The sequence below is a fragment of the Moellerella wisconsensis ATCC 35017 genome (genome assembly GCF_001294465.1).
Classification (GTDB): Bacteria; Pseudomonadota; Gammaproteobacteria; order Enterobacterales; family Enterobacteriaceae; genus Moellerella; species Moellerella wisconsensis.
Window position 1 is genome coordinate 461,374 of sequence record NZ_LGAA01000018.1, and the last position, 57,671, is coordinate 519,044.

Genomic DNA, 57,671 nt, shown 5'->3' on the forward strand with positions numbered 1-57,671 from the left:
TGATTGTTTTACTGTGGCTTTTTTAGTTCCGGATTTAATCAAACCAATTCCGGCAATTAATAATGTTAAACCACCAATTTTCATCGGGGATAACGATTCGCCAAACCACATCACGCTAAATGAAGTGATAATTAAAATCCCAATACCTTCCCACAGGGCATAAGCGACGCCGAGAGCAACTTTTTTTACAGCAACTGCCAATAAAATGTAAGACGATGCGATCATCACATACATAACATACATGCCGGATATATCGCCACTCACACTGGCATACTTCATTGATAAGGTACCGATAACTTCGGTAACGATGGCTAAACCTAAAAATATCCAATATATCATCATATTTCTCTACTCAAGGCCGCTGCATTAGGAACGGGAAAAACATCCGCAAATAACACCTATTTGGGTAACCCAATGCCAGCAGCGTAATAATCTAAAAAGGTAATGTGGCTGTTATCGAAGAATGATTAAGCCAATGATTATATTGAGAAAAGAAGCTATAATGCGCCGCACCAGTAGTATTCACTGGATAAAATGGCGGATAAGAAAAGGCGATGTGTGGTTCTGCGTTGGATCTTGACGCTGTTAGCGCTAAGCATGATATCTCATTCATTTCATCAGATGGCCAATCCATCTAATTTACTCCGAATCCTCATCAGTAGTTGTTTGTAGGGTATTTTTAACATAGGATTTTTATTAAATCAATGAATATTATCATCTTTTTTACGCTGAATAATTAATGACCGTGTTTGAATAGCGATGCGATTCTCGTGTTTCTATCCTGCCATTCTAAAATAGAAGTAATTAGTTGATAATATTTACATTATGCCGAATAAATAGTGATTTATCTGGCTTAGAAACAGTGAAGAATTATTGGTCAATTTGAAATTTAATATCAATTAAACTGCCGATTTTCTTTAAAATATAAAATAAATCTAAAAAAATGGCGCCCAAATAGACGCCATAAATACTTACTGCTGAATAATCCGCATGATCCTCTATTGGCTAGCAGTTATTCAAATTCATTCCATGAACGCCCATCACGAGTGATCATCGCTACCGAGGCTATTGGACCCCAAGTACCTGATTGATATGGTTTTGGTGGTTCATTGTCCATCGCCCATGCGTCCATGATTGAATCAACCCATTTCCACGCTTCTTCCACTTCGTCACGACGGACAAATAACGCTTGAATGCCTCGCATGGCTTCAAGCAACAAACGCTCGTACGCATCCGCTAAATGGGTTTGATTAAAGGTTTCAGAAAAACTTAAATCCAACTTGGTCGTTTGCAATCGATGTTTATGATCTAATCCAGGGGCTTTATTTAAGATTTCAATATCAATCCCTTCATCTGGCTGCAAACGAATAGTCAGTTTATTTTGTGGAAGATCTTGATAACTTTCAGCGAAAATATTCAGAGCTGGTTTCTTAAAATACACCACGACTTCGGAACATTTAGCCGGTAAACGTTTGCCGGTTCTTAAATAGAAAGGTACCCCAGCCCAACGCCAATCATCGATATCCACACGTAATGAGACAAATGTTTCAGTTTTACTGACTTTATTGGCCCCTTCTTCTAAATAGCCAGGTACTTTTTTACCTTGCACAAATCCTGTGGTGTATTGACCGCGTACAGTTTTGTCGCGCACATTCGTATGGTCGATTCGACGTAGTGAACGTAACACTTTGACTTTTTCATCACGAATGCGATCGGTAGTTAAATCCGCTGGCGGGGACATAGCAATCATGGTCAATATTTGCAGCAAGTGATTCTGGATCATATCGCGCATTTGACCGGCTTTATCAAAATAACCCCAGCGCCCTTCAATACCAACTTCTTCAGCCACCGTTATTTGTACATGATCGATAGCTCGGTGATCCCAGTTATTAATAAACAAAGAGTTAGAAAAACGCAGCGCCAATAAATTAAGTACTGTTTCTTTGCCTAAATAATGGTCGATTCGATAAACCTGACTTTCGTCGAAATATTTAGCAACTTCATTATTAATTTCTTGTGATGAGGCCAGGTCTGTCCCTAGCGGTTTTTCCATCACAACACGGTTAGGCTGCGCATTTAAGCCAGCAAATCCTAACCCTTGACACATCGAACCAAAAGTACTTGGCGGCATCGCAAAATAATGGATGGTGGGATGCGTATCTTGTTGTAACATTTCAGCTAAACGGACAAAATTTTCAGTCTCTTGTACATCTAAATTACAAAAATCTAAGCGAGCGCGTAAGGTTTCCCACAGCGTTTCATCCAATTCTTCTTTAACAAATTCATCCAGCGCATGCTTAACAAATTTCACGTACTCGTCTTTATCCCACTCTGCGCGTCCCACACCGATAATACGAGTTTCAGCATGGATATAACCCGCTTTTTCCAGCTGGTAGAGTGACGGAAGTAATTTACGACGAGCGAGGTCTCCCTTGGTGCCAAAAATAATTAAATTACAGGCTTGTGCAGTTTGATTCACCGCCATATTGGTTCTCCTCAATTTGCGGAATTTATTGTAATTTTGTTACAAAATTAGCTAGTTATCTCAATAATGTACTATCTTGCGTATCACCAGTAAATATCCGCAAAGTGCTTTAATTGTTCTTCGATTAAAAAATCGACTGAGATTGCTTAGTAACCACTGGCGAAATGAAATCCGTCATCTGTAAGTAAATTACAGTGTTGATATTATATTACTGTTTTGAAACTTTGACACCGATCATATTTTGGTAAAAAAAACCGATTATCACACTATTCTAGCGCATTTGTCGCAGCAAACACGTAGTATATTTTCACTTATATTGAGATAGATTTCTCCTGTTAATGGAATAGCTATAATCCATCAAAGAATAAGCTAGGCCATGACTAAGCTAGTATGTTGACTAACTTAGCATTTTAACGCCATACATCTCGATATAAAGCAACAAATACAGAAATAGAATTAAAAAATCTTCGTGGAATGTCTAGCTTAATCCCCGAAAATATCGAACTATGTTTGGTTATACCCAATGCGTAATATTATATAGGTGACTTGCTGTTATGAATATATTGGAACAAATGCAACAAAATATGGAAACGTTAAGCAAGTCAGAAAAAAAAGTAGCGCAAGTTATTCTGCATGCGCCTCAGCAAGTCATTCATTTAAGTATCGCTACTCTAGCAAGAATGGCCACAGTAAGTGAGCCTACCGTTAATCGCTTTTGTCGTAAAATGGACACCAAAGGCTTCCCCGATTTTAAAGTGCGTTTGGCACAAAATATTGCCAATGGTACACCTTATGTGAATCGCCATGTAGAACAAAACGATTCGACGCGTGCATATACGCATAAAATATTTGAGTCTGCCATGGCAGGATTAGATAACGTGAAGCAGTCTATTGATAGTGAAGCGATTAATCGTGCCGTGGATTTATTGACTCAAGCCAGAAAAGTCTCTTTTTTTGGCTTTGGGGCCTCAGCCGCCGTTGCTCACGACGCGATGAATAAATTCTTCCGCTTTAATATCCCAGTAGTCTGCTTTGATGATATTGTCATGCAGCGCATGAGCTGTATTAATAGCGATGAAGGCGATGTATTGGTCCTCATTTCTCATACTGGACGCACTAAAGCACTGGTAGATATGGCTCGTGTCGCACGAGAAAACGATGCGGTAGTTATTGCTATTACTTCTGCTGGTTCACCGTTATCTCAAGAAGCCACTGTTTCCTTACTTATTGATGTGCCAGAAGATACAGATATTTATATGCCGATGATCTCGCGTTTAGCACAATTAACCGTTATTGATGTGCTGGCGACCGGTTTTATCTTACGCCGAGGCGAAAAATTTAGAGATAACTTGAAGCGGGTCAAAGACGCCTTACGCGATTCGCGGTTTGATAAAGCCTAAAGAGATTTTTCGCCATTTATTTGCTGTTCTTGTCTATTGCGGCTTTAATAGTTTATTAGAACTGTTAGCATAGTGAGAGAGAAAATGATGAATTTTGCGTTGCTGTTTCTATTCAGCAACAGCAACTAGCGTAAAAATAAGATTAAATTGGGTGAAAATGTTTGCCCACAATTCAATACCATTACAGGTCAACGGAGTAATACATGTCCAGACGGCTGAGAAGAACGAAGATAGTTACCACTCTAGGTCCCGCAACAGATCGCGACAATAATTTAGAGAAAGTCATTAACGCAGGCGCTAATGTTGTACGCCTCAACTTTTCTCATGGTACGGCAGAAGATCATATAGCGCGTGCGAATAAAGTTCGTGAAATTGCAGCTCGTTCTGGTCGTAATGTGGCTATTTTAGGCGACTTACAAGGGCCTAAAATCCGTGTTTCGACCTTTAAAGATGGCAAAGTATACCTCAATATTGGTGATAAATTTATTCTTGATGCTACCTTAGGTAAAGGTGAAGGCGATCAAACTAAAGTCGGCATCGATTATAAAGGTTTACCCGCAGATGTTGTCCCAGGCGATATCTTGTTATTGGATGATGGTCGAGTCCAATTAAAAGTTATCGAAGTCAAAGGATTACAAGTTTATACCGAAACGACTGTTGGCGGTCAATTGTCCAACAATAAAGGTATCAATAAGTTAGGCGGCGGATTATCTGCGGATGCCTTGACTGAAAAAGATAAAGAAGACATTAAAACCGCAGCAAAAATTGGTGTCGATTTCCTCGCTGTATCTTTCCCTCGCTGTGGTGAAGATTTAAACTATGCACGCCGCTTAGCGCGTGATGCAGGCTGTGACTGCCAAATCGTAGCTAAAGTTGAACGTGCTGAAGCCGTGGCTAATGACCAAATCATGGACGAAGTCATTCTAGCTTCGGACGTAGTAATGGTTGCCCGTGGTGACTTAGGCGTTGAAATTGGCGACCCTGAGCTCGTGGCAGTACAGAAAAAATTAATTCAGCGTTCGCGTCAACTGAATCGTGTCGTGATTACAGCGACTCAAATGATGGAGTCGATGATCACCAACCCGATGCCAACACGCGCCGAAGTCATGGACGTTGCTAATGCGGTTCTTGATGGTACCGATGCTGTAATGCTTTCAGCAGAAACCGCTGCTGGACAATATCCTGCCGAGACTGTTGCTGCTATGGCGCAAGTATGTCTGGGTGCAGAGAAAGTCCCTGGTTTATCCGTGTCTAAACATCGCCTTGATATCATATTTGAAAATATTGAAGAAGCGATAGCGATGTCAACCATGTACGCAGCTAACCACCTTAAAGGGGTTAAAGCGATTATGGCGATGACAGAATCGGGCCGCACTGCACGTATGATGTCTCGTATCAGCTCAGGTTTACCTATTTTCGCGATGTCACGCCATGAAAAAACCTTAAATCAATGTGCCTTATACCGCGGTGTAACACCTGTATTTTGTAGCACGCATATTGATGGCATTGCCGCTGCTAATGAAGCAGTTAATCGTTTACGTGACAAAGGCTATTTAGTTACCGGAGATGTTGTGTTAGTTACCCAAGGCGACCTGATGGGTACCGTAGGAAGCACCAATACTTGCCGTATTTTAGAAGTCGAATAATTGAATTAATTAACCAAACGGCTAAATCTAAAACGCTGCCCAGAAAAGGCAGCGTTTTTTATTGTTTATCATTATTACTTTTAATGATTGTTTCTAATTCTGATGAATATCGTAAGCCGTAAATAAAACTCATTTTTTCAGCGAACATCTCATACATAGCGGCTGTATGCCCGTAAACGCGATATGCCTAAATAAAAACGCTTACTAAACAATCTTATTTACACAGCTTGCGCTTATTTTTTAGAATATAAATCATCACGCTGATAGGGTTCAATTTCACCCTCTTTACGCGTTTTGAGCAATTTTAAAATCCACGTATATTGCTCTGGATTCGGCCTAACCAGTTGCTCCAGCTCTTCATTCATACGCCGTGCGATATAATTATCATCTTTGCCATCGATATCATCCATCGGCTCACGAAGATAAATATGCAAACGATGCTCATGATGATCATATACAGGGAACAAAGGAACAATCGCAGCCTTACATACTTTCATTAAACGACCTACCGCTGGCAATGTGGCTTTATAAGTAGCAAAAAAATCTACAAATTCACTGTGCTCAGCACCATGATCTTGATCAGGTAAATAAAACCCCCAATATCCCTGGCGTATCGAAGAGATAAATGGCTTAATCCCTGCCTCACGGGAATGCAAACGTCCACCGAAATGATAACGTGCTTTATTCCATAAGAAATCTGCTACTGGATTTTTTTGATGATGAAACATTGCCGCCATAGTTTGGCCTCGTGCAGCCAGTAACATTGCGGGAATATCAACCGCCCAACCATGCGGAACCATAAAAATCACATTGCGCCCTTCGGCCTGTAATTTTTCAATCACAGCCTGATTATGCCATTCAGTACGGGCTAAAGTTTTTTCTGCACCACGTAAACATAATTCAGCAATCATCACAAAAGATTGTGGTGCCGTAGCGAACATGTTATCAATCAATTGTTCGCGCTGCTGCTCTGTCCATTCGGGGAAGCAATACAGTAAATTTATTTGCGCTCGACGACGAGCACTTTTCGCCAATTTACCGACCCATTTTCCAACCCACGCTAATAATGGATCACGCAATCTTACTGGCATATAGGCTAATCCTGCCAATACCAACGCGCCAAGCCAAACGCCCCAATATTTCGGATGTAGATATGTCCGATGGAAACGAGGAACGTAGCCTAATTTGCTGTCAGTATCTTTATCTTTATTCATCGGTTACCTAACAAAAAAATTAATACTCTATTTAATCTGCACATTTAACTCACCATATCATTGAATACTGCTGTGCTAATCGTGCCGTGCCAAGAATTGATTATATTGATATCGCTTATTAATAGCGTCTCAGTTATTTGATTTCAATATCGGTATTTAACCATAATCTGTGGGAGATATCTTGACTTATCAACCTCATCTATCAACAGGATTTTTATACCTCCCAATTAGTGGTACGAAATCTGTTATGCAAAATAATATTATTCCCAGCAGTTAATTTCCCAAAGAAAACGGGCAGATATTGCTATCTGCCCGCCAGGATTAAGGAGGTATATGTGATTAATTCAGTTTTAATTGCGGTTTAATATCACGCACCGAAGCTAAATATTCTTTACGCTCTTTACCCATTAATCCACCTGAACTTGGTAATTTGGCAGTCAGTGGATTCACTGCTTGCTGGTTAATCCATACTTCGAAATGTAAATGTGGTCCAGTGGAACGACCAGTATTCCCTGATAAGCCAATACGATCACCACGCTTTACTTTTTGTCCCGGTTTAACCAATAACTGACGCATATGCATATAACGCGTTGTATATTGACGACCGTGGCGGATAGCCACAAAATTACCCGCGGCACCACTGTATTTAGACACAATGACTTCACCATCACCCACAGCCAGTACAGGCGTACCAACAGGCATCGCAAAATCGACCCCTTTATGCGGGGCAACGCGACCAGTTACTGGATTAATACGACGAGGATTAAAATTAGAAGAAACCCGGAACTGTTTAGCTGTAGGGAAACGTAAAAAACCTTGTTCTAATCCATTACCTTCCGCATCATAAAAACGTCCATCATCGGCACGGAAAGCGTAATAATCTTTACCACTATTTTGCAAGCGAACGCCTAGTAATTGACTTTGTTCATTTCGGCCATCCAACATCTCACGACTTAATAACACCGTGAATTTATCGCCTTTTTGTAATTTACGGAAATCAACCTGCCATTGTAATGCTTTGATGACGTCACGAGTTTCAGTTCGATTTAATCCCGCCTGACGAGCGCTATTGGCAAAGCTACCATTAATCGAGCCTTGCACTACGTTATTGGTCCAAACACCTTTTTCTAACTCTTTAACTTCTTTAAAAGTATTGGTGTTGCCGACACGAGTATAAACTCGAGTTTCACGACGAGAAACATCCCAAGTTAGGGATTCTAATTCACCATTAGCCGTTAACGTCCAATTCAGTGTCTGACCAATATTTAAGTTACGTAGTGCTTTATGCTGGTTAGCTAAAGTAGCAACATCGCCCGGCTCTATACCGAACTGAGTTAAAATACTCGACAGATTATCACCACTGGATACTACATACTCATGCGGTATAGTTGATGCATCATCTGTATCGGTAGCATCAACATCTGCAACGCCTTCATCCGGTAATTGTTCACTGCTGTCTAAAATAACATCATCAGTCGCGTATTTATCATTAATAAAAGGCGCCGTTACCGGAATTGTTGTCTCGGTATTGCTGTCATTCTGTCGTTCATGGATATGAACTGGCCGCCATATCGCGACAGCCAGTGTTGCTGCGGTTAACGTACCTAACATAAATTTATGCGGCTTAGATAGGTTTCCGTAGACTTGGACGAGACTTTTAGCCATCTGCTGCACTTTCAACAATTCCTTCTTGTTTTTAATTCAGGCAGCCCGCATATTGTTCCGATAGTTGCGTTAAAAATTGCATATAGCTATCTGGACCTAACGTTATTCCACTTCCGAGAGGATCTAACGTGCCCATACGCACTCCCGTCCCTTGCGCAACGGTTTGGATCACGGCCGGCCTGAATTGTGGCTCAGCAAAAACACATTGTGCCTTTTGCTCAACCAGTTGTGTTCTTATTTGATGTAATTTCTGTGCCCCTGGCTGGATTTCAGGATTTATCGTAAAATGCCCCAATGGGGATAAATGATAGTGTTTTTCAAAGTAGCCATAAGCGTCATGAAAAACAAAATATCCTTTGTCTTTAGCCGGCTGCAAAATATTAGCAACTTTCTTATCATTTTGCGCCATATTTTCATTGAATTTACGAAGGTTTACGTCCAGCTGTTTCTTTTTCTCAGGATAAATCACTATTAATCTATCATAGATATCTTGAGCTGCCTGTTTCGCTATCTCCGGGGACAGCCATATGTGCATATTATACGCACCGTGTGAATGATGTTCGTGACCTAGCTCAATATTATCACCATCATGAGCATCAGTATCTTCATTATCCCCTTCATCATTATTTGCCATTAATAATGGTTTAATATTTTTTTGTTCGGCTAAGGGCAGATTTTTGTGCTCAGGCAGCTGTTTTAGCGGTTTTTCTAAAAACATTTCCATTTCTGGACCGACCCACACAAATAAGTCAGTTTGTTTAATTTTACGCAGATCAGACGGTTTTAGCGCATAATCATGTGGAGAAGCCCCATCAGGTAACAAAACTTGAGTGTTTGTAACGCCATCCGCTATTCCCGCAGCAATAAATCCTAAAGGTCTCACCGAGGTTACGATATCAGCCTGTGCAGCAATAGGCAGAATACCACTGATTATTGAAGCGAGAAGTAATTTCCGAGCGAACTGTTTTGATTTGTGTATCATAATAGATTAATCCGTGCTTTTTATTTTGAAATGTTATATTATAACGTTTCTTCAATTCTGCAAGATATTTTTCACATGCAAGCATTACTTAGTTTAAAAAATATTTCAGTCTCCTTTGGTGAGCGTCATGTACTGCAAGATGTCACATTCTCGCTACACAAAGGCGAAATATTGACCCTTTTAGGCCCCAATGGCGCAGGAAAATCAACCATTGTGCGTATTGTCCTTGGGTTAATACCACCATCGTCAGGGAAAATAGAACGGCCGCGAAACCTGTCTATCGGCTATGTCCCGCAAAAACTTTACCTCGATGCCACTATGCCCCTTACCGTCAAGCGCTTTATGCTGCTTAAACCTAAAGTAAAAACGAAAGATATTTTACCGGCCTTAATGCGTGTTAAGGCTGAACATTTAATTGAACAACCGATGCAAAAATTATCCGGCGGTGAGACACAGCGGGTATTGTTAGCTCGAGCCTTATTAAATCAACCCGATTTATTAGTACTAGATGAACCGACTCAAGGCGTTGATATCAATGGCCAAGTAGCACTGTACGATTTAATTAATCAATTAAGAACAGAGCTAAATTGCGGTGTGTTAATGGTATCGCATGATTTACATCTAGTAATGGCAAAAACGGATAAAGTGTTGTGTATCAATGGGCATATTTGTTGCTCTGGCACTCCAGAAGTCGTCTCATTGCACCCTGAGTTTATTGCCATGTTTGGTTATCGCGGCGCACAACAAATTGGCGTCTATCGGCATCATCATAATCATCAACATGATTTAGAAGGTAATATTATCGTGCCTCATCAGCATAGCAAGGATTGCCACCATGATTGAATTACTGCTGCCCGGCTGGCTGGCCGGTATTTTATTAGCCACCGCCGCAGGACCGTTAGGTTCTTTTGTGGTTTGGCGTCGCATGTCCTATTTTGGCGATACGCTTGCCCACACATCTCTGCTCGGGGTCGCCTTTGGCTTAATGCTGAATATCAATCCTTTTTACGCAGTGATTGCTGTCACATTACTGTTGGCATTGATTTTAGTTTGGTTGGAAAGACGCCCACAATTAGCTGTTGATACACTTTTAGGTATTATGGCTCACAGCGCCCTGTCCCTCGGGTTAGTGGTGGTCAGCCTAATGTCCAATGTGCGGGTCGATCTGATGGCCTATTTATTTGGCGATCTATTATCAGTTACTTATGAAGATGTCAGCGCTATTCTGATCGGTGTGATTATTGTTTGCGGATTACTTTTCTGGCAATGGCGCGCATTACTATCGATGACTATTAATCAAGAATTAGCTTTTGTCGATGGGGTTAAAATTCAACGATTACGCGTGCTATTAATGATGGTCACCGCTTTAACCATTGGTATTGCGATGAAATTTGTCGGTGCTTTGATTATCACTTCATTGCTAATCATTCCCGCCGCGGCGGCAAGACGCTTTGCACGTACACCAGAACAAATGGCAGGTATTGCAATAATTATTGGTATGCTAGCGGTCTCTGGCGGCTTAGCTTTTTCCGCCTTTTATGATACGCCTGCTGGGCCATCGGTGGTATTATCTGCTGCCATCTTATTTGTTCTCAGCTTAGCGGTAAACACCAAAAATTAAGCTATCGACGGTGTTTATATGCAAGTATGTATAACGGTATTGATGTTTTAGAATACATCACTCGCCTCCAGTACTTAACATAGTCAAGTAATACATTGATAACTCAATTGATATAAGATTAAAATTATAATACCAACCTGCTCTAATGCGACAAAGCACATGAGCAGGTTAATTGATTCTAATTATTAGATTTTGGCGTTAAACCAAAATGTTGATACGCATGCCCGGTCGCAATACGTCCGCGCGGGGTGCGCTGAATAAACCCTTGTTGGATCAAATACGGCTCAAGTACATCTTCTATAGTCTCACGCTCTTCACCAATCGCTGCAGCCAAGTTATCAATTCCGACCGGACCGCCCATAAATTTATCAATAATCGCCACCAGCAATTTACGATCCAAATAATCAAAGCCCGCAGAATCGACGTTCAGCATATCTAATGCTAAATTTGCCGTAGATTCATCAATACTTCCATCGCCTTTAACTTGGGCAAAATCACGTACTCGCCTTAATAAACGATTGGTAATACGCGGTGTTCCACGCGAACGTCTAGCAACTTGATGTGCCCCTTCTGGGCTGATATCCAAGCCCATAAAACGGGCGCTACGGGTGACAATATGCTGAAGATCATCGATATTATAAAACTCTAACCGCTGAACAATACCAAAACGATCTCGTAACGGTGAAGTTAATGAGCCCGCACGCGTGGTTGCCCCTATCAATGTAAAGGGCGGCAAATCTATTTTTATTGAACGCGCCGCCGGTCCTTCACCAATCATAATATCCAGCTGGTAATCTTCCATCGCCGGGTACAAAATTTCTTCAACTACCGGAGATAAACGGTGAATTTCATCGATAAACAGCACATCGTGTGGCTCAAGATTAGTCAGCATAGCAGCCAAATCACCGGCTTTTTCTAAAACAGGCCCCGAAGTAGTACGCAAACTGACCCCCATCTCATTAGCTACAATACCGGCTAGCGTGGTTTTTCCTAATCCCGGGGGACCAAAAATCAGCAAATGATCGAGCGCTTCACCACGCAAACGTGCCGCTTGAATGAAAATTTCCATCTGCTCTTTTACTTGAGGTTGACCGACATATTCAGACAAAAATTTGGGCCGTATTGCACGATCGATAGCTTCTTCTTCTTCGCGGAGCACCTCAGCGGAGATTAGGCGATCAGCTTCAATCATAAGATAATTTCCTTAATTTCACGTTATTACCTAACTTAATTAGAGTGCAGCGCGTAAAGCCTCACGGATTAACGTTTCACAATCGTTACCCATTTTAGCCACTTTACTGACCATTCGGCTGGCTTCTTGCGGTTTATAGCCTAGAGATACCAACGCAGCCGCAGCTTCAGATTCAATATCAACGCTACTTTGACCTTGCTGATTAACCGCCGGTAAAGTGATTTCACTGTTTTGATTAAATAGATCGCCATTAAGCCCTTTAAAGCGATCTTTCATTTCGACCACTAAACGCTCGGCGGTTTTTTTACCAATACCCGGTAGCTTAACTAAGGTTACAATCGACTCTTGTTCTATCGCATTAACAAACTGTTGGGCAGACATTCCGGATAAAATTGCTAAGGCCAATTTTGGCCCTACACCATTGACCTTAATTAGCTCTTTAAACAGAGCTCGTTCTTGTTTATCATTAAAGCCATACAATAATTGAGCATCTTCACGTACAACAAATTGTGTGAAAACAATAGCTTCCTGACCTACATCGGGTAACTCATAAAAACAAGTCATTGGCATATGCACTTCATAGCCGACGCCATTGGTCTCTAATAACACAATCGGCGGTTGTTTTTCTAATATAATGCCTCTTAAACGCCCTATCACACTGAATCCTCTTGACCAAAAGTAAACTTATAGCATTATTTTTATAAACACTATTTTATAGACGCTATTCTTACAGTGACTATTTTTAATTACTCGCACCCGATTGATTTAAAAACTAATTTAGCACCAATAATCGATAATTTTTCTGTCTGCAAAATACCAGCTACATTATGATTAACGTTATTTATCAGTGAATAATGCGATATACGCCGAGTTTAGTACAGTACAGCTAACCGCAATCGCCATTACTCTATATCATTTGATAATACGAGAAGTATTTATATCACAAATAAAACTGGATGCACATACAGCATTACCTTAAACGCCCACGTGTTAACACTAATTTTGGATCGCCCACTTTGAGTAAATTTTGATTAAAATGGCAATGGGTGATAGCAATAGCGAGGGCATCGGCAGCATCAGATTGTGGATTGGCTGACAGTTTAAGAATAGAGCGCACCATATGTTGAACTTGTGTTTTTTCTGCGGCACCGGTGCCAACAACCGTTTGTTTAACTTGGCGCGCTGCATATTCAAACACGGGCAACGATTGATTAACCGCAGCTAAAATAGCTACGCCTCGAGCTTGGCCGAGTTTTAATGCTGAATCGGGATTCTTTGCCATAAACACTTGTTCGATAGCAAATGTATTGGGTTGATACTGCGTAATAATTTCCATCACACCAGCATAAATACGCTGTAATCGGGTGGGTAAATCATCAGCTTTAGTTCTTATACAGCCACTTCCAAGGTACAGTAACTGCCTTCCCTGTTGGCGGATCACCCCATAGCCAGTAACACGAGAGCCGGGGTCTATTCCCAATATTATGGACACGTTTGTAACCTGACAGTGAATGGAGATGGGTGAGCGTTAGAGAAAGCATGCTGATTACAGCACGCTTTCTCTACGCGGGAGAACGGATTATTACAGCTGCTCTGCGACTTCGTCAGAGATATCACCGTTGTGATATACTTCTTGCACGTCATCAGAATCTTCTAGCATATCGATTAAACGCATCAATTTCGGTGCTGTCTCAGCATCTAATTCTGCTTTAGTCGAAGGGATCATTGATACTTCTGCAGCTTCTGCGATAAATCCAGCCGCATCTAAGGCATCTTTAACTTCACCGAACGTTTCTGGCGTGGTGTAAACATCTATCGCACCATCGTCATACGTTTCAACGTCATCCGCTCCTGCATCTAATGCAGCTTCCATCAACGCATCTTCATCCACCCCCGGTGCGTAAGTAATAACGCCACGTTTAGTGAACAAATAAGCTACTGAACCATCAGTTCCAAGATTGCCGCCGGTTTTAGTGAAGGCATGACGTACATCAGATACCGTACGGTTACGGTTATCACTTAGGCATTCGACCATCACGGCTGTTCCGCCTGGGCCATAACCTTCATAGATGATGGTTTCCATATCGTCATTGTCATCACTGCCAACACCACGCGCAATAGCACGATTCAACGTATCGCGAGTCATATTGTTTGATAAGGCTTTATCAACAGCTGCGCGTAAACGCGGGTTAGACGCGGGATCACCACCACCAATACGCGCTGCAGTAACCAGCTCACGAATAATTTTAGTAAAAATCTTACCACGCTTAGAATCTTGCGCAGCTTTACGGTGTTTGGTGTTGGCCCATTTACTATGACCTGCCATGAAATCTCTCCAAATACATGAATATACCCGCCATATTTTATGTTACAGACTCACCCATTATGCTGATAAACAGCAAAATTAAGCCAATAATTATGCCGATATTTAACTAACGATAAGCTGCTGCATAAATTATTTGGGGAATAAAATAGTTAATTAGCAAAATTTTTAATCGCCTGAGCATTACTCCAAGATTTAGTTAAAGTGACCGCCTGTTCTGGCGCTAACCAACGAAAATCTAAGTGTTCTGTCAGGTGCGGCGTAAACTCCTCCGGCAAAACCAGGGTAAACCAATGCTCTTTGCAGTGGGTAACTCCCGGCGCATAGCGATGCCGAAAGTGCGGAAAAATTTCAAAGATAACACTTTGATGGCGGTCGCTTAACGTCAATTGTTTGGCAACCACATCAATACCTATCTCTTCTTTTATCTCCCTCGCCGCCGCAGCCGCAGGTTGTTCCCCTTCTTCCAAACTGCCAGTGACAGATTGCCAAAAGTCGGGGTCATCCTGCCGTTGCAGCATAAGCACCCTGCCACTGTTGTGGGCATAAATAACAATCAATACTGATTCAGGGCGCTTATATAATTTCATTGAGTTTATTGCTCGTCTTTTTTAACCACAACCTGAATGGCTAACTCAGCCAACGCATCAACGTTTGCATGGCTTGGCGCCTCGGTCATCAGGCACGCTGCGGCGGTCGTTTTAGGGAATGCAATAACGTCACGAATATTTTCAGTGCCAGTTAATAGCATCACCAGACGATCTAAGCCGAAAGCCAGCCCCGCATGCGGTGGTGTTCCGTATTTTAACGCGTCTAATAAGAAACCAAATTTCTCACGCTGATCTTGCTCTGAGATACCTAAAATGCGGAACACTGACTGCTGCATTTCATTGCGGTGAATACGCACCGATCCCCCCCCAACTTCGTAACCGTTAATCACCATATCATAGGCATTCGCTACAGCCGCTTCTGGATCTTCTTCCAGTTGCTGTGGCGTAAAATCTAACGGCGAAGTAAATGGATGGTGCATTGCGGTTAAGCCACCTTCACCATTATCTTCAAACATTGGGAAATCAACCACCCACAGTGGACGCCAGCTTTTCAGGTCGGTCAGTTCGAGGTCTCGACCAACTTTTAGACGTAAAGCCCCCATCGCATCGGTAACCACATTTTTTGCCCCGGCACCAAACAGGATGATATCGCCATCTTGTGCGTCAGTACGGGCTAATAATTGTTCAACAACTTGCGCATTTAAGAATTTAGCTATTGGACTTTGCACCCCTTCTAAGCCTTCAGCACGCTGATTGATCTTCATCCATGCCAGACCTTTAGCGCCATATATACCTACAAATTTACCGTAGTCGTCAATTTGTTTGCGACTCAAGGTTGCGCCACCTGGGACTTTTAACGCCACAACACGACCTTTGGGATCGTTCGCTGGCTCAGCAAATACCGCAAAATCCACCGCGTTAACTAAATCCGCAATATCGATTAATTCCATTGGGTTACGTAAATCAGGTTTATCTGAACCGTAACGACGCATGGCTTCAGCGAAAGTCATTACTGGGAATTGACCTAAATCGACCGCTTTGGTTTCTAACCATAATTCGCGGATCATACGTTCCATGATTTCACGCACTTGGTCTGCGGTCATGAACGAGGTTTCAACATCGATTTGGGTAAATTCAGGCTGACGATCCGCACGTAAATCTTCATCGCGGAAACATTTTACTATTTGATAATAACGGTCAAATCCCGCCATCATTAATAGCTGTTTAAACAATTGAGGAGATTGTGGTAGCGCGTAGAATTTACCTTTGTGCACACGGCTTGGTACTAGATAATCGCGCGCGCCTTCGGGCGTTGCTTTAGTCAGCATCGGGGTTTCAACATCAACGAAACCTTGATCATCCATAAAACGACGCACAAAACTGGTGATTTTAGCGCGTGTTCTTAAGCGCTTAGACATTTCAGGGCGGCGTAAATCCAGATAGCGGTATTTTAATCGATTCTCTTCAGTATTAACTTGGTTGCTATCCAGTGGCAGCGGTTCTGATCGGTTGAAAATTTCAACATCGTCGGCAAAAATTTCAATTTCACCGGTCGCCATATCTTTATTAACTTGGCTTGCAGGACGCGCACGTACGGTTCCGCTGATTTGGATGCAAAACTCATTACGTAACTCAGAAGCCTTTTCAAATGCCGCTTTACATTCAGGATCGAAGAAAACCTGTACGATGCCTTCACGGTCGCGTAAATCGATAAAAATCAAGCCGCCTAAATCACGACGACGATTTACCCATCCACACAGAGTGACTTTTTGACCTTCATGAGCAAGGCTTAACTGCCCACAATAATTAGAACGCATACAATATCCTTTTACTCAGCTTGTTATTCTTGCTGCGGAAATTTTGGCACTGTTGACAATACAATCAGAATGTCAAAAAAAGGCAGTCATTATATCGGAAATTCAATCTAGACATAAGTCCAAAAAGAATATTAAATCAGCAAAATCAAGTTGATGTGTTAAAAAAATAGTTAAATAAATGCTAATTTTATTAATCGGATATACCGCCAAAATCATTTAAGTTGCAAGAAGGCGGCAGTTCACCAAAATAACTCCAGCCAAAAAGCAATAGCGGCTCAAACAAATTATTTTAGTACGACCAACACTCTGGCAACGTGAAGGATGATAGAGATATACAGATACACACACCATTAATGAATAGCATTGATTTTATGTGACTCTTAGCACTATGTACATATTGAATGTTTTAATTATTATATTCTATGCTTAATCTCAATACATTTAACTGATTAGTCCGCTTGTTTTCCAACCCATATGCTAGCGCATGCTGACTATTAAGCAACAAAGCCCATGCATCACGTTCTATTTTCCCCATGTTTTGTACTCTAATCGAAGCCTAATTAATTTAACCATTATGATCAACTACTGATTATTTCAATTAAAATCAACAAATTACAAGCATCCTTATAGATATCATAAGAATATATGACTGAAATAAGGTGTCAATGCAGAGAGAAACAATCAAGAATAATATTAAATATACTAATATTTGCCTGTATGATATCCGATAAAATCTTTAATATTAAAGACTGTTAGTGACAGCGGTAGCTCATTAGTTGTGAGATTTATCACTTACTTAGCCGACTAGGATAATTATTGGAGTAAAAAAATGGTCAGCTCTCTGTATGCTGTTTTGGGTGCATTGCTATTAATTAAATTATCGCTCAACGTAGTTAAACTGAGAACACAGTATCGTGTCGCTTATGGCGACGGTGGCTTTTACGAATTACAAACTGCTATCCGCGTACATGGCAACGCCGTCGAATATATTCCGATGTCTTTGTTGCTATTACTGTTTATGGAAATGAATGGCGCACACGTCTGGATGATCCACTTGTGTGGTATTATTTTAATTGCGGGACGCATACTCCATTCTTATGGTCTAAAAAATAGAGAATATTATTGGCGTCGTTCTGGTATGACTGCCACTTATCTTTCTATGGTACTAATGATTATCGCTAATATTTACTATTTACCGTGGGTTCAAATTTTCTCTTTTGACCTCTAATCTCCTCGTAGATAATCGCCCTAACGGCAGGCTTTCTGCCGTTTTCGTCTTTATTTTACAGTATTATTTCTCATCCCACCTTTGAATTGCTTTTCTGCATCGGGTAAATTTCTGCTAGAATCCCCCTCCACTTATTGTTTCTATTTATACAAGCCGTTATGTCAACTCAGGATCAACAACCAAAAGATAGCCTTTTCTCCGCCCCTATTGCTAATTTAGGCGATTGGCAATTTGACGAGAAAGTGGCCGAAGTTTTCCCCGATATGATCCAGCGTTCAGTGCCGGGCTATTCGAATATTATTACTATGATTGGCATGCTGGCAGGACGTTTTGTCACTGATCACAGTCAGGTGTACGATCTCGGGTGTTCGCTAGGCGCAGCCACATTATCGATGCGCCGTAATATTCAGGCTAAACAGTGCAATATTATCGCGGTAGATAATTCCCCTGCGATGGTCGAACGCTGTCGTCGTCATATTGATGCCTATAAAGCCGAGACACCTGTTGAAGTGATTGAAGGTGATATCCGCAATATTAAGCTGCAAAATGCCTCCATGGTGGTGCTAAATTTCACATTACAGTTTCTCAATCCAGAAGATCGCCAAACGCTACTGAATAAAATTTATCAGGGGCTTAATCCTGGCGGCGTATTAGTATTATCGGAGAAATTTAGCTTCGATGATCAACCGATTGATGAATTATTATTTAATATGCACCATGATTTCAAACGTGCAAATGGCTATAGTGAACTCGAAATTAGCCAAAAACGCAGCATGTTAGAAAACGTTATGTTAACCGATAGCGTAACTGCACATAAAAACAGATTGAAAACAGCAGGTTTTGAGCACAGTGAAGTGTGGTTCCAATGCTTCAATTTTGGCTCTATTCTCGCGGTTAAAGGAACTGGAAAATGATTGATTTTGGTAATTTTTACCGTGAAATAGCCACAGGTCGCTTAAGCCACTGGTTAGATGTTTTACCCGCGCAGCTCAGTGAATGGAAAAAAGAACATTTACACGGTAAATTTAAATCGTGGGAAAAAGTACTGGAAAATTTACCGGCGATCACTCCCACTACACTGGATTTAAAACATAGCGTGACCGCAACGCGAGAGCCTGAGTTAACCTCGGGCGAATATCGCTGTGTGTATAATATTTTGCGAGAATTTATGCCATGGCGTAAAGGTCCTTTTTCTTTATATGGTGTAAATATTGATACCGAATGGCGCTCTGATTGGAAATGGGAGCGCGTATTACCGCATATTTCTCCGTTAAAAGATCGCTATGTGTTGGATGTTGGCTGTGGTAGTGGCTACCACATGTGGCGTATGCTAGGCGAAGGTGCCGAATTTGTTGTGGGTATTGACCCGACACAACTGTTTTTATGTCAATTCGAAGCAGTACGCACCTTACTGGGTAATGATCAACGCGCGCACCTATTACCGGTCGGGATTGAACAACTTCCACAACTCAAAGCCTTTGATACTGTATTTTCTATGGGGGTGTTATATCACCGACGCTCGCCATTAGACCACTTATATCAGCTGAAAAATCAGTTAGTTTCTGATGGCGAATTAGTGCTAGAAAGCTTGGTTATCGACGGTGATGAGTTTCAATGCTTGATCCCCGGTGACCGCTATGCACAAATGCGTAATGTCTACTTTATTCCCTCAGCGAAGATGCTGAAAGTGATGTTAGAAAAATGCGGGTTTGTCGATGTGCGTATTGTTGATCAAGCGATAACTTCGCTCGATGAGCAGCGCAGTACCGAATGGATGACCACCGAATCACTGGTGGATTTTCTTGATCCTAACGATCAGAGTAAAACTATCGAAGGCTATCCGGCGCCCTTACGAGCAATATTAACCGCGCGTAAACCCTAATATCCACCAGCATATTTGATAATCTAAACGATATTAATGCTCTAACACCAATACTCCTTCTGACCAAAAAGAAACCCACATTAACCTGTGGGTTTTCTGAATCTGTTTTTGGAGATTACTGATTTTTCAGCGTAGTATGACTAAACAGTCTTTGGTGTAGCTAATTAATGCAAATTATTAGTTAGCGACATAAAATCTTTCATCGCTTCAACCGTTAATCCATCAACGCAATAATGTGTAAACTCATCCGTTTCACTGTTCGATGCCATAGTTACACCAACTTTGCGGTAATTCATGCTCGAAGAAACCGTCTTACCCGCGGAACTGTGCAGCTCAGTAATGCCCATTTCAATAAATTTAGTCAAATTACTCAATCGAACTCCCGCACCCGCCATAATGATAGGTCCATTAATTTCACGACTTTTATCATTCAACTGCTTTAATAGCGGTAAACCGAGTTCTGCATTTTGCTGCTGTCCAGAAGTCAATATTCTGGCGATGCCTAATGATTTTAATTGTTCTAATGCTAATAACGGATTCACGCACATATCGAAAGCGCGATGAAAAGTGACTTCTAATCCACGCGTTTCTCGCATTAACAGTTCCATTCGCGGCAGATCAATTCGTCCTTCGCTATCAAGCATACCAACTACCACTCCCGGAAAACCAAGCTCGCGGATCATTTGCACATCATCTTTTATAACCTCAAACTCCATGGTGTTATAACAAAAATCTCCACCACGTGGGCGAACAATGGGATGCACTGGAATATGAATGTTTTTTCGAGCATGTTTTAAACACCCATAGCTAGGTGTTAATCCACCTTCCGCAGCGCCTGAACACAATTCTATACGATCAGCACCAAATTCTTGCGCTATTTGCGCACATTCAATCCCAAAGCAACAAATTTCAAGTTTCGCCATAACCGCCCTCCAATAGCTATTAAAATAACGCAAATCGGTAAAAGATAATAATGACACCTATTTGCATTTGCTGACTTGTTTAATATCACAGCTTAAGAAGTTTTTTGTATAAATGTTAGATAAAAGCTTTTTTTGTAACCTAACCCTCACTTTCAACAATTTTTTTCAAAGAAAAAGGATGATATTTTAAGGTTGTCTTACCATCACTAACCGCTAATGTGAGATTAGGCAAACGTTCGTAATCACCTTTAGGTTGACTTATCTTAAGGCTGAAATTATGAGGTAACGGCTTGGGTAACAAAGCGCCAGCTTGCTCAATTAGCTGCTCTGGCTCAACATCAATAACTGCTTCGACATGCTCCCAACTTTCTTGTGGATAGACTTTATCTTTAGGAAACGGCAATTCGATAATAAAAACTGGCCAACCGGCAATATTTAACGGTTGAGCGAGTTCAAATAAATAGATAGGGCGCCCGTTGATTGATTTATTGGATATTAATTCAGCACACTGCGCTAACCCCTCACTCCAACGATGAGCGGTAGTCAATTGATGGCAACGTACAGAAATATGATCTATCGGGTAGTCAGCCAAAGAAATGCCTAATATCTCTGCCATTTGCTGCAATCGTTGTTCAAAAAGTGGTAAATCTGCGGCTAAATCGGCTAATTGAGCAATCTGGTTCAAAACATTCATACAAATAATATCCTTGGTGGTAAAATACTAGGCTGTTAAATCTTTAGCAGTTATTAAGTGGTTAGATGGGCGATTTTAACCTATTATCACCCCCCACCAAGCTATAACTTGCAGTATAATGGCTATGTTAGGTGGCATGCAAAATAACAATTATGTTATAAATCTCCTCCTTTAAACTTCATGGCTCTTTTCGTGCGTTGTTTGTAATGGCACAATACAACGACTTATGTTCGTAATTTAAGGTAATCCGGTGAATATTCAGGCTATTCTTTCAGATAAAATTAGTGCTGCGTTGCTCGCAGCGGGAGCTCCTGAGGGCTGTGATGCGCTAGTGCGTCAGTCCGCTAAAGTCCAATTTGGGGACTATCAGGCCAATGGCATTATGGGCGCTGCTAAAAAAATGGGTATCCCGCCCCGACAACTGGCCGAAAAAGTCATTGGTCTGTTAGATCTTGAAGGTATCGCCAATAAAGTTGAAATTGCTGGCCCCGGCTTTATCAATATTTTTATTGATCCGCGCTGGATTGAAAAAGGTGCCGAAGTTGCCCTGCAAGATGAAAAATTGGGCATTTCCCCGGTTGAATCTCAGACGATTGTTATCGACTATTCTGCGCCTAACGTGGCTAAACAGATGCATGTTGGCCACTTACGCTCGACAATTATTGGCGATGCGGCAGCCCGTACATTAGAATTTTTGGGTCACAAAGTGATCCGCGCCAATCACGTCGGTGACTGGGGGACTCAGTTTGGTATGCTGATAGCTTATCTAGAAAAAGTCCAGAATGAAGAAGCCAGCGATATGGCATTAGCTGATTTAGAAGTATTCTATCGCGAAGCAAAAAAATGCTACGACGAAGATGAAGACTTCGCTCTGCGCGCCCGTAACTACGTGGTTAAGCTGCAATCTGGCGATGAATATTGCCGTAAGATGTGGCGTAAATTGGTAGATATCACCATGGCGCAAAATCAACAAACCTATCAGCGCTTAAACGTCACTCTGACTGAAGACGATGTGATGGGTGAAAGCCTATACAACCATATGCTAGCAGATATTGTTGCCGATTTACGCGCCAAAGGGCTGGCGGTAGATAGTGAAGGCGCCGTGGTTGTTTATCTTGACGAATACAAGAATAAAGAAGGCGACCCAATGGGCGTCATTATTCAGAAAAAAGATGGCGGCTATCTGTATACCACAACTGACATCGCATGCGCTAAGTATCGCCATGAAGTGCTGCATGCAGACCGAGTGCTATATTATATCGACTCTCGTCAACATCAGCATTTGATGCAAGCATGGACTATCGTACGCAAAGCGGGTTATATTCCAGAATCGATGTCTCTTGAGCACCATATGTTCGGCATGATGCTTGGTAAAGATGGCAAACCGTTTAAAACTCGTTCTGGTGGTACCGTACGTCTGTCTGACCTGCTGGATGAAGCCGTTGAACGTGCAGAAAAACTGATCCGTAGTAAAAATCCAGAATTAAGCGAAGATGAATTACAAAAAGTGGTCACTGCGGTCGGGATTGGTGCGGTTAAATACGCTGACTTATCCAAAAGCCGTACTACCGATTATATTTTCGATTGGGATAATATGCTGGCATTTGAAGGCAATACTGCGCCATATATGCAATACGCATACACCCGCGTTGCATCTATTTTCAAACGCGCGGAAGTTGACCAAACGAATTTGTCATTGCCATTAGTGTTAACTGATGAGCGTGAAAAAGCTTTAGCTATTCGTCTGCTGCAATTTGAAGAAACTATTACTCAAGTGGCCCGCGATGGCACACCTCACGTTATGTGTGCTTATCTGTATGATGTCGCGGGATTATTCTCTGGATTCTATGAACATTGCCCTATTCTTACAGCCGAATCTGACGCACAACGTCAAAGCCGTTTAAAACTGGCACTGTTGACTCAAAAAACCTTAAAAACTGGCTTAGAGACTTTAGGTATTCAAACCGTAGAGAGAATGTAAGCACGCTATTATTCTCAATTCGGTTTTAATCCCATCATTAATAAAAAGAGCAGCCTAATGGCCGCTCTTTTTTATTGTCATTATTTGACTTAACATGAACGAGATTTTATACCCGCTCATCACTGAATAATAAACCCGCTACGCTATCCAATTATCGCCTTAGATATTATGACGTTAATATTGTTAGCTTAGATACTGCGCTGCATAAAATCACGTGGACGGAAACCTGAAACATAAAGTGCGGCAAAATAACTGCTGGCACCCAAAATAACCACTAAAATCAAGCGCAGCATACGCATCAGCATATTGCCTTGTTCCCAAGCTGGCATTAAATATAACAGCCCAAATAGCACCGCCACCATCACAACTAGCGCAAACAATAATTTGCCTAGGAATTTCCCCCAGCCAGCTAATGGTTTGAAAATATTACGCTTACGTAACTGCCAATATAGCACTCCGGCATTGAAACAGGACGCCAAACCAATCGATAATGCTAGCCCCGCATGCTGCAAAGGCCCAATAAAGACTAAGTTCATTAATTGAGTTAAAATCAGGGTGGCAATCGCAATTTTAACCGGGGTTTTAATGTCCTGGCGTGAATAAAATCCAGGCGCCAAAATTTTCACCACGATCATTCCCATTAAACCAACGCAATAAGCCATCAGTGCTCGTTGAGTCATCGCTGCATCAAAAGCCGTAAAATTACCGTATTGAAACAGTGCCACCGTCAAAGGTTCAGATAAAATCGCTAATGCGACGGCGCAAGGCAATGCTAGCAAGAAACATAAACGCAGTCCCCAGTCCATTAAACGGCGGTATTCTTCATGATTACCACTGGTGAAACTCTTGGCTAACGATGGTAATAAAATGGTTCCCAAGGCGACACCAAGTACACCTGAAGGCAACTCCATTAAGCGATCCGCATAATACATCCATGAGACTGAGCCTGATTGTAAGAAAGAGGCAAAAATTGTATTGATAATTAATGAAATTTGACTCACTGAAACCCCAATAATCGCCGGTCCCATCAAGCGCATGACTCGCCATACACCGCTATTTCTAAACGATAATCTTGGCAGAACTAACATGCCAATTTTTTTCAAATGTGGCAATTGGTAAACTAATTGTAAAATTCCTCCCACTAATGCTGCCCAAGCTAATGCCATTATCGGTGGGTCAAAATACGGGGCTAAAAAGGCCGCAAAGAAGATCATACTGACATTCAATAAGGTGGGAGCAAACGCTGGAACAGAAAAACGATTCCAAGTGTTCAGAATAGCCCCAGCTAAAGAAGCTAGAGAAATCAAAAAAATATAAGGAAAGGTAACCCGCAATAATGAAGTGGTTAAGATAAACTTATCGGCATCTTCACTAAATCCGGGGGCAGTCACATAAATAATCCACGGTGCGGCAACGATACCGGCCACCGTGACTAATGCCAAAATTAATGTCAACATCCCGGCGATAAATGCAATAAAAGTACGTGTCGCTTCCTCTCCTTGCTGACTTTTATATTCGGCCAGAATCGGAACAAACGCCTGAGAAAATGCCCCTTCGGCAAAGATCCGTCGCAACAAATTCGGCAGTTTAAACGCTACAAAAAAGGCATCAGCCGAAGCGCCGGCACCAAAAAAACGCGCAATAATGGCATCACGCACAAAACCGAGAACACGCGACATCATGGTCATGGAACTGACCGCCGCTAATGATTTTAATAAATTCATGATTATAGGTACTGAAATTAAATAATCGTGCAAGTTTACCAGCAGTGCTGCCTGCTGACTACGACTGAAATTTTAATTCGGCTGCCTTATAAGGTCACTCGCGTATATTCCGTATATTCACTTATTATATCGAGAGCGAGCCTAGATAAGCCTGAATAAAAATAAATGAAAAATTGCAGATGTTATCGCGTCCGCGTAGTTAATGCGGTCAATACATGGTCACGCCAAACGCCGTCAATTTGTAGGTATTGTTTCGCATAGCCTTCGCGTTCAAAACCAAGCTTAGTTAATAAATTGCCACTGCGAATATTATGTGGCATATAATTAGCCATGATGCGATGAATTTTTTGATGCTGCTGCATATAGCGAATAGTCGCTTGCCCCGCTTCATACATCAATTTTTGTCCCTGCCATTTCTCGGCGATCGAATATCCCACATAACACGCTTGAAACGCTCCACGCAGCACATTGCTGTAATTAATCACCCCGATAACTTGATCTTCATCAGGAGCTAATAACAGAAAATGAAATGCGCTCCCTTGCCGATGCAGTTCCGTCATCACATGCAACCGATTTTGCCAACCTGAAGGCTGGAAATGTGAGTTATCTCGCGTCGGCTCCCACGGTTTTAAAAACGCTTTATTTTCACAATAATAATCAGCTAAACGGTAGGCATCCCGTTCATAGGCTAAGCGAATTACCATTCTGTCCGTTACTAGGCGAGGTTTTGGCGCCCCATTGCGATAACCAAACATTTAACATCCTTAAAAATAAGCTAAAATCGCCGAATTATTGATTTATTTTAGTCATTAGCTATGGCTAGCTACAAATTAATTTCCGTATTGTAGGCCATCAATTATCTGCAATTTTTAACGAGATTGATAAAAATAAATTATCGATAAGCACCTGATGTATCGATTAAAAAATATCATGATCTAGTATCTATTCTGCTGATAATATTCTCAACAATTATTATTGATCTCTCTCCTCCTACTTTTGCTCTTTTTGATGGTGTGTAATGGCACAGGTATCGCAAGCAAGAAGTCTGGGTAAATACTTCTTATTATTTGATAATATGCTGGTTGTTCTCGGCTTTTTTGTCGTATTTCCCTTAATTTCAATTCATTTTGTTGAACAACTTGGTTGGCCCGCGTTAGTGGTTGGATTCGCGCTAGGACTGCGCCAACTCACTCAGCAAGGACTGGGAATTTTCGGTGGAGCAATCGCCGACCGGTTTGGTGCTAAACCGATGATTATTATCGGTATGCTAATGCGTGCTGCGGGTTTTGCTGTGATGGCTATGGCTAATGAACCGTGGATATTATGGTTCTCTTGCATTCTATCCGCTCTTGGTGGCACTTTGTTTGATCCACCACGTACCGCACTGGTGATCAAATTAACTCGTCCGCATGAACGCGGACGCTTTTACTCACTACTATTAATGCAAGATAGCGCAGGCGCAGTAATTGGTGCACTGATCGGCAGTTGGCTACTGCAATATGATTTTCATTATGTTTGCTGGGTCGGAGCCGCCGTGTTTATATTAGCAGCGCTATTTAATGCATGGCTATTACCGGCTTACCGTATTTCCACCGCCAAAACCCCAATCCGAGAAGGCTTAAGCCGCGTATTGCACGATAAACGTTTTGTCAATTACGTCATAACGCTGGCGGGTTATTTTATACTTTCGGTACAAGTCATGCTGATGTTCCCAATTATTATCAATGAATTAGCCGGTACACCCACCGCCGTCAAATGGATGTATGCTATTGAAGCCACAATTTCATTGTCGCTGCTATATCCTATTGCGCGCTGGAGCGAAAAGTATTTTCGTCTTGAACAGCGGGTCATGGCTGGATTATTCTTGATGAGTATCAGCATGTTCCCCATCGGGCTGACCCACTCTTTGCCCCTACTATTTGGATTAATTAGCCTGTTTTATCTCGGGATGATTATTGCCGAACCCGCTCGAGAAACCTTGAGCGCTTCATTGGCTGATCCTCGGGCACGCGGCAGTTACATGGGGTTCAGTCGTTTAGGTTTAGCCTTAGGCGGTGCGGTCGGCTATACCGGTGGAGGCTGGCTGTATGATATTGGGCATCAATACCATATGCCGCATTTACCGTGGTTTTTATTAGGCGCCATTGGTTTTATTACCATCTGGGCGCTGCATCGCCAATTTAACCAAAAGAAAATTGAAACCACCATGCTTAATGGTAATTAATGGTGTAAAATTAACTCATTAGATGACAAGGAGCATGTATCGATGAGACATATCTTACTGGCTGCAACCTTTGGCTTGATCACCCTACTTACTGGCTGTAACCAATTCAAAGAGTTCGGTATTAGTGAAGGGCTGATTAATGACTATTTAGCCAAAAATGTGAACTATAATCATCAAGTTGGGCTTTCCGGCGTGGTTGATGCCGATATCCAATTATTTGATTTATCTACCGAGATTGGTCGTACTGAACCCAATAAAATTGCCCTCACCGGGCAAGCAAAAATTTCGCTAGACAGCTTATTAGGTTCAACCACCGCACAAGTGTCATTAACGTTAACCTCTCGCCCTTACTTTGACGTAGCGACAGGTGCTATCTATTTGAAAGATTTAACTATTAGCAGCTATAAAGTGACACCTGAAAATATGGATGCACCTATTTCGGCGGTATTGCCGTATCTCAATAGTTCACTGCAGAGCTTCTTTGAACAGCAACCTGTTTATGTGCTGAACCCCGATAATAGCGCGGCAGAAGCTACGGCCAAAAAATTGGCCAAAGGCTTAGAAGTCAAACCGGGTAAATTAGTTATCCCATTAGTCGAGTAATTGACTAACGCCGCTATTGACGATAAAAAAATTCTATAGATAAACGCTAAAACGGGCCTTAAGCTATGCTTAGGTCCGTTTTTTTTGATTAAATTATTTTATCGATATTATTTTATTGGCATGATTTTATGGATAATAGTGACAGGGTCACTCAGCATTAGTAAGATCTTCAGACAAATCCTGATACAGCTCCGCCAATGCTTCACGAGTCATAATCGCCAAATTGCGGTAAAAACTGGTTTTGGCATGCGCTTCTACTTTGCCTAAAAAAGTACTGCTCCACGGCAGAATAAAACACTCAAAAAACTGAATCTGCGCATCAACTTCATCTTCTGCTGCTTGATCTTCCAACCAAGATGCTGACAATAACAGCCCGCCAAACGTATCCATCGGGGCTTCGCTGGTCATTGGCATGCCGCGCTCAACTAAGAACTCACGAATTGCGCTTTCTGGCTGCACATCATACTCCACGGCTCTAAACGGTACCGCAGGATCCGCTGGATTAAATAGCGCCTGATAATCTTGATCCAGCGCCGAAATATCAGCCAGCGGCTGCATACGCTCCCAAAGTTCATCTTGTTCGAGCGGCCACGCCGTTTTTAAGCTGCCATTAGCTATCATATCAAACAGTGGTTTCACCACCTGATCTTCCGGGGCACGCTGAAATAATGAGCCTAGAATACGGCAAACCATTGAAAATTCATTCATAGTATTATCCTTATTAAGTTTGCTCTATTCTCGCTAATTAACCGCCTGAATGTAAAGAAAAACAACCAACTATCAATATCCGCGTGTCATATCCACGACGGCATGCGGGGGGTGATTATTCTCAATCCGTTCAATATTCTGTTGAATAGTATCCATCGCCTCATCTGGACGGGTAAAAGCCGCAATATGAGGGGTCATCGCTACCCGTGGATGAGTCCAGAAAGGATGCATTTGGGGCAGCGGCTCATGCGTGAACACATCTAACGACGCCCCTGCAACTTGCCCACTATCCAGTGCTTGTAGGAGATCCTGTTCAACTAAATGCGCGCCACGCGCTAGGTTAATCACAAATGCACCCGATTGTAACTGATTAAATAATTGACTATTCAGAATTCCTACAGTCTCGGGAGTGCTCGGTAACAGATTAATAATGACTTTGCTACCAGATAAAAATCCACTCAGCTGATCGTTACCATGAAAATTTTGCACTTCGTTAAAGTGTTTTTCCGTCCGGCTCCAAGTGCGAACAATAAAACCAAAATCAACCAGTCGTCGAGCGACCGCACTACCGAGCGCGCCTGCCCCCATAATGCCAATGATAAAATCTTCATGGCGATAAGCAAGCAGTTGTTTCCAAACACGTTGGGATTGTAGTTGGCGATATTCATCCATACGGCGAAAATAATATAACACCTTCGCCAGCGCATATTCTTCCATTTGAATCGCCATGCCAGTATCTTCTAACCGCATTAATGGAACACCTGCCGGTAAAGTTCCCGGATGGTCAAGCTCTTGTTTAATAATCGCATCAACCCCAGCCCCTAAGGCAAAAATTCCTTTTAAATCCTTGCGTGAAGCCAACATTTCATAAGGAGGAAGCCACACCATGGCATAATCGGCCGGAGCATTATCTCCCGGCAACCATTGACGTATGTTAGCCTGAGGTAATCGCTCTCTCATGCCCTCGATCCAAATATTTGCATCAAAAAATGGATGATAAAAGATAATATTCATGGTCTTCCTCCTAGGTTAACAGATAGATTGTTCTGAATAGAACTCAGTTTCAAGCAAATATAATTACTCTGCTAAGGCTAAGCTCTAAACTGTTAACTCGTTAACGCTTTTTAACTCAAAAGGTTGCAGTTTGATTAATTTTTTCTCATCGTAAGAAGTCTAGAGGCGGAATATTAGCCACTGTTACCCATTCTTTAGTTCTCTCTATTATGGATATGCCCACTGTTATTAGTATTTCATAAAAATAACTTAATAAATTGAGCTCGTTAGATAAAAATATACAGTAAAATAGATATGAGATTAGCTAACAAGTAAAAAGATATACTCAGTAAAAAATATAATTTGAGTACAGAACACACACAAAAACAGTGGATTTACTGTTATTTAATAAATAATAATATTATTATTTATAAGCCTATAGATTAATTATCAACCGTATATCCATATGAAATCATTAGATTATCATTATGACTTTATTCCGAATAAAAATAGACTTATACTCGGATTATATATTATTTAAATTAATATATAGATAGAGAAAAATTAATTATAAACATTTTATGGAAATAATCTATGAAAGCAGCTGTTGTTGGAAAAAATAAAACCGTTGAAATTATTAATAATAAAAAATTACGTCCACTAAAATATGGCGAAGCCTTATTAAAAATGGAGTGTTGTGGTGTTTGTCATACTGATCTGCATGTAAAAAATGCAGATTTTGGTGATGTTACCGGTGTAATCTTAGGGCATGAAGGCATCGGTATAGTTACCGACGTTGCTGAAGGTGTAACTTCTTTAAAAGTTGGCGATAGAGCTAGTGTCGCATGGTTTTTCCAAGGCTGTGGTCACTGCGAATATTGCAACAGTGGCAATGAAACTTTCTGTCGCGAAGTCAAAAATGCCGGCTATACGATTGATGGGGCAATGGCTGAGGAATGTATTGTCACCGCTGATTACGCAGTAAAAGTGCCTGATGGATTAGATTCTGCAGCAGCAAGTAGTATCACTTGTGCTGGCGTAACAACCTATAAAGCAATTAAAAAATCTGAAATTCAACCGGGTCAATGGCTAGCTGTTTACGGCTTAGGTGGATTAGGTAATCTTGCACTGCAATACGCCAAAAATGTATTTAATGCCAAAGTTATCGCTATCGATGTTAATGATAGTCAGCTTAAATTGGCTAAAGAGTTGGGTGCCGACCTAACTTTAAATCCAAAAACAGACAATGTAGATGAAATTATTCAACAACAAATTGGCGGTGTTCATGCTGCGGTAGTGACTGCGGTGGCTAAATCTGCCTTTAACTCAGCGGTAAACAGCGTTCGCGCAGCTGGACGAATTGTCGCAGTAGGCCTGCCTGTTGAAACTATGGATCTTAGTATTCCACGTCTGGTATTAGACGGCATTGAAGTGGTAGGTTCATTAGTCGGTACACGTGAAGATCTAAAAGAAGCGTTTCAATTTGCCGCAGAAGGCAAAGTTGTTCCTAAAGTAACAATGCGTCCTCTGGAAGATATCAACTCGATATTTGAAGAAATGGAACAAGGTAAATTTACCGGCCGTATGGTTATTGATTTTAAACACAATCATTAATCCGGCAAAAAATAATTTAACGGCTAGATTGGCTAATCTAAACTAACCAATCTAAATAAGCACAGGATAAATTATTTTGAAATAGTACGATAAAATAGGATCGCCTTGATAATATTGAGGCGATTCATTCATTTTATGATATCAGCCTGAGTAGATATCCATCCGTCTATTAATCCCATAACTTCTTAGTTTTGATTGATACCGCATTAGAGTAGGAAAATTCATAATTTAAATTACAGGCTCCATTTACAGGGCCAACGCTAGAATTTTGATCTATATCTTATTAGTATTATGACAAATGACCGGCTCTACTTTTTCATCAATAACCATCTTCCTCTGGTATTATTCCGTACAAATGTTCTCCGTTATACAATTTTGTGTTAATACTAGAAATAATGCTCGGCATTAATAATAGCCACATCACTAACGCATTATTTTCGTCATACTCATTTTTAATGCGCTTTAAACTACTTTTAAGTTTTATCGCGGCACTATTGCCGTTTTCTTCAACAAATTGTTTTTTATTTGTTTAAACAGCCGCAGAAAATAGAAAAAAATCAAATATTCAGTTGACGATGAAGGTGCTTTTCCCTATAGTAGCGCCCCGTTGCAGAGTGAGTTACAGCGCATATTAGCGCCAACTGAGTAACATAATTTGTGACCAAAATTGGTGAGGTGTCCGAGAGGCTTAAGGAGCACGCCTGGAAAGTGTGTATACGTGAAAACGTATCGAGGGTTCGAATCCCTCCCTCACCGCCATCTTCGATAAAAAAGCCCAGATGAAAATCTGGGCTTTTTTACATGCTAAAATGCTTTCTCTACCACTGTTCATTCTCTCCTTATACATCCTCGAAGCTATAACCTAATTTGCCCTCGGTTATTATGTTATAATCATTAGCAATTATATTGGATTAGATAAACCACATTCTGCAGTTTTTTTGATAAATAACAGCCTCTCGACGATTAAACGGCGTATGATCCCTGTCGTTTCTCTCTTTTCTTAACCACCCTGTTATTCTGGTAGGGGTACAATGAATACAAAAAAAATTAATAGTTTACGTCCATTTAGTGCATTAATTGATTCCTGTTGGAAAGAAAAATACTCTTTCGCTCGTTTTATTCGTGATCTTATTGCAGGGATTACTGTCGGGATCATTGCTATTCCTTTAGCGATGGCGCTGGCAATTGCCAGTGGGGTTCCGCCACAATACGGGCTCTATACCGCGGCTATTGCTGGGATTGTGATTGCGATTTCTGGCGGCTCACGCTATAGCGTTTCAGGGCCGACCGCCGCATTTGTGGTGATTTTATATCCGGTATCGCAACAATATGGGCTGAGTGGCTTACTTATCGCGACATTGATGTCCGGTATTATTTTGCTAGCAATGGGCTTTGCCCGTTTTGGTAAATTTATTGAATATATTCCGGTCTCGGTCACGCTAGGATTCACCTCCGGGATCGCTATCACTATTGCCACCATGCAAATCAAAGATTTCTTTGGTTTAGAGATGGCACATGTTCCGGAAAACTATGTCGATAAAGTTATCGCTTTGGCTCAATCAATGCCAACACTGCACTTTAGCGATACTCTGATCGGTTTAACCACCTTATTAATTTTAATCTACTGGCCCAAACTGCGATTAAAGTTACCCGGTCACTTACCTGCATTAGTCGCGGGAACGGTAGTCATGGCAATTTTGGCCTATTTTGACCATCCTGTTGCCACCATTGGCTCTCAGTACAGTTATTTTCTCAGTGATGGGACACAAGGCCAAGGCATTCCACCTATCCTGCCGCAGTTTGTCCTACCGTGGGAATTACCGGGAAATGCACCACTCTCTTGGGCAACCATCACCGCATTAATGCCCGCGGCTTTTTCTATGGCGGTATTGGGCGCAATAGAATCATTATTGTGTGCCGTGGTGCTGGACAACATGACCGGTACAAAACATCATTCAAACAGTGAGTTAGTCGGCCAAGGTTTGGGCAATATTGTGGCGCCATTTTTTGGTGGGATCACTGCAACAGCCGCAATCGCCCGCTCTGCGGCTAATGTTCGTGCGGGTGCGACTTCGCCAGTCTCCGCCATCGTGCATTCTATCTTGGTACTACTAACTCTATTAATTTTGGCTCCGCTGCTATCTTATTTACCCTTAGCCGCGATGTCCGCTCTGTTACTAATAGTCGCATGGAATATGAGCGCCGCGCCCAAAGTGATCGATTTACTGCGCCGTGCCCCCAAAGACGATATTATTGTGTTATTGATTTGCTTATCATTAACCGTATTATTCGATATGGTGATTGCGATTACTGTCGGCATCGTGCTAGCCTCTTTATTATTTATGCGTCGTATCGCTAACATGACACGTATCAGCGAACTTGCCGAAACGGATCCTGAGAAGAAACTGTTGGTAGTACGGATTAACGGCCCATTATTTTTTGCTGCCGCTGAGCGTATTTTTGAGGAGTTAAGGCTTAAAAGCGCCGGTTGCGATACCATTATCATGCAGTGGGATGCCGTTCCAGTACTAGATGCAGGTGGATTAGAAGCTTTTCAGAAATTTATCGATGAAGTAAAAAAAGATACTCATATCGCAGTCTGTGAAATCCCATTCCAACCATTAAAAACCTTAGCTCGCGCTCGGGTTACCCCCATTGAGAACGTGCTCAGTTTCCATAACTCTGTCGATAGTGCCTTAAATACCTTGGGATTAAAATAATCCCTGTGGCTAGCAGCTCTATTAATATGCTGCTAGCCACTATAACGGCAGTAATGCTCGGTTTAACTAGCGAAATAACCAAAATATTAATGCCCAAGTTATTGCAATGATAAGCGTGAGATTACAAGCATATCATCGCCACTCGGGCATTAAGTTAATGGTAATATAGCTATATTGGGTTACACACTGTCGCTCATGGTGACTACATTTCATGCCAGCTATATTGTGATGCAACGCTATCGCATTGAAGACAATATTGTATGGACATACAGGCTGTACTTTAAATTATATAAGGCTATGCTCAGCTTAGTTAAGTCTCGCGTGGATCAAGCTATTATATCAATCTGCCAATCACGCCCTTCCCAGCCTCGTCCATCAAACCTACGAGTAAATTGTAGCGTTTTTCCACCTAATCCACTGACATTCACCATAACACCATACAGCCCTAAACCAAGGGGTTGACTGGTTTGTTCTTTAATATCCTGCCAATTATCATAGCCATAATGCAAAACAAAAGGCTCTTGAGACTCAATCCAAAGCTCATGACTCACAGGTACTGCGCCACAAGATAAATTATCACGCCAATGACGCGCGCGGGCAACCGGTGGCTGATCGCGATAGCGTCCACTGACCGATGTTAACTGCTCAATAGCCACACCGGTTTTTTGTACATAAATAAGTTTAATCAGTTCTGCATGCGCCCAAATCAATGGCATCGCACTGCCACTAGGTCTGCCGGTAATTAATCCCCGCTCTGGGATGCTAGGCTTATCCCAAATTTGCTCAGGCAACATTCCCCCCGTACTGGCAGAGGCTAAAATAGCGTTCAAATACGGCTGAATATCTTCTTTGCACGCTGCGGCATAGTAACCACGTTCACCACTGAGTAATGGCCATAATCGCCCAACACCGCTACCATCAAATGCGCGTCCATCATCATGCTCACCATAACCATCTTGATTATAACGATAATAATAAGGACCCGCAGGCAATTGAACACACAGTAATTTATCCACCAGCTTAGTGGTATCTTGAATACGCTTATCTGATGCTTTACGTAACCCTAAGCGCACTAAATACAGATATTCCATCCCTATTAGTGCTCGGGTGTTAATGGTTTCATTATTGCGATTACGCAACATCACCTCACCAAAACGCGCAGAATGGCAATTAGGATTTAAGCGGATATAGTGACCAGAAATAGCTAACTCCCGATCAAGTTGGGTATTGGCTACATACACCCAGGATTCTAAACGCTCATTCCAATCATCAGCTAAATCAAGAGCGTATTGCTTATCGCCGTCCTCAAGAAAGCCCGCTTGTGCCCCCGCCACTAATGCTGCAATTGAAACGGACAAAGTAAATGGATTAATACCGGAGTTTTCTTCCCAGCGATCTTGTGGACTGGCTGGACCATATTGAGCAATAAATGACAGCGCCTTACGCGCCATTTTTATCGCGGCTCCTTGCATTTCGCCAAGTAATCCTTGTTCATGAAGTTTTGCCGCAAATAGTACCGGCAAAGCTACTTCATCTAATTGAATTCCCTGCCAATAAGGTTGACCATCAGTAAAATTATTCTGCATCCAATGACCATCTGGCTGCTGAATAGCAATTAAATAAGCCATTAAAGCACGGACTTCAGCGATTAAACCACACGCCAACATCGCAAAACCAACTTCGACAGAATCTCGAGGCCATACCAGATGATATCCCCCCGGGTCTTTATGAGTATCGCCCCACGGAGTACTTAGACTAGCCACTAACGCTCCCGGGAAATTACGTCCCTCATGGGTTTTTATAACAGCAATCGAAGTACGAACTGCATCGGATAATCTTTTTGGCAATTTATCCAATCCCGGAAAATTGACAGTTTCATGCCATGCTGCCCATAAATAGGCATATTGTCGCCGTGCTTCTGGATAACCTGCCGCCAACGAGCTATGGGCTAAGGTCGCCGCGCCTTGTGCGCTGTCTGAAAAAGCTAACGCTAGTACTCCAGAATTACAGTTAAGCTCACCCATCATAGCTATATTGCCGGGGCCAGCTTGCTGATATTCCCAGCGCATACAACCATTTTGATGAAAATCTTGCCATCCATCTGAGCAACCAACATAGCCAACACTCCCTCGAGTAAAGCCATTTTTTGCCGCTAATATTAAATGATGGTCTTTTTTATGCGCCACTAACCCTTGTGCTGATATTGAGCCGTAATTGTTATCGCCATCTCCCGCTAAATGGGGAGCTAATAATGGGTATAGCTTTAACCCTTCGCCTTCAAGCTGGTATTTTATTAACAGTACGTCACGGGCAGGATCAGTAATAATCTCAAGTTCAAGACGATAACGTTCATGCTGATGGACAATTTTTGGCAGAGGTAAAGAAGATGATGGTGTAGTTAATTCATACTGATGGACACGCTTGACTTCTGACCAAAAATCATCTCCTGCGATAATGAAACCTAGATCACGGATCTGCGGGGTGCTGCACGAGGGCCAATAAACTTCATTTAAGATGCCATAACCCAGAGTAAACCACACGCGGCCTTGTCCTATTGCCGTCCCAACCATATCTTTAGCGCTACTGGTCCACGTTGCTGTACTTCCTGGCCCGCCGGGGGCTTGTTGTTCGCTCATTTGTATTCTCCAATTCAAAGAGAGAACACCATTGACTGCTCTAATGCATAATTATCGATTATGTATCAGCTGCGTGTGTTCCAACTTTATACCAATCAGGTAGGCCTGGTTATCCAGCTATTTACCTAAAATTAAACCCTCATTGAGCTCCGTTAACACCTAAAAATCAATAAGATATGCACACTCCACCCTCAATGGGTTATTGCCCCCAAATTCTAAGCCCGCCCAGAAACGCCTTGTCGTTATCGCCACGGCGAACATGTTCAGGCAGTTCGGTGAAATGATGAATATTACCGCCTCCGATCACCACATAGTCCGGCATAAGCGCCTGATAAAAAATATCGATGATACTCAGGACACTTTGGCGCCAAACATCATCGCCAACAGACTCACGATAATGCTCACTGGCATAGTATTCATAATCATGCTCAAGGTAAGGAAGATGAGCAATTTCCATCGGTTGTAATTGCTGATTCACTATCAACGAACTTCCCAATCCTGTTCCTAGGCCTAAAAACAACATACTCCCACCTTGATAACTACCAACGGCTTGCATTGCGGCATCATTGATTAAACGTATCGGACAGGCAAAAGCTTCAGCTAAATCGAAATCAACCCAGCCAGGACCTAAATTTACCGGCTCTTTTAAGATACGATTACCAGAAATAGGCGATGGAAAACCAATACTGACACCATCAAATAAAGTCGGATTAACATATTGATTAACATCTTGAATGAATTTTTCCGGCGTCATCGTATGCCCAGATACAAACTCAATCGCCGGCGTATTAGGTTCAGCATATAGTTTGATGTGGGTACCACCGACATCAATAACTAGAATTCGTTGCGTGGTAGGCACTTCTGAGAGAGTTATCACACACGAGGTTTTATTTGTGCAAGGCAGAGGTTTTGTTACAGAAATAGAGTGTGTGCAAGACATAAAAATAAATCCTCGTGTTTAGCGTTAAGCATAAATTTTTTATTAATTACCAGAAACTTTTTCGCTTATACCGATATACTCTAAAATAACAGTTTTAACGAATAATTTTTTCTCTTTTATTAACGAAATAATTTACTATAAATTACAATCAATAATTGATAATAAATTTAACTTCCATTTTAATAAAAAAGTATAACCACAAAATATCTTTATAAAAGTAAAAACAATGTAAATTAAATAAAATTTAACCGCAGACTTATAATGACTATCACCAAATGACTTACTTGGAATTAAACTCATTATTTATAAATTAATTAAAACATTTCATTTTATTTGTAATTATAATCATCTATGCTTGTTTTAAATATAAAAAGAAATCATCATACACAACAAGAAAATAGTCTGAGTTTAATATACTTTCTATCGCCATCTAAAAACATAAATAATATCTAAGATATTTATTCCAGGAGAGATCAGGGAAACAATGGAGCCGAAATTAAACTCAAAAAAAATTATTAATAAATTATTTTCCGGAAGTTATCGCGATCCATTTTCATTTCTTGGCATGCATAGACATAAAGAAGTCATATATTTTCGTGTGTTACTTCCTAATGCTCAACAAATAACGGTATTAGATAGGTTAACGGCAGCCCCCGTACTTCAATTATCTTGTATAGATCAACGTGGTTTTTTTTGCGGTTATACTCGCGACTTAGATGCTAACTTTAATTATATTTTGCACATTAACTGGGGAAATTCTCAGCAAATTATCGAAGACCCCTACCGATTTGGAACATTACTTAGTGATACAATAAATCAAACTGGAAATAATATATTTTCATTTGAAATATTAGGCGCCCATTTACGCCAGCTTGATGATATTGTAGGAACACATTTTTGTCTTTGGGCACCTAATGCCCAACGTGTTTCAGTAGTCGGTGATTTTAATTTTTGGGATGGTCGTCGATATCCCATGCGTTATCATCCTAAAAGTGGTATTTGGGAAATTTTTCTTCCTGCAATTCCCGCTGGAACTCGCTATAAATATGAAATACTCGATGCAAACGGTGAAATTCAATTAAAGTCCGACCCTTACGCATTTTGCAGTCAATTACGCCCAGATACCACATCGGTGGTTTCACCGCTTCCGCCAAAATATCAATCAACAAAACAACCAACCCAAGCGAATCAACGTAATCAACCGATTTCTATTTATGAGGTTCATCTTGGCTCATGGCGACGCCCACACCATAATAATCACTGGCTGAGTTATCGCGAATTAGCACAAACACTGCTTCCTTATGTAAAACACATGGGGTTTACCCATGTAGAAATATTGCCTATTAGTGAACATCCATTCGATGGTTCTTGGGGCTATCAACCTTTAAATATTTATTCCCCTACTCGTCGTTATGGCTCACCGCAAGATTTAATCTTTTTTATTAATGAAGCACATCGACAAGGTATTCATGTGATCCTTGATTGGGTTCCTGGTCATTTTCCCTCTGATCCCAGTGGGTTAGCAAACTTTGATGGAACGCCATTATATGAATATGCCGATCCGAAAGAAGGTCGTCATCGTGATTGGAATACCCTAGTTTATGACTATCGCAGCCCCGAGGTACGCCAATTCTTAGCCGATAATGCAGTTTACTGGATTGAACGTTTTGGCTTCGATGGGCTGCGAGTTGATGCTGTTGCTTCCATGATTTATCGTAACTATAGCCGACCTGACGGTGAATGGATCGCTAATGAATATGGCGGCAATATTAATCTTGAAGCCGTCTCTTTGCTGCAAAATATCAATCAGCAACTGCATAAAATACAGCCCGATATATTACTATCTGCTGAAGAATCAACCGATTTTACCGGCGTCACTCTTCCGCCCTCTGTCGGAGGATTAGGTTTTAACTATAAATGGAATATGGGATGGATGCACGATACGCTAGATTACCTGCAACTTAACCCTCTTATTCGTAAGTTTCATCATAATAAACTGACTTTTAGCGTAATGTATGCATGGAGCGAAAATTATATTTTACCTTTATCTCACGATGAAGTCGTCCATGGAAAAGGCTCGTTACTGCACAAAATGTCCGGCTCTCCCGAGCAAAAATTTGCCACTCTACGCGCCTATTATGGCTTTATGTGGGCGCATCCCGGTAAAAAACTGCTTTTTATGGGCGGTGAAATCGCTCAATGGCGAGAATGGGATCATGACGGAGAATTGGACTGGGCATTAGTGGAGCAGCCAACTAGCCCGCATGCGGGTGTACAACGTTTGGTTAAAGACCTCAATTTCACGTATCGCAATACACCAGCACTGTACGATAACGATCATAATCCGCATAGCTTTGAATGGCTTATCGTTGATGATAACGATAATTCAGTATTTGCTTTTATTCGTTACGCCTCGAATGGTGATCCATTATTAATTGTGAGCCATTTTACGCCAGTAATCCGTACGCATTACCGTATTGGCGTCAAAGTGGCCGGGGAATATCAAATTCTTCTAAACAGTAATGCGTCTATTTATGGCGGGGATGATATCCACAGCGGCACAACTATTTACAGCCAGCCTATCAAATCTCACGGCTGTAATAACTCAATTGAGCTAACTCTCCCGCCATTATCAACACTGTACCTTAATCTTAAATTATCGTTACAAGCGCATAGCCAACCACAAAGGAGTGAGGCATAAAAATGAACGTATTACATGTTTGTGCAGAGTTTTTTCCTTTAATAAAAACCGGGGGGTTAGCAGACGTTGTCGCCGCATTGCTCCCAGCACAGAGGCAGCATGGTGTTGATGCGCGGGCTTTGTTGCCCGGATATCCTGCGGTAATGAATCAGGTTACTGATAAACAAAAAGTCACTACACTAAATACTTTCGCCGGTAAAATTACACTCTATTATGACCAATACCAAAATTCCCCGCTGTATATCATTGATGCCCCACATCTTTATCAACGCGAAGGCAGCCCATATCATGATGAGCATCATAATGCCTATCAAGACAACTATCTGCGCTTTGGCTTGTTGGGTTTTGTGGCCGCAGAGCTTGCCAGAGGCGGTGACTCACTCTGGAAAGCCGAGGTTATTCACGCTCACGATTGGCACGCAGCTTTAACTTGTGCTTATTTAGCCGCTTATAATTATCCGGCTCGCTGTATATTCACCATACACAACATCGCTTATCAAGGACTATTTGCACCTCATCATATGGATGAACTGTGGTTACCGCCTGAATTTTATAATGTTGAGGGAATGGAGTTTTATGGCCAGCTCTCCTTTATGAAAGCCGGTTTATTTTATGCTAATCATACTAATGCCGTAAGCCCGACCTACGCCAAAGAAATTTTACATCCTGAATATGCTTATGGTTTAGAGGGGTTATTAAATCAACTGAATAAAGAACAACGCCTTAGTGGTATTTTAAATGGGATAGATACCGAGGTATGGGCACCAGATAGCGATGAATTAATTGTCCAAAAATACAATCAATGCAGTTTAAAAAAGAAAGTTAAAAATAAACTCGCATTACAAAAATCATTCAATTTACATCAACAAACTGAGCGCCCATTATTCGCTGTGGTAAGCCGTATGACCCACCAAAAAGGCTTAGATTTAATTTTTGATGTTTTACCCAACTTACTTGATTCTGGCAGTCAATTTATTCTTCTGGGTCATGGAGATAAAGATATTGAGAATGCTTGTCGCCATGCTCAATCACAATATCCCGATCAAATCCGTGCACTTATCGGTTTTGATGAGCCATTATCCCATCAAATTATTGCTGGTGCCGATGTGTTAATGGTTCCAAGCCGCTTTGAACCCTGCGGATTAACTCAACTTTATGCATTACGCTATGGTACTTTGCCCCTCGTACGCCACACTGGCGGACTCGCCGATACAGTTAAAGATTGCTCATTAGAAGCGATTAAACAAGGAACATCTACCGGTTTTGTGTTTTACGAAAGTGACCCGACAGATTTAAAAGCCGCTATTGATAGAGCCTTGATATTATGGGACTCTCCGGCTCAATGGCAGCAAGTACAAAAAAATGCAATGGCAAAGAATATTGGCTGGTATCAATCCATTGAAATGTACTTAGAACTATATAGCAGGCTATTAAATGCAGGATAAATCAGCCCGCTTCAAAATATTTACGCGACTCTCTGCCGATTTAATTTTGAAACATTTAACAATAAAGATAGTCGCTATAAAAAATAATTTAAATTTTGAATCAGCCACTTATCTTCAATGATGGACTGTGCGAAGGTATCACAAGGTCTGCCGCTTTATGCGCCATACTGCCCGGTAAGGTCAACCTCGTACGGTTCCTTCGATATCATTCTTAGTCTCTAATATGATAGCTTCAATTGGCGTCCCTGAACCGTAAGATTGTCTCAGCCACGATCATTTTATCTGTGTAGTATTAAGATTAATATTATCGCCAGCACTGAGGCTGCTATCGAAAGCTAAATTAGCGACATCTGTAGCGATCAGGTTGATATTCTGCCCCGTTTTTAAGCTTAATTGACCATTATTACCGGTAATATAAATATTGGCAGGATCATCAAGCCAAACAAATTATCCCTCGCCACGCTGCGCGATTTCACTGAGAGTATCGCACTCTGCCAATAATTCAATATCGCCTATCTTATTGATTTTATGCTAAGAAAAATGAAAGGTAAGAAAAAAATTGCCTATCAAATATTATAACGCGGAACCTTGAGCACCGTATTGTAATAAATATTGATAAATCGCATTCATTCCTAACCAATGGTTTTCACACCATTGTGGGGCTAATAAGGTCGGCGGTTTAGCACTGGCGGAGATACGATGATAGATAATTTCTGTTGGGGTATGACGGATAATCTCGCCGGCTATTGCAGTGTAGTCTTCAAGGCTCAAGGGGGCTAAACGTCCATTGCGCCAGCTTTTCGCCATAATGCTGCCCTCGACAATATGCAAAGGATGCAGTTTTATGCCATCGGTGCCACATTCAAGTACCCGCTCTAGAGTTTGTAGATTATCTGATGCACTTTCGCCCGGTAAACCGGCGATTAAGTGGGTACATACTTTTAAACCTAATTGACGGGCTAACCGTGTTGTTTGCTGATACGCGGCAAAATCATGGCCGCGATTAATTCGATGCAAGGTCTTATCATTCGCAGTTTGTAATCCCAATTCTAACCAAATTTCATAGCCCTGATCGCGATAATTACACAGCAGATCAATCACCGCTGGCGGTACACAATCGGGACGTGTGCCTACGCTCAAGCCTACAATATCCGCATGCTGTAAGGCTTCTTCATACAGGGTTTTTAAGCTGCAAACTTCGGCGTAGGTATTGGTATAAGCTTGAAAATAAGCTAAATAACGCCGAGCACGGTCAATTCGAGTTATCTGGCCGGCAATTTGTTCACTGATGGTACGAGACGATGCCTTCTCATCGGAAAAAGAAGCAACATTACAAAATGTACAACCTCCTCGCCCGAGAGTGCCGTCACGATTTGGGCAACTAAAGCCAGCGTGGATATTGATTTTATAGATTTTTTCACCATATCGGCGCTGGAGATCAGCGCCGAACATGGTTACAACTTGATTAAGCTGCATGGGCTAAATTAATGTTCGGTATCCAGTTCTGGGAAATTTTTGACTAAATCGTCGATAGCTTTAATTTGTGCCAAGAAAGGCTCAAGTTTAGCTAATGGTAAAGCAGAAGGTCCGTCGCAACGTGCATTATCTGGGTCTGGATGTGCTTCAAGGAATAAACCCGCTAAACCGACCGCCATACCGGCACGTGCCAACTCAGCAACTTGTCCACGACGACCGCCTGATGCTGCCCCAAATGGATCGCGACATTGCAAAGAGTGGGTGACGTCAAAAATAACCGGGCAACCGCCGGATGATTGCATCATAACGTGAAAACCTAACATATCGACCACTAAATTATCGTAGCCAAAATTTGCTCCACGATCGCACAGAATGACCTTTTCATTACCGCCCTCTTTGAATTTATCAACAATATTACCGACTTGTCCTGGGCTGATAAATTGAGGCTTTTTAATATTAATTACCGCATCTGTTTTTGCCATAGCCTCAACTAAATCAGTTTGGCGCGCTAAAAATGCAGGTAATTGAATCACATCCACCACTTCAGCCACAGGCTGTGCCTGATAAGCCTCGTGTACGTCGGTAATGATTTTCACCCCAAATGTCTGTTTTAATTCTTGGAAGATTTTAAGGCCTTCTTCTAAACCTGGACCACGATAAGAGTGAATTGATGAACGGTTAGCTTTATCAAATGACGCCTTAAACACATAAGGAATGCCTAGTTTCTCAGTAATAGTGACATAATGTTCACAGACTTGCATTGCCATATCACGGGATTCGAGAACATTCATTCCGCCAAACAGAACAAACGGCAAATTGTTTGCGACGTTAATATCACCAATACTAACCACTTTCTGTTGCATATTTTTACCTTTATGTCAGGACAAGGATTGTCTTATAAGAATTGCGTAATAAAATTCGATCAGTGCAGTACTACGGGTTGATCGTTTAACGAATAAATCTGAATTTTAATCATTTCAGCAATCGGATCTTCTGGGCAGTGTTCTACAAAATAAGTTAAATCGGGCAATGCCGCATGATCACAATCGAGATGAGCCAGAATTAAGCCGCGATCTCTAATTTCATACGGTTCTTCCGGCTCCAAAAGAAGTAATGTTTCACATACCTTCAGCGCCATTTCCATTTTTTTCTCTTCCATCAGCGCCGCTTTCATGGTGTCGAACAATTGACGAATAATTAATCGATGCTCAGCCTGTTCTAGCGGATAATCAGCCACTTGAACCAACGGTCCCATACTGCCTTTTAACCAATTATTTAATAATGACCGGGTTAAAGTTTCACCATTTTGTGGGTTAATATACCAATCGCTATTATCTTTACGCACCACCAACAAAATAAGTTGAGTCGGGAAAATAACTGGCTTAATGGGTAAATTGAGCTGTTGAGCAATATACAAGAAAATCACGCCTAATGACGCAGGCATGCCCTGTTTCGAATTTAATACGTTGTCTAACCACAATACGTCAGACAACGTATAAATTCCTGAGACACTGCCAAATAGCCCATCGTGATAAAATAGATCGATCAGCTGCTGGATTTTCTGCTCATAATCGGCAGTTGGTGATAAGGATGCTTTAGCTAGCTCAACCAGTTCATCAAGTTGAGTTTGTACCCGAGCGACAGGAAAATCAGCGCGGATCATCTGTGATACCCAAATAATACCTTCACATAAAGATACTGTACTAAATTCTAAATCAGCTATGCTTTTCATCACTCTTCCATTGACCTACAGATACTCTATCGCGGAGACCATAATCCTGACAGGTGGCGATACGGTGATAACCATGCTGGCTAAAAAGCTGTCTTACTTGTTCGCCCTGTTGCCAGCCATGTTCCAGCAGTAACCAACCTTTATTCACCAAATAATCACTCGCATGGTCGATAATCCACGCTAAATCAGATAATCCCTGTAAATCGGCCACTAAGGCAGTTAACGGTTCAAATCGAACATCCCCTTGCTGCAGATGCTCGTCTTCTTTATCGATATACGGAGGATTACTAACAATCATATCAAATTGAGTGGAAGAAAGTGAAGAAAACCAATGACTCTGAATAAATTTCGTGTTCTTAATCTGCAATTGATGTTGATTTAATAATGCCAGTTCAACAGCATCAGGATTAATATCTACACCAACCACTTGATAACCTGGGCGTTCCGATGCAATCGCCAATGCAATTGCTCCAGTTCCTGTCCCTAAATCTAGAATATTGCCGGTACCCTCGGCAGGCAAGCGCATCAATGCCTGTTCAACTAAGCATTCAGTGTCCGGACGAGGGATTAATGTCGCCGGTGAAACTTGCAAAGGTAATGACCAAAACTCGCGTTGACCCACAATATAGGCTATCGGCTCGCCCTGCTGTCGACGCGTCAATAATATCTCAAGTTTAGCCCGTTCATCCGTCGATAGCTGAGTTTCATCAAACGCGACAATAAAGGTTCGGCTACGCCCCGTGGCATAGCCTAACAAAATTTCAGCATCCCGTTTTGGGCTGTCACTGGCGACCAAACGCGCGGTCGCCTGCTGTAACCACTGGCGAAAATCCATTAATCTTGCTCTGATAATGCAGACAGCTGATCAGCTTGGTATTCGTTGATAATCGGCTGAATTAACTCATCAATTTTACCTTCCATCACATCATCTAAGCGATAGATAGTCAGATTAATCCGGTGATCAGTGACTCGTCCCTGTGGGAAGTTATAGGTTCGAATACGGTCTGAACGGTCGCCTGAACCCAATAAATTACGGCGTTCTGAGGCTTCGGCTTCTTGGCGTTTTTGTAATTCTGCTTGGCGAATACGCGCCCCCAGCACAGACATCGCTTTGGCTTTATTTTTATGCTGTGAACGCTCATCCTGACATTCCACCACAATACCGGTCGGTAAATGGGTAATACGAATCGCTGAATCGGTAGTATTAACGTGCTGACCGCCGGCGCCTGATGAACGGAAAGTATCGATACGCAAATCTGCTGGGCTAATTTCAGGTAATTCAGCATCTGGTAATTCTGGCAATACAGCCACAGTACACGCTGAAGTATGAATGCGCCCTTGTGATTCCGTTTCTGGTACCCGTTGAACACGATGTCCGCCAGACTCAAATTTCAACCGACCGTAAACATGATCGCCAGATATTTTGGCCACCACTTCTTTAAATCCACCGTGTTCACCGTCGTTAGCATTCATTAGCTCAATACGCCAGCGTTTAGATTCGGCATAACGGCTGTACATACGGAATAAATCACCGGCAAAAATAGCGGCTTCATCCCCACCTGCGCCGGCTCTAATTTCAATAAAGCAATTGCGTTCATCGTCGGGATCTTTAGGCAGCAGCAATAATTGCAGCTGTTGTTCTAATTCTTCATTACGTGCTTTGGCATCTTTTAATTCTTCTTGAGCCATCTCTTTCATTTCAGGATCATCGAGCAGCATTTCTGCTGTTTCGATATCTTCCTGTACGCCAGTCCACGCTTGGAAACATTTGGCGACATCGCCAAGTTGGGCGTACTCTTTGGATAAGGCACGGAAACGATCTTGATCAGAAATAACACCAGCATCAGACAAGTGCGCTTGAATTTCTTCATAGCGTTCCTGTAATGCTTCCAGTTTCGCGACAATAGAGGGCTTCATTGGTTATATTAGACCTATGATTAAAAAGTGATTATTGATGATCCAGCCCTAGGCTGCCCTTGAGTAGGTTAAGACGCTCCAGATCTCCTTCTCCGGCGGCCTGCTGAAGTGATTTTGTCGGTGCGTGGATCAGACGATTGGTTAACTGTTGAGTTAACTGCTTGATAGTCTGTTCAACATCAGCACCTTGGTGGATAGCGGCTAACGCTTTTTCTGTCATCTGTGCACGAACCTGCTCAGCTTGAGCACGATAATCGCGGATTGTCGATACCGCGGCTTGCGAGCGCAACCAATCCATAAAATGACGGCTTTCTTGAGCCACAATATATTCGGCCTCAATCGCCGCGGCTTTACGGTGCTCTAAATTCTGCTGAATAATTGTTTCTAAATCATCAACAGTATACAGGTACACATCGCGAAGCTTATTGACATCTTGTTCAATATCTCGAGGAACAGCGATATCAATCAATAACATAGGCTTATTACGTCGAGCTTTCATTGCGCGCTCAACCATGCCCTTACCCATAATCGGTAACGGACTGGCGGTCGAACTAATCACAATATCTGCTTCTGATAGACGAGTATCAATATCAGCAAGCGAGATAACATCGGCGTTAACTTCATCGGCTAGAGCTTGAGCACGTTCACGAGTACGGTTAGCGATCATCATCCGTTTTACTCCATGCTCACGCAGATGACGAGCAACTAACTCTATAGTTTCACCGGCTCCCACCAGCAAAATATTTAAGTGATTAAGCGATTCAAAAATCTGGCGTGCTAACGTACAAGCAGCAAATGCTACCGAGACTGCATTGGCGCCAATTTTAGTTTCGGTACGTACACGTTTAGCCACCGAGAAAGATTTTTGAAATAAACGCTCTAAATCACTAGATAGCGCATGGTTATGCTGTGAAAGCGCAAAAGCTTTTTTAACTTGCCCTAAAATCTGTGGCTCGCCGAGCACTAATGAGTCAAGTCCACTAGCGACTCGCATCAAATGACTGACCGCGTCATTACCCTGATGCCAGTAGATACTAGACTTTAGATCGTTGGGCTGAATATTGTGATAGCGACACAACCAGCTAATCAGTTGTTCATGGGCTTTATCTTGAGCTGCAACACTCAAATACAGCTCAGTTCTATTACACGTAGACAGCACAACGCCCCCGCTAACCTCAGGTTGCTGGAGCAGATCATCAAGCGCATGATCAATTTTATCTGGACCGAAGGTGACTTTCTCACGCAACGATACAGGCGCTGTTTTGTGGTTAATACCAAAGGCTAACAGAGTCATAGGATCACTGGCTTCAACGACATAATTTTGATTGCTGGCAACGGAGACAATTGGCTGTAACCTCTCTTATTTCCGTAGCTAATTGTTATATTAACGGATAAAGCCACATTAATAGTCAAAATAGTCAGTAAGTATAATAGCTACAGCCTGTTACTTTATTACTGGTATTACTGGCAATTAATGATGCTTTTTTCGCATATTTATTAATTTTCTATTTTTAATAACTGATTTAAAAGATCAAATTGAGCTTTTATCTTATTAATTAAATTATCCGCTCAAATCTTAGTTTAAGACTTGAGCTTAACATCTTGTCTATGATCTGGCTTTTCTACAATAACAACACAGTAGAGATACTTCGCGTACCGCCACTATTATACAGCATCAGAACTTCGAGATAGCATCAGAACTTCAACACTAACAACAGCCGAATATTTTACACATCTTTATAGCCTATTACACAATTTTTTGTCAGACATATCAGATGACAAGCTCGTATGAAGCTAATTTTATCCGCTATTTTTCATCTATTCTTTTGCCTAAAATGTTTTTTTATCGCGCACGCCAAATTATTTTTGCTAAAAATAGACTGGTAACCTTATCATTCTAACTGGCATTATTCTACTTGATGCCGCCTTGCAATTAAAGGACTGTAACAGCAGCAACCTAGAACTCACGAGTTTGATCACGTAAATCTACGTGAATTTAATCATATTTACTCAAGAACTATTTCGTTAAAAAACTATTTCTCACAACCACTATCGACAGTAACATGCCGATAAAATAATGAACCTAAAACCAGGCATATTAGCTAGCCAATACAGCCAAGTATCTGTAACTTGATATATAATCTTCGGTATATCGCCAATATCAGTCTATAGAGAATATAGGATAATTAATGTCATCTCATTCTGCTCAGACCGCAACTTCCCTAGTCATATCATCGACAATGACCAAAATGCGTCATTTTTCTCGCTTTTGGCGTTTACTGCCACTTGCCAGTGTACTATTAACGGCATGTACCCTCACCGAACAAGCTACCACCCCAGGAACTGGTTCGGTGAACGATCCCCAATGGCAAACACATCAGCAACAATTGAGCCACTTATCGCAATATCAAACGCGCGGCTCTTTTGCGTATATTAGCCCAGAGAATAAAACCTACGCCAAGTTTTTCTGGCAGCAATATACCCCACAAAATTATCGTTTAATGCTCACCAATCCAATTGGTACTCGAGAATTAGAATTGGCAGTTGAGCCTGATTTAGCCACATTGACCACCAAAGACGGTAAAACACATTTGAGCGATGTACCGTCAGAATTAATTTATCAGCTAACCGGTATGGAAATTCCGATTAATGACCTCACGCCTTGGCTGATTGGTTTACCTGGCCGTGCAACCCACTATACGTTAGATGAAAATCACCTGCTCAAATCAATCACTTTTACCCAAAATGGGGTCACTTGGCAGTTAGATTATTTAGCGTATGATACCCAAACTCAGCCAAGTTTGCCGAGCCGACTAGAGCTAAGCCAAGGCGAACAGCGTATTAAATTGAAAATGGATAGTTGGACACTAAACAAATGACGTTAACTTGGCCTTCCCCGGCAAAACTTAATTTATTTTTGTATATCACGGGCCGCCGTGCAGACGGCTATCATGAATTACAAACGCTATTTCAGTTTCTTGATTACGGTGATGAGATTACCGTAACCCCACGTCAAGATAATCAATTGCGGTTATTAACCGATATGCCTGGCGTCGAGCCGCGCAATAACTTGATTTTGAAAGCGGCCTATGCATTACAAAATTATTGCCAACAGCATTGCTCACAACAGGCGCCTTTTGGCGCAGATATCGCGATAAAGAAAATTCTGCCAATGGGCGGGGGTATTGGTGGCGGCTCATCAAATGCCGCAACAATATTAATTGCGCTTAATTATCACTGGCAAACGGGGATCTCAGATGAGACACTGGCGGAGCTCGGTGCAGCATTAGGGGCAGATGTCCCGGTATTTGTTAAAGGCCATGCAGCGTTCGCCGAAGGAATTGGTGAAATATTAACCCCTGCTGATCCCGAAGAGAAATGGTATTTGGTCGCACATCCCGGAATTGAGATCCCAACCCCGACAATCTTCACAGATCCAAAATTAAATCGAAATTCTCCAAAACGCTGTTTAGCCGCATTATTACTGGCTCCGTACGCAAATGATTGCGAACCGATCGCAAGAAAACGTTTTCGTGAGGTTGAACAGCTCGTTTCATGGCTGTTAGAATATGCTCCGTCTCGCCTGACTGGAACTGGCGCTTGTGTTTTTTCTGAGTTTAAAACACAAGCTGAAGCCATTAAGGTGTATAATGAAGCCCCATCGTGGGTGCAGGGGTTTATTGCCCGAGGGGTTAATGAATCACCATTGCACAGATTCCGCGCTGGGATAACCCGTGTATTGAACCAATAAGCCTTGGCTAAGTTGGTCAACAATATCTCTCTGGACGCAAGCCTGAGGTTTTTCTCGTGCCCGATATGAAGCTTTTTGCTGGTAACGCTACACCGGAACTAGCACAACGTGTTGCAAACCGCCTTTATACTAATCTTGGAGACGCGGCTGTCGGTCGTTTTAGCGACGGTGAAGTCAGTGTTCAAATTAATGAAAATGTTCGCGGTGGTGATATTTTTATCATTCAGTCAACCTGTGCACCAACTAACGACAATTTGATGGAACTTGTTGTTATGGTTGATGCATTGCGCCGTGCATCTGCTGGTCGTATTACCGCTGTTATCCCTTACTTCGGTTATGCAAGACAGGATCGTCGCGTACGTTCTGCCCGTGTACCAATCACCGCTAAAGTTGTTGCCGATTTCTTATCCAGCGTTGGTGTTGACCGTGTTTTAACCGTTGACCTACATGCTGAACAAATTCAGGGATTCTTTGATGTACCTGTAGATAACGTATTCGGTAGCCCAATCTTGCTGGAAGATATGCTCCAGAAAAATCTGGAAAACCCTATCGTTGTTTCCCCTGATATTGGTGGTGTTGTTCGCGCTCGTGCAATCGCTAAACTGCTAAACGATACTGATATGGCTATCATTGATAAACGCCGCCCTCGCGCAAACGTTTCTCAAGTTATGCATATTATCGGTGACGTTTCAGGCCGTGACTGCATTTTAGTAGATGACATGATAGACACCGGTGGCACGCTGTGTAAAGCAGCTGAAGCATTGAAAGAACGTGGTGCTAAACGTGTATTTGCTTACGCAACTCACCCTATTTTCTCTGGTAATGCTGTTGAGAACATTAAAAACTCAGTGATCGATGAAGTGATTGTCTGTGACACCATTCCTCTTTCTCCTGAAATAAAAGCACTAAACAAAGTTCGTACATTGACTCTTTCGGGTATGTTAGCTGAGGCCATTCGCCGCATCAGCAATGAAGAGTCAATCTCAGCGATGTTTGAGCACTAAGAACTGACACTCTAGCGCAGGTCATCTCGCGCAAGTGTCGCTAAGTTCAGCTGTCTAATACGAGGTTTTTATCGTAAATTATGGGCAGAGTGTTAATTGCGTGAGAATGCCCAATAAAAAACCGCTAAGTCATGACTTAGCGGTTTTTTATTGTCTACCTCTCAACGCATACATCGGCTCACTAAAGCGCGTTCAATGGACATAATTGTCTAAAACGTATAACATAAATTATATTTATAAATAGCGATGTTTATCGCGGCGATACTTATCATCATGATTTTTTAACCACCAATAACGATCACTTACTGTTTCTCGCCCACCGATTTTAGCGCCAAGTAACCACACCATCGCGCCAATAAATAAACCAAATAATGAGCCGTTAGTAATTAATTCAGACCAACCCATATCAAATACATGTGAGGCTAAATTTACGGCGATACTGCCTATCATCGCCACTAAACCACAGCCCATAAGTAAATTACCTAATATAGATGCTGTTTTACGTTTCATACTTCACCTCTTGCCCATCAGCCTAAAGGAAAATTTAACGCCATATTTAATGCCATGTTTAACGTAATAGTTAAAAATAATCTTTTATCTGATTACATTATAACCACAAAATAAATAAGGTTTGCGATGGTGCTCACAAGCAATAAATTTTCAATGCTATATTTGGTCTATTTGTGATACTAAAGCATCATTATTATCAAACTATTCAGCCAAAAATGATTTTCCCAGTAACTATCTTCCTCCCAATATTCCGCCACTAGATGACAGCTATTTTGAACTTCGCTCTAATGCGAGGTAAACTAGAGTTAACGCCCACAACTGCAAAATAGTGATTTAATTACAGTGAGTAACATAAAACTAATTGTCGGGTTAGCTAACCCCGGTGCAGAATATGCGCAAACTCGCCACAATGCTGGCGCATGGTATGTAGATCAACTGGCTGCACGCCATAATCAGCGCTTAAAAGAAGAGAGTAAATTTTTTGGCTATACTGCACGTATCAACCTGTGCGGCCAAGATGTGCGTTTACTGGTTCCCACCACTTTTATGAACTTAAGCGGCAAATCAGTATTAGCGATGGCCAATTTTTATCGCGTTAATCCCGATGAAATTTTAGTTGCCCATGACGAACTCGATTTACCGCCGGGAGTGGCCAAAATGAAATTGGCGGGCAGTAATGGTGGCCATAACGGCTTAAAAGATATTCAGAATAAATTTGGCAACAATCCTAACTTTTATCGCTTACGCATTGGTATTGGCCATCCTGGGGATAAAAACAAAGTGGTTGGTTTTGTATTAGGCAAGCCCCCTGCCTCCGAGCAAACATTAATTGACGATGCGATTGATGAGGCTATACGTTGTACCGACATTCTATTACAGGATGGAATAGATAAAGCCATTAATCGCTTACATAGCTTTAAAGCAGGTGCATAGTAAACCCGCGTATAAAACGCCCTGAACATGAGTACAATCCGTTAACCGACTGAATATTCTACATCTAGCGGCTCAAAAAGATCGGTATTCGAGAATAGCGAATTTTTGTGTATAATCAGCCCCAATTTGCAGTACGAAGAGTTTAAACATAACCACGGGCAGAAAACTCTGCCCTCTCTATTTTTCTAAGGTGACAAACTTATGGGATTTAAATGCGGTATCGTTGGTCTGCCTAATGTGGGTAAATCCACGCTGTTTAATGCGTTGACCAAAGCCGGCATCGAAGCAGCCAACTTCCCTTTCTGTACTATCGAACCGAATACAGGCGTGGTGCCAATGCCTGATCCTCGTCTTGATCAGTTAGCTGAAATTGTTAATCCACAGCGTGTATTACCGACGACGATGGAGTTTGTCGATATTGCAGGTTTAGTTAAAGGCGCCTCTAAAGGTGAAGGTTTAGGTAACCAGTTCCTGACCAACATCCGTGAAACCGAAGCTATCGGCCACGTTGTGCGTTGTTTTGAAAATGACAATATCATTCACGTTGCTGGCCATGTTGATCCCGCTGATGATATTGAAGTTATCAATACTGAACTGGCATTAGCCGATTTAGATACTTGTGAACGCGCAATTCACCGCGTACAAAAACGAGCTAAAGGCGGCGATAAAGACGCCAAAGCCGAATTAGAAGCATTAGAAAAATGTTTACCACATTTAGAAAATGCCGGCATGTTACGTACATTAGGTTTAAGCGATGAAGATAAAGCGGCTATCCGCTATCTGAGTTTCTTAACCTTAAAACCAACCATGTACATCGCTAACGTCAATGAAGATGGTTTTGAAAATAACCCTTATCTTGATACCGTGCGCGCTATTGCCGCTTCTGAAGGCTCAGTTGTAGTTCCCGTCTGTGCTGCGGTTGAATCGGATATTGCCGAGTTAGACGATGCCGACCGCGATGAATTCATGGCTGAGTTAGGTATTGAAGAACCGGGATTAAACCGTGTTATCCGTGCCGGTTATGAGCTGTTAAACTTACAAACCTACTTTACCGCGGGTGTTAAAGAAGTGCGTGCGTGGACCATTCCTGTCGGTGCAACAGCCCCACAAGCAGCAGGAAAAATCCACACCGATTTCGAGAAAGGCTTTATCCGCGCTCAAACTATCGCATTTGATGATTTTATCAAATACCGCGGTGAACAAGGTGCAAAAGAAGCCGGCAGAATGCGTGCCGAAGGTAAAGAATATATTGTCCAAGACGGCGACGTTCTGAACTTTTTATTTAACGTGTAGCCTATCGTTTAGTTTCGCGTTACCTCAGCAAATATCATACCCAAAAAACAGCATGAGATTGGCCTATTTTCATGCTGTTTTTTGTCTCACTGGGTATCATAAAATTTCACTATTTCACTATTTCACTATTTCACTATTTCACTATTTCACTATCGCTGATGTCGCTGATGTCGCTGAGCGGTCAATAAACCAATTACTACCCTCTCATTTTATTAAAATATAACAGTTTATAAAACATCATAAGCACATCACCTCGTCCAGATAAATATCTTTTATATCCTGTTCACAAAATCAATATAACGATAAATTTGTTTTTATTAGCCATAATCTGTTAACTTAAGGCAAATAGTTTAATATTGACGTGGGTAATCTGACACATAGCACATGCGTTTTATTTCCGGTTGCCACGAATTACCTGAAAGGAAAACGACATGAGCTTATTCGAAACTGTCACCAAACCGCTTCAATCCCATAACCGTTATCAACTGGCTATTCAAGACTGCCATACGCGATTAGATGTTGAGTCTTTCATCGGGCGAGAAGCGATTAGTGAAACCTATCGTTATCAAATTACCTTTACGTCCCCAGACAAAAACCTGCAAGCGCAACACTTTCTTCGCCGCACCGCCCATTTTACCTTTTCATCACCGACCACCCCATTAGCCGCCTTAAGTACATTAAATGAGCCTCAAAAACGTATTCATGGCGTAATAACTCACTTTAAACGGCGATCAGGCTCTGCCGATGAAGCCCAGTACCAAATTGTCATCGAACCGTTTGTTTCGCTATTACGCCATCAAATGCGCTCACATCGATTTTTCCTCAATCAATCCGTACCCGAAGTGATTGAGCTTATCTTACGTGAACACCAAATTCAGGGCTGGGAATTTGAGTTTCATTTACAGCACAAATATCCCAAGCGGGAGCAAATTAACCAAATTAATGAAAGTGATTGGCAATTTATTGAGCGCTTATTGAGTGAAATGGGGATTTTCTATTCCTTTAGTCTTCAAGCTGACACAAAGACCGAGATTATTCATTTTGGGGATAGCCAACGTGCCTATGTGTATGACCTGCAATTACCACTAAATAGCCCCTCCGGCATGAATGACAATGGCGTAGAGAGTGTCTGGGGGCTGTCATTACGTCACCAAGTGGTTGAGCGAAGTGTCACCACCAAAGATTATAACCATCGCCAAGCCATGCAAATTTTACAGTCTATTGAAACAGATATGACCCGAGGCGATAGCGATGATATTAACTACGGGGATGTGTACCATTATCAGGCCCGCCACCTTGAACGCGGCGATAAATACCAACCCGAAGTGGAGTCTGCGCACTTTTGGGCACGCTTAGATCATGAGCGTTTTCTGGCAAGTCAAACAATGCTACGAGGCAAAAGTAATTCACCTGCCCTGACGCCGTTAATGATCCTCAAAATTACTGATAGCCAATTACCGTCAACGTTACCTACCGATTTTCAATCCGAAATATTGATCACACGTTTGCGTTTTTCAGGCAGTCGCAGCAATGCATTAGTGATTCAATTTGATGCTGCGCCATATACGGAAGTGTTGTGTTGGCGACCCACGTTAAAGCCTCGCCCAGTAATTGCAGGGACGTTGATGGCGCGTATTACCAGTGTCAAAACCAACGATATCTACGCTCATCAAAATGAACATGGGTTTTATTGGGTCAAATTTGACTCAGACCGAGATGAGAAGCCGACAGGTTATGAAAGTATGCCGGTACGGCTGGCTAAACCGTATGCGGGTGATACCTACGGCATCCACTTTCCGTTAATCCAAGGCGCGGAAGTAGCGATTGCCTTCCATGAAGGCGATCCAGATAGGCCATACATTGCCCATGCGTTACATGACTCCTACCGACCTGATCACATCACTGACAAAAATAATACCCGTAATGTCATTCGTACCCCAACCAATAATAAGCTGCGTATGGAAGATAAACGCGGCGAAGAACACATCAAGCTCAGTACCGAATACGGGGGAAAATCCCAACTCAATTTAGGGCATTTAGTTAATCAAGGGCGTGAAAAACGCGGTGACGGCTTTGAACTCCGTACAGACAGTTGGGGCGCCATCCGTGCGGGTAAAGGGCTGTTTATCAGTACCGATTTACGTACACAAGCCGCTTCTGAACAATTGGATATGCGCGAAGCCAAACAACAGCTTGATGATGCGCTGAATTTAGTCAGTTCGCTACGCGAAACGGCGGAGGTGGCAAAAGCGGAGCTTGCCGATTTAAATGCCCAACAAACACTATTGACCCAATCGATTCACGAGCTACAACAAGCCGCAATGTTACTCAGCGCTCCCGCAGGGATAGCACTGACATCGCCAAAAACCGTACAGGCTAACAGCGGCGAAAACATCACCCTGACTGCCAATAAACAGGCGGATATCTCGGTGGGTAAAAAAATCACCTTGGCGGCGGGCAAAGCCATCAGCTTGTTTGCTCAGAGTTTGGGTATCAAAGCCTTTGCCGCGAAAGGCAAGGTGGAAATCCAAGCACAAAGCGATGAAATGCACCTCACCTCACTCAAGGATATGACCGTCACCAGTACCGGCGGGAAAACCGTTGTCGCCGCTAAAGATGAATTATTGCTAACATGTGGGGGGGCTTATATTCGTTTAAAAGGCGGGCAGATAGAGTACGGCAGCCCCAATAATCAAACCGTCAAAGCCTCTAACTGGGTGGTTGAGGGAGGCGCGTCGATGGATGTCACCCATCCGCAATTTCCGCAATCGATACCAAAACAAACCTTGCGCTTTCAACTGAGCTCCTCTCCGCAAAGCCCGATGAAGGCGCGTGCATTTGAGCCGTATGAGCTGTATGCCAATGGAGCACTGATTTTAAAAGGTATGAGTGATGCGCAAGGTAATGTCCAAATTGACCATGATATTCCCACAGATAGCTATCAACTATACCTACTCAGTGGCGATCGTTATGACATTACAGTGCCACCACCTGCTGAAGATGATGACAGTAACAAGCCTACAGTCAATATTGGATTTAGACCAAGCGCACCTAGCCAAGAGCGTGAAAATGCACGTATTGGCGATGCATGGGGTCAAAACCTTTCAGAGTTTTTAACCGCATTCAAAAAGGATAAGTAATAT

The 57,671-nt window shown here is 42.0% G+C and carries 48 protein-coding genes and 1 tRNA gene (2 of these 49 only partly in view); 22 read left to right on the forward strand and 27 right to left on the reverse strand.

The window, feature by feature from the left end:
- The 3 genes from mdtJ to zwf all read right to left on the reverse strand — a co-directional run.
- On the reverse strand, positions 1-339 hold the 5' portion of the coding sequence (mdtJ, locus tag M992_RS10095; protein ID WP_053908440.1) for a multidrug/spermidine efflux SMR transporter subunit MdtJ. The gene continues 78 nt to the left of window position 1, outside the view; 339 of the gene's 417 nt are visible here — the first part of the coding sequence; the start codon lies at positions 337-339; its stop codon lies beyond the left edge, outside the window.
- Positions 340-433: 94 nt separating this feature from the next.
- Complete coding sequence (locus M992_RS10100) at positions 434-634, reverse strand: alpha/beta hydrolase family protein (protein ID WP_053908441.1); 201 nt, start codon at positions 632-634, stop codon at positions 434-436.
- A 378-nt stretch (positions 635-1,012) separates the two neighbouring features.
- Complete coding sequence (zwf, locus tag M992_RS10105; RefSeq protein WP_053908443.1) at positions 1,013-2,485, reverse strand: glucose-6-phosphate dehydrogenase; 1,473 nt, start codon at positions 2,483-2,485, stop codon at positions 1,013-1,015.
- Positions 2,486-3,039: 554 nt separating this feature from the next.
- On the opposite strand from zwf, the gene M992_RS10110 reads away from it, so the two are divergent.
- Positions 3,040-3,885: a MurR/RpiR family transcriptional regulator gene (locus M992_RS10110; protein ID WP_053908445.1), complete on the forward strand. Its 846-nt coding sequence runs from the start codon at positions 3,040-3,042 to the stop codon at positions 3,883-3,885.
- A 203-nt stretch (positions 3,886-4,088) separates the two neighbouring features.
- Positions 4,089-5,531, forward strand: coding sequence for a pyruvate kinase (pyk, locus tag M992_RS10115; RefSeq protein ID WP_053908446.1), 1,443 nt, complete (start codon positions 4,089-4,091; stop codon positions 5,529-5,531).
- Between the two features lie 233 nt (positions 5,532-5,764).
- Here pyk and lpxM read toward each other — a convergent pair whose 3' ends face one another.
- From lpxM to znuA, 3 genes are all read right to left on the reverse strand, one after another.
- Positions 5,765-6,745, reverse strand: coding sequence for a lauroyl-Kdo(2)-lipid IV(A) myristoyltransferase (gene lpxM, locus M992_RS10120; RefSeq protein ID WP_053908448.1), 981 nt, complete (start codon positions 6,743-6,745; stop codon positions 5,765-5,767).
- Between the two features lie 339 nt (positions 6,746-7,084).
- A complete protein-coding gene (gene mepM, locus M992_RS10125; protein ID WP_174721771.1) occupies positions 7,085-8,410 on the reverse strand; it encodes a murein DD-endopeptidase MepM in 1,326 nt (441 codons plus the stop codon).
- Positions 8,411-8,441: 31 nt separating this feature from the next.
- Positions 8,442-9,392 carry a zinc ABC transporter substrate-binding protein ZnuA gene (gene znuA / locus M992_RS10130; RefSeq protein ID WP_053908452.1) on the reverse strand — a complete coding sequence of 317 codons (951 nt, stop codon included), beginning with the start codon at positions 9,390-9,392 and terminating at the stop codon, positions 8,442-8,444.
- 75 nt (positions 9,393-9,467) lie between these two features.
- On the opposite strand from znuA, the gene znuC reads away from it, so the two are divergent.
- Together znuC and znuB are read left to right on the forward strand one after the other, a co-directional pair.
- Positions 9,468-10,235, forward strand: coding sequence for a zinc ABC transporter ATP-binding protein ZnuC (gene znuC / locus M992_RS10135; RefSeq protein ID WP_053908454.1), 768 nt, complete (start codon positions 9,468-9,470; stop codon positions 10,233-10,235).
- Complete coding sequence (gene znuB, locus M992_RS10140) at positions 10,228-11,013, forward strand: zinc ABC transporter permease subunit ZnuB (protein WP_053908456.1); 786 nt, start codon at positions 10,228-10,230, stop codon at positions 11,011-11,013. Before znuC ends, znuB begins: the two co-directional genes overlap by 8 nt.
- Before the next feature lie 178 nt (positions 11,014-11,191).
- On the opposite strand, the gene ruvB is transcribed toward znuB, so the two are convergent.
- The 6 genes from ruvB to aspS form a co-directional block, all read right to left on the reverse strand.
- Positions 11,192-12,205, reverse strand: coding sequence for a Holliday junction branch migration DNA helicase RuvB (gene ruvB, locus M992_RS10145; RefSeq protein ID WP_047256498.1), 1,014 nt, complete (start codon positions 12,203-12,205; stop codon positions 11,192-11,194).
- A 39-nt stretch (positions 12,206-12,244) separates the two neighbouring features.
- Positions 12,245-12,862, reverse strand: a complete 618-nt coding sequence (gene ruvA / locus M992_RS10150; protein ID WP_053908458.1) for a Holliday junction branch migration protein RuvA — start codon at positions 12,860-12,862, stop codon at positions 12,245-12,247.
- Between the two features lie 313 nt (positions 12,863-13,175).
- Positions 13,176-13,697 (reverse strand): crossover junction endodeoxyribonuclease RuvC, encoded by a 522-nt coding sequence (gene ruvC, locus M992_RS10155; RefSeq protein WP_047256496.1) that lies wholly within the window; start codon positions 13,695-13,697, stop codon positions 13,176-13,178.
- 90 nt (positions 13,698-13,787) lie between these two features.
- Positions 13,788-14,531: a YebC/PmpR family DNA-binding transcriptional regulator gene (locus tag M992_RS10160; RefSeq protein ID WP_053908460.1), complete on the reverse strand. Its 744-nt coding sequence runs from the start codon at positions 14,529-14,531 to the stop codon at positions 13,788-13,790.
- 149 nt (positions 14,532-14,680) lie between these two features.
- Entirely contained in the window at positions 14,681-15,118 is a 438-nt protein-coding gene (gene nudB, locus M992_RS10165; RefSeq protein ID WP_053908462.1) for a dihydroneopterin triphosphate diphosphatase, read from the reverse strand.
- A 5-nt stretch (positions 15,119-15,123) separates the two neighbouring features.
- Entirely contained in the window at positions 15,124-16,896 is a 1,773-nt protein-coding gene (aspS, locus tag M992_RS10170) for an aspartate--tRNA ligase (RefSeq protein ID WP_053908464.1), read from the reverse strand.
- A gap of 829 nt (positions 16,897-17,725) precedes the next feature.
- On the opposite strand from aspS, the gene M992_RS10175 reads away from it, so the two are divergent.
- The 3 genes from M992_RS10175 (at position 17,726) to cmoB (ending at position 20,006) form a co-directional block, all read left to right on the forward strand.
- The gene (locus tag M992_RS10175; protein WP_053908466.1) at positions 17,726-18,124 is read left to right on the forward strand and encodes an MAPEG family protein; all 399 of its coding nucleotides are present in this window, start codon (positions 17,726-17,728) and stop codon (positions 18,122-18,124) included.
- A 158-nt stretch (positions 18,125-18,282) separates the two neighbouring features.
- The gene (cmoA, locus tag M992_RS10180; RefSeq protein WP_047256491.1) at positions 18,283-19,038 is read left to right on the forward strand and encodes a carboxy-S-adenosyl-L-methionine synthase CmoA; all 756 of its coding nucleotides are present in this window, start codon (positions 18,283-18,285) and stop codon (positions 19,036-19,038) included.
- Positions 19,035-20,006 (forward strand): tRNA 5-methoxyuridine(34)/uridine 5-oxyacetic acid(34) synthase CmoB, encoded by a 972-nt coding sequence (gene cmoB / locus M992_RS10185; protein ID WP_053908468.1) that lies wholly within the window; start codon positions 19,035-19,037, stop codon positions 20,004-20,006. The genes cmoA and cmoB overlap by 4 nt, the downstream gene beginning before the upstream one ends.
- A 164-nt stretch (positions 20,007-20,170) precedes the next feature.
- On the opposite strand, the gene cutC is transcribed toward cmoB, so the two are convergent.
- The gene (cutC, locus tag M992_RS10190) at positions 20,171-20,929 is read right to left on the reverse strand and encodes a copper homeostasis protein CutC (protein ID WP_053908470.1); all 759 of its coding nucleotides are present in this window, start codon (positions 20,927-20,929) and stop codon (positions 20,171-20,173) included.
- Positions 20,930-21,068: 139 nt separating this feature from the next.
- Positions 21,069-21,623, reverse strand: a complete 555-nt coding sequence (locus M992_RS10195; protein ID WP_053908472.1) for a VOC family protein — start codon at positions 21,621-21,623, stop codon at positions 21,069-21,071.
- A 250-nt stretch (positions 21,624-21,873) separates the two neighbouring features.
- Here M992_RS10195 and argS point away from each other — a divergent pair, with 250 nt between their 5' ends.
- Positions 21,874-23,604, forward strand: a complete 1,731-nt coding sequence (gene argS / locus M992_RS10200) for an arginine--tRNA ligase (protein WP_053908476.1) — start codon at positions 21,874-21,876, stop codon at positions 23,602-23,604.
- Positions 23,605-23,792: 188 nt separating this feature from the next.
- On the opposite strand, the gene murJ is transcribed toward argS, so the two are convergent.
- Together murJ and rimJ are read right to left on the reverse strand one after the other, a co-directional pair.
- The gene (gene murJ, locus M992_RS10205; RefSeq protein ID WP_047256486.1) at positions 23,793-25,328 is read right to left on the reverse strand and encodes a murein biosynthesis integral membrane protein MurJ; all 1,536 of its coding nucleotides are present in this window, start codon (positions 25,326-25,328) and stop codon (positions 23,793-23,795) included.
- A 182-nt stretch (positions 25,329-25,510) separates the two neighbouring features.
- Positions 25,511-26,083 carry a ribosomal protein S5-alanine N-acetyltransferase gene (rimJ, locus tag M992_RS10210; RefSeq protein ID WP_047256485.1) on the reverse strand — a complete coding sequence of 191 codons (573 nt, stop codon included), beginning with the start codon at positions 26,081-26,083 and terminating at the stop codon, positions 25,511-25,513.
- A 263-nt stretch (positions 26,084-26,346) separates the two neighbouring features.
- On the opposite strand from rimJ, the gene mdtH reads away from it, so the two are divergent.
- Together mdtH and M992_RS10220 are read left to right on the forward strand one after the other, a co-directional pair.
- Positions 26,347-27,552 carry a multidrug efflux MFS transporter MdtH gene (mdtH, locus tag M992_RS10215; protein ID WP_053908478.1) on the forward strand — a complete coding sequence of 402 codons (1,206 nt, stop codon included), beginning with the start codon at positions 26,347-26,349 and terminating at the stop codon, positions 27,550-27,552.
- 42 nt (positions 27,553-27,594) lie between these two features.
- On the forward strand, positions 27,595-28,155 hold the full coding sequence (locus tag M992_RS10220) for a lipoprotein (RefSeq protein WP_053908480.1): 561 nt from the start codon (positions 27,595-27,597) through the stop codon (positions 28,153-28,155).
- Positions 28,156-28,302: 147 nt separating this feature from the next.
- Here the strand turns inward: M992_RS10220 and M992_RS10225 are convergent, their stop codons facing one another.
- Both M992_RS10225 and ghrA read right to left on the reverse strand, forming a co-directional pair.
- Positions 28,303-28,863: a TorD/DmsD family molecular chaperone gene (locus M992_RS10225; protein ID WP_053908481.1), complete on the reverse strand. Its 561-nt coding sequence runs from the start codon at positions 28,861-28,863 to the stop codon at positions 28,303-28,305.
- A gap of 72 nt (positions 28,864-28,935) precedes the next feature.
- Complete coding sequence (gene ghrA / locus M992_RS10230; RefSeq protein ID WP_053908483.1) at positions 28,936-29,877, reverse strand: glyoxylate/hydroxypyruvate reductase GhrA; 942 nt, start codon at positions 29,875-29,877, stop codon at positions 28,936-28,938.
- Between the two features lie 573 nt (positions 29,878-30,450).
- Here ghrA and adhP point away from each other — a divergent pair.
- The 3 genes from adhP to dauA all read left to right on the forward strand — a co-directional run bounded on the left by adhP (position 30,451) and on the right by dauA (position 34,190).
- On the forward strand, positions 30,451-31,470 hold the full coding sequence (adhP, locus tag M992_RS10235; protein ID WP_053908485.1) for an alcohol dehydrogenase AdhP: 1,020 nt from the start codon (positions 30,451-30,453) through the stop codon (positions 31,468-31,470).
- Positions 31,471-32,139: 669 nt separating this feature from the next.
- A tRNA-Ser gene (locus tag M992_RS10240) sits at positions 32,140-32,229 on the forward strand.
- A gap of 272 nt (positions 32,230-32,501) precedes the next feature.
- A complete protein-coding gene (dauA, locus tag M992_RS10245) occupies positions 32,502-34,190 on the forward strand; it encodes a C4-dicarboxylic acid transporter DauA (protein WP_053908487.1) in 1,689 nt (562 codons plus the stop codon).
- A gap of 326 nt (positions 34,191-34,516) precedes the next feature.
- On the opposite strand, the gene M992_RS10250 is transcribed toward dauA, so the two are convergent.
- Complete coding sequence (locus M992_RS10250) at positions 34,517-36,826, reverse strand: glycoside hydrolase family 15 protein (protein ID WP_053908489.1); 2,310 nt, start codon at positions 36,824-36,826, stop codon at positions 34,517-34,519.
- 199 nt (positions 36,827-37,025) lie between these two features.
- On the reverse strand, positions 37,026-37,766 hold the full coding sequence (locus M992_RS10255; RefSeq protein ID WP_053908491.1) for an ROK family protein: 741 nt from the start codon (positions 37,764-37,766) through the stop codon (positions 37,026-37,028).
- 484 nt (positions 37,767-38,250) lie between these two features.
- Between M992_RS10255 and glgB the strand changes: the two genes are divergently transcribed.
- Both glgB and glgA read left to right on the forward strand, forming a co-directional pair.
- Complete coding sequence (gene glgB, locus M992_RS10260; protein WP_147638174.1) at positions 38,251-40,467, forward strand: 1,4-alpha-glucan branching protein GlgB; 2,217 nt, start codon at positions 38,251-38,253, stop codon at positions 40,465-40,467.
- A gap of 2 nt (positions 40,468-40,469) precedes the next feature.
- A complete protein-coding gene (gene glgA, locus M992_RS10265; RefSeq protein WP_053908495.1) occupies positions 40,470-41,912 on the forward strand; it encodes a glycogen synthase GlgA in 1,443 nt (480 codons plus the stop codon).
- 573 nt (positions 41,913-42,485) lie between these two features.
- Here glgA and mnmL read toward each other — a convergent pair.
- The 6 genes from mnmL to hemA are packed head-to-tail and all read right to left on the reverse strand — an operon-like array spanning position 42,486 to position 48,331.
- Positions 42,486-43,388: a tRNA modification radical SAM protein MnmL/YtqA gene (mnmL, locus tag M992_RS10270; protein ID WP_053908497.1), complete on the reverse strand. Its 903-nt coding sequence runs from the start codon at positions 43,386-43,388 to the stop codon at positions 42,486-42,488.
- An 8-nt stretch (positions 43,389-43,396) separates the two neighbouring features.
- Positions 43,397-44,251, reverse strand: coding sequence for a 3-deoxy-8-phosphooctulonate synthase (gene kdsA, locus M992_RS10275; protein WP_053908499.1), 855 nt, complete (start codon positions 44,249-44,251; stop codon positions 43,397-43,399).
- A gap of 59 nt (positions 44,252-44,310) precedes the next feature.
- Positions 44,311-45,120, reverse strand: coding sequence for a transglutaminase family protein (locus M992_RS10280; protein WP_053908501.1), 810 nt, complete (start codon positions 45,118-45,120; stop codon positions 44,311-44,313).
- On the reverse strand, positions 45,104-45,955 hold the full coding sequence (gene prmC / locus M992_RS10285) for a peptide chain release factor N(5)-glutamine methyltransferase (RefSeq protein ID WP_053908503.1): 852 nt from the start codon (positions 45,953-45,955) through the stop codon (positions 45,104-45,106). Before prmC ends, M992_RS10280 begins: the two co-directional genes overlap by 17 nt.
- Positions 45,955-47,037, reverse strand: coding sequence for a peptide chain release factor 1 (gene prfA, locus M992_RS10290; RefSeq protein WP_047255938.1), 1,083 nt, complete (start codon positions 47,035-47,037; stop codon positions 45,955-45,957). Before prfA ends, prmC begins: the two co-directional genes overlap by 1 nt.
- Positions 47,038-47,068: 31 nt before the next feature.
- Entirely contained in the window at positions 47,069-48,331 is a 1,263-nt protein-coding gene (hemA, locus tag M992_RS10295) for a glutamyl-tRNA reductase (protein WP_047255939.1), read from the reverse strand.
- 955 nt (positions 48,332-49,286) lie between these two features.
- On the opposite strand from hemA, the gene lolB reads away from it, so the two are divergent.
- From lolB to prs, 3 genes are read left to right on the forward strand one after another with little or no spacing between them, the layout of a single operon-like run.
- The gene (lolB, locus tag M992_RS10300) at positions 49,287-49,916 is read left to right on the forward strand and encodes a lipoprotein insertase outer membrane protein LolB (protein ID WP_390892498.1); all 630 of its coding nucleotides are present in this window, start codon (positions 49,287-49,289) and stop codon (positions 49,914-49,916) included.
- Positions 49,913-50,788 carry a 4-(cytidine 5'-diphospho)-2-C-methyl-D-erythritol kinase gene (gene ispE / locus M992_RS10305; RefSeq protein ID WP_053908505.1) on the forward strand — a complete coding sequence of 292 codons (876 nt, stop codon included), beginning with the start codon at positions 49,913-49,915 and terminating at the stop codon, positions 50,786-50,788. Before lolB ends, ispE begins: the two co-directional genes overlap by 4 nt.
- A gap of 56 nt (positions 50,789-50,844) precedes the next feature.
- Positions 50,845-51,792, forward strand: a complete 948-nt coding sequence (gene prs, locus M992_RS10310; RefSeq protein WP_047255941.1) for a ribose-phosphate diphosphokinase — start codon at positions 50,845-50,847, stop codon at positions 51,790-51,792.
- A 234-nt stretch (positions 51,793-52,026) separates the two neighbouring features.
- Here prs and ychH read toward each other — a convergent pair whose 3' ends face one another.
- Positions 52,027-52,302 carry a stress-induced protein YchH gene (gene ychH, locus M992_RS10315; RefSeq protein ID WP_053908506.1) on the reverse strand — a complete coding sequence of 92 codons (276 nt, stop codon included), beginning with the start codon at positions 52,300-52,302 and terminating at the stop codon, positions 52,027-52,029.
- Between the two features lie 342 nt (positions 52,303-52,644).
- On the opposite strand from ychH, the gene pth reads away from it, so the two are divergent.
- The 4 genes from pth to M992_RS10335 all read left to right on the forward strand — a co-directional run.
- Entirely contained in the window at positions 52,645-53,235 is a 591-nt protein-coding gene (gene pth, locus M992_RS10320) for an aminoacyl-tRNA hydrolase (protein WP_053908508.1), read from the forward strand.
- Positions 53,236-53,436: 201 nt separating this feature from the next.
- Positions 53,437-54,528 (forward strand): redox-regulated ATPase YchF, encoded by a 1,092-nt coding sequence (gene ychF / locus M992_RS10325; RefSeq protein WP_053908509.1) that lies wholly within the window; start codon positions 53,437-53,439, stop codon positions 54,526-54,528.
- Between the two features lie 431 nt (positions 54,529-54,959).
- A complete protein-coding gene (locus M992_RS10330; protein ID WP_053908510.1) occupies positions 54,960-57,668 on the forward strand; it encodes a DUF2345 domain-containing protein in 2,709 nt (902 codons plus the stop codon).
- A 1-nt stretch (position 57,669) separates the two neighbouring features.
- Positions 57,670-57,671 carry a 2-nt sliver of a phospholipase D-like domain-containing protein gene (locus tag M992_RS10335; RefSeq protein ID WP_053908511.1) on the forward strand. 1,921 nt of this gene lie beyond the right edge of the window, so just 2 of its 1,923 coding nucleotides fall inside the window; only part of the start codon is in view: it crosses the right edge, with 2 bases visible at positions 57,670-57,671; its stop codon lies beyond the right edge, outside the window.

Bases quoted from the DNA above. Each gene is read 5' to 3' on its own strand.
- M992_RS10100 (WP_053908441.1), bottom strand. From the start codon at position 634: ATGGATTGGCCATCTGATGAAATGAATGAGATATCATGCTTAGCGCTA.
- zwf (WP_053908443.1), bottom strand. From the start codon at position 2,485: ATGGCGGTGAATCAAACTGCACAAGCCTGTAATTTAATTATTTTTGGC.
- M992_RS10110 (WP_053908445.1), top strand. From the start codon at position 3,040: ATGAATATATTGGAACAAATGCAACAAAATATGGAAACGTTAAGCAAG.
- pyk (WP_053908446.1), top strand. From the start codon at position 4,089: ATGTCCAGACGGCTGAGAAGAACGAAGATAGTTACCACTCTAGGTCCC.
- lpxM (WP_053908448.1), bottom strand. From the start codon at position 6,745: ATGAATAAAGATAAAGATACTGACAGCAAATTAGGCTACGTTCCTCGT.
- mepM (WP_174721771.1), bottom strand. From the start codon at position 8,410: ATGGCTAAAAGTCTCGTCCAAGTCTACGGAAACCTATCTAAGCCGCAT.
- znuA (WP_053908452.1), bottom strand. From the start codon at position 9,392: ATGATACACAAATCAAAACAGTTCGCTCGGAAATTACTTCTCGCTTCA.
- znuC (WP_053908454.1), top strand. From the start codon at position 9,468: ATGCAAGCATTACTTAGTTTAAAAAATATTTCAGTCTCCTTTGGTGAG.
- znuB (WP_053908456.1), top strand. From the start codon at position 10,228: ATGATTGAATTACTGCTGCCCGGCTGGCTGGCCGGTATTTTATTAGCC.
- ruvB (WP_047256498.1), bottom strand. From the start codon at position 12,205: ATGATTGAAGCTGATCGCCTAATCTCCGCTGAGGTGCTCCGCGAAGAA.
- M992_RS10160 (WP_053908460.1), bottom strand. From the start codon at position 14,531: ATGGCAGGTCATAGTAAATGGGCCAACACCAAACACCGTAAAGCTGCG.
- nudB (WP_053908462.1), bottom strand. From the start codon at position 15,118: ATGAAATTATATAAGCGCCCTGAATCAGTATTGATTGTTATTTATGCC.
- aspS (WP_053908464.1), bottom strand. From the start codon at position 16,896: ATGCGTTCTAATTATTGTGGGCAGTTAAGCCTTGCTCATGAAGGTCAA.
- M992_RS10175 (WP_053908466.1), top strand. From the start codon at position 17,726: ATGGTCAGCTCTCTGTATGCTGTTTTGGGTGCATTGCTATTAATTAAA.
- cmoA (WP_047256491.1), top strand. From the start codon at position 18,283: ATGTCAACTCAGGATCAACAACCAAAAGATAGCCTTTTCTCCGCCCCT.
- cmoB (WP_053908468.1), top strand. From the start codon at position 19,035: ATGATTGATTTTGGTAATTTTTACCGTGAAATAGCCACAGGTCGCTTA.
- cutC (WP_053908470.1), bottom strand. From the start codon at position 20,929: ATGGCGAAACTTGAAATTTGTTGCTTTGGGATTGAATGTGCGCAAATA.
- M992_RS10195 (WP_053908472.1), bottom strand. From the start codon at position 21,623: ATGAATGTTTTGAACCAGATTGCTCAATTAGCCGATTTAGCCGCAGAT.
- murJ (WP_047256486.1), bottom strand. From the start codon at position 25,328: ATGAATTTATTAAAATCATTAGCGGCGGTCAGTTCCATGACCATGATG.
- rimJ (WP_047256485.1), bottom strand. From the start codon at position 26,083: ATGTTTGGTTATCGCAATGGGGCGCCAAAACCTCGCCTAGTAACGGAC.
- mdtH (WP_053908478.1), top strand. From the start codon at position 26,347: ATGGCACAGGTATCGCAAGCAAGAAGTCTGGGTAAATACTTCTTATTA.
- M992_RS10220 (WP_053908480.1), top strand. From the start codon at position 27,595: ATGAGACATATCTTACTGGCTGCAACCTTTGGCTTGATCACCCTACTT.
- M992_RS10225 (WP_053908481.1), bottom strand. From the start codon at position 28,863: ATGAATGAATTTTCAATGGTTTGCCGTATTCTAGGCTCATTATTTCAG.
- ghrA (WP_053908483.1), bottom strand. From the start codon at position 29,877: ATGAATATTATCTTTTATCATCCATTTTTTGATGCAAATATTTGGATC.
- adhP (WP_053908485.1), top strand. From the start codon at position 30,451: ATGAAAGCAGCTGTTGTTGGAAAAAATAAAACCGTTGAAATTATTAAT.
- dauA (WP_053908487.1), top strand. From the start codon at position 32,502: ATGAATACAAAAAAAATTAATAGTTTACGTCCATTTAGTGCATTAATT.
- M992_RS10250 (WP_053908489.1), bottom strand. From the start codon at position 36,826: ATGAGCGAACAACAAGCCCCCGGCGGGCCAGGAAGTACAGCAACGTGG.
- M992_RS10255 (WP_053908491.1), bottom strand. From the start codon at position 37,766: ATGTCTTGCACACACTCTATTTCTGTAACAAAACCTCTGCCTTGCACA.
- glgB (WP_147638174.1), top strand. From the start codon at position 38,251: ATGGAGCCGAAATTAAACTCAAAAAAAATTATTAATAAATTATTTTCC.
- glgA (WP_053908495.1), top strand. From the start codon at position 40,470: ATGAACGTATTACATGTTTGTGCAGAGTTTTTTCCTTTAATAAAAACC.
- mnmL (WP_053908497.1), bottom strand. From the start codon at position 43,388: ATGCAGCTTAATCAAGTTGTAACCATGTTCGGCGCTGATCTCCAGCGC.
- kdsA (WP_053908499.1), bottom strand. From the start codon at position 44,251: ATGCAACAGAAAGTGGTTAGTATTGGTGATATTAACGTCGCAAACAAT.
- M992_RS10280 (WP_053908501.1), bottom strand. From the start codon at position 45,120: ATGAAAAGCATAGCTGATTTAGAATTTAGTACAGTATCTTTATGTGAA.
- prmC (WP_053908503.1), bottom strand. From the start codon at position 45,955: ATGGATTTTCGCCAGTGGTTACAGCAGGCGACCGCGCGTTTGGTCGCC.
- prfA (WP_047255938.1), bottom strand. From the start codon at position 47,037: ATGAAGCCCTCTATTGTCGCGAAACTGGAAGCATTACAGGAACGCTAT.
- hemA (WP_047255939.1), bottom strand. From the start codon at position 48,331: ATGACTCTGTTAGCCTTTGGTATTAACCACAAAACAGCGCCTGTATCG.
- lolB (WP_390892498.1), top strand. From the start codon at position 49,287: ATGCGTCATTTTTCTCGCTTTTGGCGTTTACTGCCACTTGCCAGTGTA.
- ispE (WP_053908505.1), top strand. From the start codon at position 49,913: ATGACGTTAACTTGGCCTTCCCCGGCAAAACTTAATTTATTTTTGTAT.
- ychH (WP_053908506.1), bottom strand. From the start codon at position 52,302: ATGAAACGTAAAACAGCATCTATATTAGGTAATTTACTTATGGGCTGT.
- ychF (WP_053908509.1), top strand. From the start codon at position 53,437: ATGGGATTTAAATGCGGTATCGTTGGTCTGCCTAATGTGGGTAAATCC.
- M992_RS10330 (WP_053908510.1), top strand. From the start codon at position 54,960: ATGAGCTTATTCGAAACTGTCACCAAACCGCTTCAATCCCATAACCGT.